This window comes from Erwinia sp. Eh17-17, assembly GCF_039675725.1.
In the GTDB taxonomy this organism is placed as follows: Bacteria; Pseudomonadota; Gammaproteobacteria; order Enterobacterales; family Enterobacteriaceae; genus Erwinia.
On the sequence record NZ_JBDFQT010000014.1, the window covers coordinates 1 to 57671 of the forward strand.

Annotated in this window: 48 protein-coding genes, 1 rRNA gene and 1 riboswitch (1 of these 50 running past the window's edge); of the genes, 34 read left to right on the forward strand and 15 right to left on the reverse strand. The window is 55.9% G+C overall.

Annotated features, from left to right (window positions below; genetic code table 11):
• A 5S ribosomal RNA gene (rrf, locus tag ABEH87_RS20810) occupies positions 1 to 92 on the forward strand; the annotation flags it as partial.
• A 46-nt stretch (positions 93 to 138) separates the two neighbouring features.
• Here the strand turns inward: rrf and ABEH87_RS20815 are convergent.
• Positions 139 to 723 carry a hypothetical protein gene (locus ABEH87_RS20815; RefSeq protein ID WP_346579215.1) on the reverse strand — a complete coding sequence of 195 codons (585 nt, stop codon included), beginning with the start codon at positions 721 to 723 and terminating at the stop codon, positions 139 to 141.
• 241 nt (positions 724 to 964) lie between these two features.
• Between ABEH87_RS20815 and metA the strand changes: the two genes are divergently transcribed.
• The 4 genes from metA (at position 965) to aceK (ending at position 6956) form a co-directional block, all read left to right on the forward strand.
• Positions 965 to 1894, forward strand: coding sequence for a homoserine O-succinyltransferase (gene metA, locus ABEH87_RS20820; RefSeq protein WP_346579217.1), 930 nt, complete (start codon positions 965 to 967; stop codon positions 1892 to 1894).
• Between the two features lie 311 nt (positions 1895 to 2205).
• Entirely contained in the window at positions 2206 to 3804 is a 1599-nt protein-coding gene (gene aceB / locus ABEH87_RS20825) for a malate synthase A (RefSeq protein WP_346579219.1), read from the forward strand.
• Positions 3805 to 3825: 21 nt separating this feature from the next.
• Positions 3826 to 5130 (forward strand): isocitrate lyase, encoded by a 1305-nt coding sequence (gene aceA / locus ABEH87_RS20830; protein ID WP_346579220.1) that lies wholly within the window; start codon positions 3826 to 3828, stop codon positions 5128 to 5130.
• A 56-nt stretch (positions 5131 to 5186) separates the two neighbouring features.
• Positions 5187 to 6956, forward strand: coding sequence for a bifunctional isocitrate dehydrogenase kinase/phosphatase (aceK, locus tag ABEH87_RS20835; RefSeq protein WP_346579221.1), 1770 nt, complete (start codon positions 5187 to 5189; stop codon positions 6954 to 6956).
• Between the two features lie 105 nt (positions 6957 to 7061).
• On the opposite strand, the gene iclR is transcribed toward aceK, so the two are convergent.
• Positions 7062 to 7895 carry a glyoxylate bypass operon transcriptional repressor IclR gene (gene iclR, locus ABEH87_RS20840; RefSeq protein WP_346579223.1) on the reverse strand — a complete coding sequence of 278 codons (834 nt, stop codon included), beginning with the start codon at positions 7893 to 7895 and terminating at the stop codon, positions 7062 to 7064.
• A 198-nt stretch (positions 7896 to 8093) separates the two neighbouring features.
• On the opposite strand from iclR, the gene metH reads away from it, so the two are divergent.
• Complete coding sequence (gene metH / locus ABEH87_RS20845) at positions 8094 to 11777, forward strand: methionine synthase (RefSeq protein ID WP_346579225.1); 3684 nt, start codon at positions 8094 to 8096, stop codon at positions 11775 to 11777.
• Between the two features lie 262 nt (positions 11778 to 12039).
• On the opposite strand, the gene ABEH87_RS20850 is transcribed toward metH, so the two are convergent.
• Positions 12040 to 12774, reverse strand: a complete 735-nt coding sequence (locus ABEH87_RS20850) for a UTRA domain-containing protein (protein WP_346579227.1) — start codon at positions 12772 to 12774, stop codon at positions 12040 to 12042.
• A gap of 207 nt (positions 12775 to 12981) precedes the next feature.
• On the opposite strand from ABEH87_RS20850, the gene ABEH87_RS20855 reads away from it, so the two are divergent.
• Genes ABEH87_RS20855 through ABEH87_RS20875 form a run of 5 tightly spaced genes read left to right on the forward strand, consistent with a single transcriptional unit; the run spans position 12982 to position 17487 of the window.
• Positions 12982 to 14040: an ABC transporter substrate-binding protein gene (locus ABEH87_RS20855; protein WP_346579228.1), complete on the forward strand. Its 1059-nt coding sequence runs from the start codon at positions 12982 to 12984 to the stop codon at positions 14038 to 14040.
• A gap of 9 nt (positions 14041 to 14049) precedes the next feature.
• Positions 14050 to 14859 carry an alkaline phosphatase family protein gene (locus ABEH87_RS20860; RefSeq protein WP_346579230.1) on the forward strand — a complete coding sequence of 270 codons (810 nt, stop codon included), beginning with the start codon at positions 14050 to 14052 and terminating at the stop codon, positions 14857 to 14859.
• The gene (locus tag ABEH87_RS20865) at positions 14856 to 15704 is read left to right on the forward strand and encodes an ABC transporter permease subunit (RefSeq protein ID WP_346579232.1); all 849 of its coding nucleotides are present in this window, start codon (positions 14856 to 14858) and stop codon (positions 15702 to 15704) included. The genes ABEH87_RS20860 and ABEH87_RS20865 overlap by 4 nt, the downstream gene beginning before the upstream one ends.
• A gap of 2 nt (positions 15705 to 15706) precedes the next feature.
• The gene (locus ABEH87_RS20870) at positions 15707 to 16492 is read left to right on the forward strand and encodes an ABC transporter permease (protein ID WP_346579234.1); all 786 of its coding nucleotides are present in this window, start codon (positions 15707 to 15709) and stop codon (positions 16490 to 16492) included.
• Positions 16493 to 16494: 2 nt separating this feature from the next.
• Positions 16495 to 17487, forward strand: a complete 993-nt coding sequence (locus ABEH87_RS20875; RefSeq protein ID WP_346579236.1) for an ABC transporter ATP-binding protein — start codon at positions 16495 to 16497, stop codon at positions 17485 to 17487.
• Here the strand turns inward: ABEH87_RS20875 and ABEH87_RS20880 are convergent.
• The 5 genes from ABEH87_RS20880 to ABEH87_RS20900 all read right to left on the reverse strand — a co-directional run bounded on the left by ABEH87_RS20880 (position 17484) and on the right by ABEH87_RS20900 (position 23542).
• Positions 17484 to 18524, reverse strand: coding sequence for a fimbrial protein (locus ABEH87_RS20880; protein WP_346579238.1), 1041 nt, complete (start codon positions 18522 to 18524; stop codon positions 17484 to 17486). The two genes, ABEH87_RS20875 and ABEH87_RS20880, sit on opposite strands and share 4 nt — an antisense overlap.
• Positions 18525 to 18626: 102 nt before the next feature.
• Positions 18627 to 19670 (reverse strand): fimbrial protein, encoded by a 1044-nt coding sequence (locus tag ABEH87_RS20885; protein WP_346579239.1) that lies wholly within the window; start codon positions 19668 to 19670, stop codon positions 18627 to 18629.
• Between the two features lie 12 nt (positions 19671 to 19682).
• A complete protein-coding gene (locus ABEH87_RS20890; protein WP_346579240.1) occupies positions 19683 to 22151 on the reverse strand; it encodes a fimbria/pilus outer membrane usher protein in 2469 nt (822 codons plus the stop codon).
• 17 nt (positions 22152 to 22168) lie between these two features.
• A complete protein-coding gene (locus tag ABEH87_RS20895) occupies positions 22169 to 22900 on the reverse strand; it encodes a molecular chaperone (RefSeq protein ID WP_346579242.1) in 732 nt (243 codons plus the stop codon).
• Positions 22901 to 23008: 108 nt separating this feature from the next.
• Positions 23009 to 23542: a fimbrial protein gene (locus ABEH87_RS20900; RefSeq protein WP_346579244.1), complete on the reverse strand. Its 534-nt coding sequence runs from the start codon at positions 23540 to 23542 to the stop codon at positions 23009 to 23011.
• A 470-nt stretch (positions 23543 to 24012) separates the two neighbouring features.
• Here ABEH87_RS20900 and ABEH87_RS20905 point away from each other — a divergent pair, with 470 nt between their 5' ends.
• Entirely contained in the window at positions 24013 to 25638 is a 1626-nt protein-coding gene (locus ABEH87_RS20905) for a Na/Pi cotransporter family protein (RefSeq protein WP_346579245.1), read from the forward strand.
• A 43-nt stretch (positions 25639 to 25681) separates the two neighbouring features.
• Here ABEH87_RS20905 and panS read toward each other — a convergent pair whose 3' ends face one another.
• Positions 25682 to 26599: a ketopantoate/pantoate/pantothenate transporter PanS gene (panS, locus tag ABEH87_RS20910; protein WP_346579247.1), complete on the reverse strand. Its 918-nt coding sequence runs from the start codon at positions 26597 to 26599 to the stop codon at positions 25682 to 25684.
• A gap of 212 nt (positions 26600 to 26811) precedes the next feature.
• Entirely contained in the window at positions 26812 to 28164 is a 1353-nt protein-coding gene (gene lysC, locus ABEH87_RS20915; protein ID WP_346579249.1) for a lysine-sensitive aspartokinase 3, read from the reverse strand.
• A gap of 91 nt (positions 28165 to 28255) precedes the next feature.
• Positions 28256 to 28445: riboswitch (Lysine riboswitch) on the reverse strand.
• Positions 28446 to 28805: 360 nt separating this feature from the next.
• On the opposite strand from lysC, the gene pgi reads away from it, so the two are divergent.
• The 8 genes from pgi (at position 28806) to ubiA (ending at position 36997) form a co-directional block, all read left to right on the forward strand.
• Positions 28806 to 30449 carry a glucose-6-phosphate isomerase gene (gene pgi, locus ABEH87_RS20920; RefSeq protein WP_346579251.1) on the forward strand — a complete coding sequence of 548 codons (1644 nt, stop codon included), beginning with the start codon at positions 28806 to 28808 and terminating at the stop codon, positions 30447 to 30449.
• Positions 30450 to 31096: 647 nt separating this feature from the next.
• Positions 31097 to 31363, forward strand: a complete 267-nt coding sequence (gene yjbE, locus ABEH87_RS20925; RefSeq protein WP_346579252.1) for an exopolysaccharide production protein YjbE — start codon at positions 31097 to 31099, stop codon at positions 31361 to 31363.
• A gap of 77 nt (positions 31364 to 31440) precedes the next feature.
• Positions 31441 to 32088, forward strand: a complete 648-nt coding sequence (locus ABEH87_RS20930; protein ID WP_346579254.1) for a YjbF family lipoprotein — start codon at positions 31441 to 31443, stop codon at positions 32086 to 32088.
• On the forward strand, positions 32085 to 32840 hold the full coding sequence (locus ABEH87_RS20935; protein WP_346579256.1) for a capsule biosynthesis GfcC D2 domain-containing protein: 756 nt from the start codon (positions 32085 to 32087) through the stop codon (positions 32838 to 32840). The genes ABEH87_RS20930 and ABEH87_RS20935 overlap by 4 nt, the downstream gene beginning before the upstream one ends.
• Positions 32840 to 34933 (forward strand): YjbH domain-containing protein, encoded by a 2094-nt coding sequence (locus ABEH87_RS20940; RefSeq protein WP_346579258.1) that lies wholly within the window; start codon positions 32840 to 32842, stop codon positions 34931 to 34933. Before ABEH87_RS20935 ends, ABEH87_RS20940 begins: the two co-directional genes overlap by 1 nt.
• A gap of 153 nt (positions 34934 to 35086) precedes the next feature.
• Positions 35087 to 35503, forward strand: coding sequence for a phosphate-starvation-inducible protein PsiE (gene psiE, locus ABEH87_RS20945; RefSeq protein ID WP_346579260.1), 417 nt, complete (start codon positions 35087 to 35089; stop codon positions 35501 to 35503).
• Positions 35504 to 35607: 104 nt separating this feature from the next.
• The gene (ubiC, locus tag ABEH87_RS20950; RefSeq protein ID WP_346579261.1) at positions 35608 to 36126 is read left to right on the forward strand and encodes a chorismate lyase; all 519 of its coding nucleotides are present in this window, start codon (positions 35608 to 35610) and stop codon (positions 36124 to 36126) included.
• 1 nt (position 36127) lies between these two features.
• Complete coding sequence (ubiA, locus tag ABEH87_RS20955) at positions 36128 to 36997, forward strand: 4-hydroxybenzoate octaprenyltransferase (RefSeq protein ID WP_346579263.1); 870 nt, start codon at positions 36128 to 36130, stop codon at positions 36995 to 36997.
• Between the two features lie 131 nt (positions 36998 to 37128).
• Here the strand turns inward: ubiA and plsB are convergent, their stop codons facing one another.
• Entirely contained in the window at positions 37129 to 39552 is a 2424-nt protein-coding gene (plsB, locus tag ABEH87_RS20960; RefSeq protein WP_346579292.1) for a glycerol-3-phosphate 1-O-acyltransferase PlsB, read from the reverse strand.
• A gap of 127 nt (positions 39553 to 39679) precedes the next feature.
• On the opposite strand from plsB, the gene ABEH87_RS20965 reads away from it, so the two are divergent.
• From ABEH87_RS20965 to ABEH87_RS20980, 4 genes are all read left to right on the forward strand, one after another.
• A complete protein-coding gene (locus tag ABEH87_RS20965) occupies positions 39680 to 40048 on the forward strand; it encodes a diacylglycerol kinase (protein ID WP_346579265.1) in 369 nt (122 codons plus the stop codon).
• A 106-nt stretch (positions 40049 to 40154) separates the two neighbouring features.
• Positions 40155 to 40763, forward strand: a complete 609-nt coding sequence (lexA, locus tag ABEH87_RS20970; protein WP_346579267.1) for a transcriptional repressor LexA — start codon at positions 40155 to 40157, stop codon at positions 40761 to 40763.
• A gap of 83 nt (positions 40764 to 40846) precedes the next feature.
• Positions 40847 to 42169: an MATE family efflux transporter DinF gene (gene dinF, locus ABEH87_RS20975; RefSeq protein WP_346579268.1), complete on the forward strand. Its 1323-nt coding sequence runs from the start codon at positions 40847 to 40849 to the stop codon at positions 42167 to 42169.
• A 215-nt stretch (positions 42170 to 42384) separates the two neighbouring features.
• Positions 42385 to 42594, forward strand: coding sequence for a CsbD family protein (locus tag ABEH87_RS20980; RefSeq protein ID WP_048917572.1), 210 nt, complete (start codon positions 42385 to 42387; stop codon positions 42592 to 42594).
• Positions 42595 to 42680: 86 nt separating this feature from the next.
• Here ABEH87_RS20980 and zur read toward each other — a convergent pair whose 3' ends face one another.
• The gene (gene zur, locus ABEH87_RS20985) at positions 42681 to 43190 is read right to left on the reverse strand and encodes a zinc uptake transcriptional repressor Zur (RefSeq protein WP_346579294.1); all 510 of its coding nucleotides are present in this window, start codon (positions 43188 to 43190) and stop codon (positions 42681 to 42683) included.
• A 468-nt stretch (positions 43191 to 43658) separates the two neighbouring features.
• Between zur and ABEH87_RS20990 the strand changes: the two genes are divergently transcribed.
• The 3 genes from ABEH87_RS20990 to pspG all read left to right on the forward strand — a co-directional run bounded on the left by ABEH87_RS20990 (position 43659) and on the right by pspG (position 46446).
• A complete protein-coding gene (locus ABEH87_RS20990; protein ID WP_346579270.1) occupies positions 43659 to 44909 on the forward strand; it encodes a conjugal transfer protein TraF in 1251 nt (416 codons plus the stop codon).
• A 152-nt stretch (positions 44910 to 45061) separates the two neighbouring features.
• Positions 45062 to 46057 (forward strand): tRNA dihydrouridine(20/20a) synthase DusA, encoded by a 996-nt coding sequence (gene dusA, locus ABEH87_RS20995; RefSeq protein ID WP_346579272.1) that lies wholly within the window; start codon positions 45062 to 45064, stop codon positions 46055 to 46057.
• A gap of 158 nt (positions 46058 to 46215) precedes the next feature.
• Positions 46216 to 46446, forward strand: a complete 231-nt coding sequence (gene pspG / locus ABEH87_RS21000) for an envelope stress response protein PspG (protein WP_346579274.1) — start codon at positions 46216 to 46218, stop codon at positions 46444 to 46446.
• Positions 46447 to 46686: 240 nt separating this feature from the next.
• Here pspG and ABEH87_RS21005 read toward each other — a convergent pair whose 3' ends face one another.
• Positions 46687 to 47667 carry a quinone oxidoreductase gene (locus tag ABEH87_RS21005; protein ID WP_346579275.1) on the reverse strand — a complete coding sequence of 327 codons (981 nt, stop codon included), beginning with the start codon at positions 47665 to 47667 and terminating at the stop codon, positions 46687 to 46689.
• Positions 47668 to 47768: 101 nt separating this feature from the next.
• Between ABEH87_RS21005 and dnaB the strand changes: the two genes are divergently transcribed.
• The 6 genes from dnaB (at position 47769) to ABEH87_RS21035 (ending at position 52810) form a co-directional block, all read left to right on the forward strand.
• Positions 47769 to 49184, forward strand: a complete 1416-nt coding sequence (gene dnaB, locus ABEH87_RS21010) for a replicative DNA helicase (RefSeq protein WP_346579277.1) — start codon at positions 47769 to 47771, stop codon at positions 49182 to 49184.
• A gap of 160 nt (positions 49185 to 49344) precedes the next feature.
• On the forward strand, positions 49345 to 49824 hold the full coding sequence (locus tag ABEH87_RS21015) for an Lrp/AsnC family transcriptional regulator (protein ID WP_346579279.1): 480 nt from the start codon (positions 49345 to 49347) through the stop codon (positions 49822 to 49824).
• A gap of 255 nt (positions 49825 to 50079) precedes the next feature.
• On the forward strand, positions 50080 to 50697 hold the full coding sequence (locus ABEH87_RS21020) for a YitT family protein (protein ID WP_346579281.1): 618 nt from the start codon (positions 50080 to 50082) through the stop codon (positions 50695 to 50697).
• Positions 50698 to 50771: 74 nt separating this feature from the next.
• Positions 50772 to 51965, forward strand: a complete 1194-nt coding sequence (locus tag ABEH87_RS21025) for an amino acid aminotransferase (protein WP_346579282.1) — start codon at positions 50772 to 50774, stop codon at positions 51963 to 51965.
• Positions 51966 to 52070: 105 nt separating this feature from the next.
• Positions 52071 to 52490, forward strand: a complete 420-nt coding sequence (locus tag ABEH87_RS21030) for a secondary thiamine-phosphate synthase enzyme YjbQ (protein WP_346579284.1) — start codon at positions 52071 to 52073, stop codon at positions 52488 to 52490.
• A gap of 2 nt (positions 52491 to 52492) precedes the next feature.
• Positions 52493 to 52810: an MmcQ/YjbR family DNA-binding protein gene (locus tag ABEH87_RS21035; RefSeq protein WP_346579286.1), complete on the forward strand. Its 318-nt coding sequence runs from the start codon at positions 52493 to 52495 to the stop codon at positions 52808 to 52810.
• 54 nt (positions 52811 to 52864) lie between these two features.
• On the opposite strand, the gene ABEH87_RS21040 is transcribed toward ABEH87_RS21035, so the two are convergent.
• Complete coding sequence (locus tag ABEH87_RS21040) at positions 52865 to 53917, reverse strand: NAD(P)-dependent alcohol dehydrogenase (protein WP_346579288.1); 1053 nt, start codon at positions 53915 to 53917, stop codon at positions 52865 to 52867.
• 253 nt (positions 53918 to 54170) lie between these two features.
• Complete coding sequence (gene uvrA, locus ABEH87_RS21045; protein WP_346579289.1) at positions 54171 to 56999, reverse strand: excinuclease ABC subunit UvrA; 2829 nt, start codon at positions 56997 to 56999, stop codon at positions 54171 to 54173.
• Between the two features lie 249 nt (positions 57000 to 57248).
• Between uvrA and ABEH87_RS21050 the strand changes: the two genes are divergently transcribed.
• Positions 57249 to 57671 carry the 5' portion of a single-stranded DNA-binding protein gene (locus tag ABEH87_RS21050; RefSeq protein ID WP_346579290.1) on the forward strand. It continues 135 nt past the right edge of the window, so 423 of the gene's 558 nt are visible here — the first part of the coding sequence; its start codon is at positions 57249 to 57251; its stop codon lies off the right edge, out of view.

The following is a 57671-nucleotide window of genomic DNA, read 5'->3' on the forward strand; positions in this document are numbered from 1 at the left end:
CCACCTGACCCCATGCCGAACTCAGAAGTGAAACGCCGTAGCGCCGATGGTAGTGTGGGGTCTCCCCATGCGAGAGTAGGGAACTGCCAGGCATCAAATAAACAGACAAGCCTCATGCGAAAGCATGAGGCTTTTTTGTTATTTATTTTTCAATATTTTCACCAGCCCGAACATGATAATCAGGTATCCGAGGCTCTGTGTTGGCTCCTCTGCGGTATTTTTCAGGGCTTCGCTGTAGTGAATATGCTCAATTCCCTTCCAGACAAAGCGATTTCCAAACAATCTTGACCACACAAGTACCAGTATCAGGCCACAAATCAGATAATTATAATCACTAAAACGGTGCATTTCCTTCAGGTCTGCAAAGGCCTTCCCAATCCCGTTCCTCGTACCCTGCCACAGGTAATACAAAGAAACGGCTATCGCCAGCCACGACCAGTGAACGGCCCCGCTAAATAATTCACGGATATTTTCCCGGTTCTCGCGAATCAGCATGGCAGCAAAAAGGCCAGTAATCAGCAGTATTCCCCCTGACAGGTCTTTATTATTTCGCTTGATTTTGTACAGCAGAATAATATTAATGATTAGAAAAACAGAGTGGGATATAGCCGTTACAGAATGCTTATTCACTTCATTTTTTAATATATAATTATCAAACATTACAAGTACATATGGCACACACATCATAATTGCCAGCGCGAGGTATTCCTTTATTTTCTGCATATCCCTGAACACATTCTCTAATTAGAATTATGTAATCTAACAAATACAGGGTGAGTGGCCTTTATCTATTCTAGCTATCTTTGACCGATCCTGCGGTGACCACACCTTTTGCAGTTAATAGCCGATGTGAGATGAAAGATTTTCAACTATCCGATGAGTACTCGACATCAGCGCGGTAGCACGTTATCTTTAGCTGTCTGGATGTCTAAACGTATGAACGTATGTAGTGAGGAAGCAGGTTATGCCGATTAGGGTACCCGATGAATTACCCGCCGTGAATTTTCTGCGCAACGAGAACGTCTTTGTTATGACGTCCACGCGTGCCAGCACGCAGATGATCCGTCCGTTAAAAGTGCTGGTACTCAATCTGATGCCGAAAAAGATCGAAACAGAGAACCAGTTTCTGCGTCTGCTTTCTAACTCACCGCTACAGATCGATGTTCAGCTACTGCGCATCGACAGTCGTGAATCGCGTAATACGCCATCTGAACACCTGAATAACTTTTACTGTAATTTTGAAGACATTCAGAATGACAACTACGACGGACTGATTGTCACCGGTGCCCCGTTGGGGCTGGTCGACTTCTGTGATGTGGCTTACTGGCCGCAGATCCAGCAGGTGCTGCACTGGGCGAAAGAGCATGTCACCTCAACGCTGTTTGTCTGTTGGGCGGTTCAGGCCGCGTTAAACATTCTGTATGGCATCCCGAAGCAGACACGAGAAAACAAACTGTCAGGCGTCTTTGAGCACCAGATACTGCATCCGCATGCGCTGCTGACGCGTGGCTTTGACGACAGCTTCCTGGCGCCGCATTCCCGCTATGCTGATTTCCCGACCCAGTTACTGCGTGATTACACCGATCTGGAGATCTTTGCCGAATCGGAGCAGACGGGGGCCTACCTGTTTGCCAGCAAGGATAAGCGCCTGGCATTTGTCACCGGCCACCCGGAGTACGATGCGCTGACACTTTCCGGTGAATATCACCGTGACTATGACGCGGGTCTGCAGCCAGAAGTGCCGTTCAACTATTTCCCGCATGACAACCCTGAATTGCCACCGCGCGCCAGCTGGCGCAGTCACGGTAACCTGCTGTTCTCTAACTGGCTAAACTATTACGTCTACCAGATCACCCCATTCGATCTGCGTCATATGAACCCGACACTCGAATAATCCGTTCATCACGATCGTCAAAGGGTGGATCATTGATCCACCCTTTTGCATTTCTATGCCTGCCCCCTGCATCGCTTAATCCTGCCACCCGATCCTCCTCCTCACATATGATGAAAACAGCTTCCTTTAAAAACAGAGTTTTATTCATATATAAATCAACATGTTGTTTTGTTAATTAAAATAAAATGGAAATAGTTTTTGATTTTAAAATTTAACTGATTATATTTTGATCCTGTAGGTTAAAGATTATCCAGTAGCAGAATGCCGGATCCCAGTGGATAAACCGGCGTCCCGACGACAGGAGAAAACAGATGACACAACAGGTAATCAGCAGCGAACTGGCTTTCCAGCGCGCTTTTGGTCAGGCAGAGCAGCAGATTCTCACCGAAAACGCCGTCGATTTCCTGGGCGAACTGGTGGCACGCTTTACGCCACGGCGCAATGCGCTACTGTCTGAACGTATCCAGATGCAGCGTTCAGTCGATAGCGGTGAACTCCCTGGATTTATTTCGGAAATGGATTCCATTAAAAACAAAGAGTGGAAGATTCGCGGGATTCCGGCCGATCTGCAAAACCGCCGGGTGGAGATCACCGGTCCGGTTGAACGCAAGATGGTGATCAACGCGCTTAACGCGAATGTGAACGTCTTTATGGCCGACTTTGAAGATTCGCTGGCACCGAGCTGGGATAAAGTGATCGCCGGGCAGATCAACCTGCGAGATGCGGTGAACGGCACCATCAGCTACCGCAACGAAGCCGGCAAGATCTATCAGCTCAACCCCGATCCTGCCGTTTTGATCTGTCGCGTACGCGGCCTGCATCTGCCGGAAAAGCACGTTACCTGGCGTGATGAACCGATCCCCGGCAGCCTGTTTGATTTCGCGCTCTACTTCTTTCACAACGTCGATGCTCTGCTGGCGAAAGGCAGCGGCCCCTATTTTTACCTGCCGAAAACTCAGTCGTATCAGGAAGCGGCCTGGTGGAGCGATGTTTTCAGCTACGCGGAAGATCGTTTCGATCTGCCACGCGGCACGATCAAAGCCACGCTGTTGATCGAAACGCTGCCCGCGGTCTTCCAGATGGACGAGATCCTCTGGCACCTGCGCGATCATATCGTCGGGCTGAACTGCGGACGCTGGGACTACATCTTCAGCTATATCAAAACGCTGAAAAACCACCCGGACCGCGTTCTGCCGGACCGTCAGTCGGTGACGATGGATCAGGGTTTCCTTGATGCTTACTCAAAGCTACTGATCAAGACCTGCCACCGGCGCGGGGCGTTCGCCATGGGCGGCATGGCGGCCTTTATCCCCAGTAAGGATGCTGAACGTAACCAGTGGGTGATGAACAAGGTGCAGGCCGACAAGCAGCGCGAGGCCGCCAATGGTCACGACGGTACCTGGATTGCACATCCTGGTCTGGCCGATACCGTGCTGGCGATTTTTGATCAGGCGCTGGGCGACCGTCCTAACCAGCTGCATGTCATGCGTGAGCAGGATATACCCACCACGGCTGAACAGCTGCTGGCCCCCTGTGCCGGAGAGCGTACAGAAGCCGGTATGCGCGGCAATATCCGGGTGGCGGTGCAGTATATCGAAGCCTGGATCAGCGGTAACGGCTGTGTACCGATCTACGGCCTGATGGAAGATGCTGCTACCGCCGAAATCTCGCGTACCTCCATCTGGCAGTGGATCCATCACCGTAAAACGCTGCAAAGCGGCGAGACCGTGACCGAAGCACTGTTCCGCCAGATGCTGGCTGAGGAGATGCAGGTCATCCGCAAGGAGCTTGGCGACATGCGCTTTAACAGCGGGCGCTTTGCTGAAGCGGCCGCTCTGATGGAACGTATTACCACCGAATCCGACCTGGTGGAGTTTCTGACTCTCCCCGGCTACCGCTTACTTCCCTGAACCCTGACAAGGAGCACCACTATGACTTCTCGTACCCAACAGATTCAGCAGACTGAACAATCCTGGCGCGATGCACGCTGGGACGGCATTACCCGCCCTTACAGCGCGGCGGAAGTAATTAAACTGCGCGGTTCGGTCAATCCGGTCTGTACCCTGGCCGAAAACGGCGCACGCAGGCTGTGGGAACTGCTCAACGGCGGAGCGAAGAAAGGTTACGTTAACAGCCTGGGTGCGCTGACCGGCGGGCAGGCGTTACAGCAGGCGAAAGCAGGAATTGAAGCGATCTACCTGTCCGGCTGGCAGGTGGCAGCCGATGCCAACCTCGCGGCCAGCATGTACCCGGACCAGTCGCTGTACCCGGCTAACTCCGTGCCTTCGGTGGTGGAGCGCATTAATAACACCTTCCAGCGCGCCGATCAGATCCAGTGGTCAGGTGAAATTGAACCGGGTGACCCGCGTCACGTTGACTATTTCCTGCCGATCGTTGCCGATGCGGAAGCCGGGTTTGGTGGCGTGCTCAACGCATTTGAGCTGATGAAGTCGATGATCCAGGCCGGAGCCGCCGGAGTACATTTTGAAGACCAGCTGGCCTCAGTGAAGAAGTGCGGCCATATGGGCGGTAAAGTGCTGGTCCCGACCCAGGAAGCGATACAGAAACTGGTCGCGGCGCGGCTGGCGGCGGATGTGATGGGGGTTGCGACGGTGCTGATAGCGCGCACCGATGCCGATGCGGCAGACCTGATTACCTCTGACTGCGATGAATACGACCGCGAATTTATCAGCGGTGAACGCACACCGGAAGGTTTCTATCGCACGCACGCCGGGGTAGAACAGGCGATCAGCCGCGGGCTGGCCTATGCGCCCTATGCCGACGTGATCTGGTGTGAAACCTCAAAGCCGGATCTGGAGCAGGCGCGACGCTTTGCCGACGCCATCCACGCGCGCTTCCCCGGCAAGCTGCTGGCGTACAACTGTTCGCCGTCGTTCAACTGGAAGAAGAATCTTGATGACAGCACCATCGCCCGCTTCCAGCAGGAACTGTCAGAGATGGGTTACAAATATCAGTTCATCACACTGGCGGGCATTCACAGCATGTGGTTCAACATGTTCGACCTGGCACAGGCCTATGCGCAGGGCGAGGGGATGCGTCATTACGTGGAGAAAGTGCAGGAGCCGGAGTTTTCCGCCATCAAACAGGGCTATACCTTCTCATCACACCAGCAGGAGGTCGGCACCGGCTACTTCGACCGCGTCACCACCATTATTCAGGGCGGTGCGTCATCGGTGACGGCATTAACCGGATCGACGGAAGAAGATCAGTTTTGACCCTCCGGGTCGGGCCTGCCCGACCCGTATTAACGGAAATACCCCGGAGGCAAACCATGTCCACGCTGGAAACTCTGATTGCCCGCACCATCCTGCAGGGATTTGACGCGCAGTATGGCCGCTTTCTTGAAGTTACCGCCGGGGCGCAGCAGCGCTTCGAACAGGCCGACTGGCTGGCGGTACAGCAGGCGATGAAAGCCCGTATTCACCTTTACGATCACCACGTCGGTCTGGTGGTGGAACAGCTGCGCTCCATCACCGCCTCACAGGCCGCTGACCGCGATTTCTTCCAGCGCGTAAAAGCGATCTACACCGATCTGCTGCCTGACTATCCGCGTTTCGAAATTGCCGAAAGCTTCTTTAACTCCGTCTACTGTCGGCTGTTCCGGCATCAGGCCCTGACGCCGGAACGCCTGTTCATTTTCAGCTCCCAGCCGGAACGGCGTTTTCGCAGCATCCCACGCCCGCTGGCGAAGGAGCTCAGCGCCTCAGCTGGCTGGCCGTCGCTGCTGAGCCGTCTGCTACACGACCTGCCGCTGCGCCTGCCGTGGCAGGATCTGCAGCGTGATATCGGTTTTATCATGGCGCACCTGCGCGAGCAGTTCAGTGAGGACACGCTGCAACAGGCGACATTACAGGCCGCTAACGAATTGTTTTACCGTAACAAAGCCGCCTGGCTGGTCGCCAAACTGTATACGCCATCCGGCGTCTGCGCTTTTCTGCTGCCGATCCACCGCAGCGAAGAGGGCGAGCTGTTTATCGATACCTGCCTGACCAGCAATCGCGAAGCGAGCATCGTGTTTGGCTTCGCCCGCTCCTACTTTATGGTCTACGCTCCGCTACCGGCGGCGCTGGTCGAGTGGCTGCGTGAGATCCTGCCAGGCAAAACTACCGCTGAGCTGTATATGGCGATTGGCTGCCAGAAACACGGTAAGACCGAAAGCTACCGCGAATACCTCAACTATATGACCGCCACCCGCGAGCAGTTTGTTATCGCGCCTGGCGTACCCGGTCTGGTGATGCTGGTGTTTACCCTGCCGGGTTTTGATCGGGTGTTTAAAGTCATCAAAGACCGCTTCGCCCCGCAGAAAGAGGTGACGCCCGAACGCGTGCGCCAGTGCTACCAGCTGGTGAAAGAGCATGACCGCGTCGGGAGAATGGCCGACACCCAGGAATTTGAAAACTTCGCGATAGAAAAGGATCGACTCAGCCCGGAGCTGCTGACTCTGTTGCAGCGTGAGGTGCCGGAAAAGTTGCACGACCAGGACGGACAGCTGGTGATCAGCCACCTGTATATGGAGCGCCGTATGGTCCCGCTCAATATGTGGCTGGAACAGGCCAGCCCACAGCAGCGGCGGGAAGCGATAGAAGAGTACGGTAACGCGGTGAAGCAGCTGGCAGCGGCCAACATTTTTCCCGGCGATATGCTGTATAAAAACTTCGGCGTTACCCGCCACGGGCGGGTGGTGTTCTATGACTACGATGAGATCAGCTACATGACCGAGGTGAACTTCCGCGACATTCCGCCGCCGCGCTACCCGGAAGATGAGCTGAGCCATGAGCCCTGGTACAGCGTGTCGCCGGACGATGTGTTCCCGGAGGAGTTCCGTCACTACCTGTGTGCCGACCCGGCGATCGCCACGCTGTTTGATGAGATGCACGCTGAACTGTTCCGCGCCGCATTCTGGCGCGAGCTACAGCAGCGCATTCGCCACGGGCACATTGAAGATGTCTTTGCCTATCGTCGACGCCAGCGCTTTTGCCAGCGCTATCCCGTTCAACTCTGCGCCGGGCAGATTGGTCGCCCGAATCACTTACCGGTGTAAGCCCATCGGAACTAATGAGCCTCGTCCCTGAGGCTCAGCCTGCGAACCGGTTCCCGACTGATTTGCCACTCCCTTGCTGCCCTGATGATTTGGGTATAAATGGCGTCAGCGCCCGCCGCCGTATTCACGCGTAATCTCTTTGGCGGCCTTGATCGCCATCGCGCCGACTTCGGTCACGCGGTCATCGGTGATGCGCGAGATGGGGCCGGAAATGGAGATAGCCGCAAACGGCTCGTGGTGTTCATCATAGATGCAGGCGGCAACGCAGCGCAGTCCCAGCGCGTGTTCTTCATCGTCAAACGAATATCCGGTCTTCCGCACCAGCGCGAGGTTATCTTTCAGACTCTGCGGCGACATCAGTGTTTTCGGCGTGTAGTAGTGCAGCCCTTTGCGGTGCAGCAGTTCGGTTACCTGCTTATCACTCAGATTGGCCAGAAACGCCTTGCCCGCCCCGGAAGCGTGCATCGGCAGCTTGCCGCCGATCGGTGCCGACATGCGCATCAGCTGAGTACACTGCACCTGATCAATAATCACCGCCTGATGATCGCTCAGGTCCAGCACTGCCAGGTTCACCGTCTCACCCGACTCTTCCATCAGCGAGCGTAAAATCGGGTGCACCAGCGCCAGCAGGTTACGGCTTTGCAGGAAGCTGCTGCCGACGACAAACGCGTGTGCGCCAATCGTCCACAGGCCTAAATCCCCGACCTGACGCACAAACCCCTGCTGTTGCATCGTGGTCAGCAGGCGATGAGTGGTGGAGTTCGGCAGGCCTGCCTGCTGTGCCAGCTCGGTCAGCGCCACGTTACCGTGGGACTCGGCAATGAACTCCAGCAGCTTCAGACCACGGGTCAGCGACTGTACCTGACCCGCCGGTGCCGCAGTCGATGCAGCAGCGGCACGGGGTTTCTTGCCGCGTTTAGCCGGGACGGGGGTAGCCATAACGGAATCCTTAATTTTTCACCATGTGGAAATCATTTTCGTTTTATTGCGTCATATTGCAACGACAGCCTGACTGGTCGGATGAGGTGCCCGCCAGCTGAACATGTCTCATCGGGCATCGCTGTCACCCGCGCAAAAGTTGTGCCAGTATGAGGTGCTGGCAGTGGTGCCTGAGTGAGATGGTGAAGGGGAAGAGTGGTGAGTAACCGGATTGAAGCGCTGCATCAGCAGTTGAAAAAACGCATTATGCTGCTGGATGGCGGCATGGGAACCATGATCCAGAGCTACAAACTGGAAGAAGAGGATTTTCGCGGTACGCGTTTTGCCGACTGGCCGAGCGATCTGAAGGGCAATAACGATCTGCTGGTGCTGACCCGGCCCGACATCATTAACGAGATCCATAACGGCTACCTCGCAGCGGGCGCTGACATTCTCGAAACCAATACCTTTAACTCCACCACTATTGCCATGGCCGACTATCAGATGGAATCGCTGTCGGCAGAGATCAACTACGTCGCGGCTAAGCTGGCGCGCGCCTGTGCCGACGAATGGACGGCGCGCACGCCGGAACGCCCGCGCTATGTCGCCGGTGTGTTAGGGCCCACTAACCGTACCTGCTCGATTTCCCCTGATGTGAACGATCCCGCCTTCCGTAACGTCACCTTCAGTCAGCTGGTGGAAGCCTACCGCGAATCAACGCGTGCGCTGGTGGAAGGGGGGGCCGATATCATCATGATCGAAACGGTGTTCGATACGCTGAACGCCAAAGCCGCCGTCTTTGCCGTTAAAGAAGAGTTTGAAGCGCTGGGAATTGAGCTGCCGCTGATGATCTCCGGCACCATTACCGATGCCTCTGGCCGCACGCTGTCCGGCCAGACGACGGAAGCCTTCTATAACTCGCTGCGTCATGCCGAACCGCTCTCTTTTGGTCTGAACTGCGCGCTCGGCCCGGACGAACTGCGTCAGTACGTGGCGGAGCTGGCACGCATTGCCGAAGGCTATGTGACTGCGCACCCGAACGCCGGGCTGCCCAACGCCTTTGGGGAATACGATCTGGATGCGCAGATCATGGCGGAACAGATCGGAGAGTGGGCGCAGGCCGGTTTTCTTAACATCGTCGGCGGCTGCTGCGGCACCACGCCAGAACATATTGCGGCGATGGCCAGAGCCATCGACGGGGTTGCTCCGCGCCAGCTGCCGGAACTGCCGGTAGCCTGCCGTCTGTCGGGGCTGGAGCCGCTGACCATCAGTGCGGAAAGCCTGTTTGTTAACGTTGGTGAGCGCACCAACGTGACCGGGTCGGCAAAATTTAAGCGTCTGATCAAAGAAGAAAAGTATCACGAAGCGCTGGAAGTGGCACTGCAGCAGGTGCAGAGCGGCGCCCAGATTATTGATATCAACATGGATGAGGGGATGCTGGACGCCGAAGCGGCAATGGTGCGCTTCCTCAACCTGATTGCCGGGGAGCCGGATATCGCGCGCGTGCCGATTATGATCGACTCCTCCAAATGGGACGTCATCGAAAAAGGCTTACAGTGCATCCAGGGCAAAGGGATTGTGAACTCGATCTCGATGAAAGAGGGCGAGGAGCAGTTTCTGCGTCATGCCCGCCTGGTGCGGCGCTACGGCGCAGCGATGGTGGTGATGGCCTTCGATGAAGTCGGCCAGGCCGATACCCGTGCGCGCAAAATCGAAATCTGCCGCCGAGCCTACAAACTGCTGACGGAAGAGGTGGGCTTCCCACCGGAAGATATTATCTTCGACCCGAATATCTTCGCGGTCGCCACCGGCATCGAAGAGCATAACAACTACGCGATGGACTTCATCGGTGCCTGTGAAGACATCAAGCGCGAGCTGCCGCACGCGATGATTTCCGGCGGTGTCTCGAATGTCTCGTTCTCCTTCCGCGGTAATGACCCGGTACGCGAGGCGATCCACGCCGTATTTCTTTATCACGCCATCCGCAACGGTATGGATATGGGCATCGTTAACGCCGGGCAGCTGGCGATTTATGACGACCTGGCGGCCGATCTGCGCGAAGCGGTGGAGGACGTGATCCAGAACCGTCGTGACGACGGCACCGAGCGTCTGCTGGAACTGGCGGAAAAATATCGCGGCAGCAAAGCGGACGATGACAGCACCAAACCGCAGGCGGAGTGGCGCAGCTGGGAAGTGGCAAAGCGCCTGGAATATTCGCTGGTGAAAGGTATTACCGAGTTTATCGAAGAAGATACCGAAGCGGCGCGCCTGCTGGCAGCCCGCCCGATTGAAGTGATCGAGGGGCCACTGATGGCCGGTATGAACGTGGTCGGTGACCTGTTCGGCGAGGGTAAAATGTTCCTGCCGCAGGTGGTGAAATCGGCCCGCGTGATGAAGCAGGCGGTGGCCTGGCTGGAACCCTACATCGAAGCCAGCAAAGAGAAGGGCAGCACCAACGGAAAAATCGTGCTGGCGACGGTAAAGGGCGACGTACACGACATCGGCAAGAATATCGTCGGCGTGGTGCTGCAGTGTAATAACTACGAAATTATCGATCTCGGCGTGATGGTGCCGGGCGAGAAAATCCTCAAAACTGCCCGCGAGCACAATGCCGACATTATCGGGCTGTCCGGGCTGATCACCCCGTCGCTGGACGAGATGGTCAACGTGGCGAAAGAGATGGAGCGCCAGGGCTTTACCCTGCCATTGCTGATCGGCGGGGCGACCACCTCGAAAGCGCACACGGCGGTGAAAATCGAACAGAACTACAGCGGCCCAACGGTGTACGTGCAGAACGCCTCGCGCACCGTCGGCGTGGTGTCGGCACTGCTGTCGGCCACCCAGCGCGATGAATTTGTCGCCCGCACGCGCAAAGAGTACGACACCGTGCGTATTCAGCACGCGCGTAAAAAGCCGCGTACACCGCCGGTCAGTTTGCAGGTGGCCCGCGACAACGACCTGGCCTTTGACTGGGAAAGCTACACGCCACCGGTAGCTCACAGGCTGGGTGTAAGCGAAGTGAGCGCTAACATCGAAACGCTACGTCATTACATCGACTGGACGCCGTTCTTTATGACCTGGTCGCTGGCGGGCAAATATCCGCGCATTCTGCAAGATGAAGTGGTAGGTGAAGAGGCGAAGCGCCTGTTTGCCGATGCCAACGCCATGCTCGACCAGCTGAGCCGCGACGGGGCGCTCAATCCGCGCGGCGTAGTGGGGATATTTCCGGCTAACCGTGTGGGGGACGACATTGAGATCTATACAGATGAATCGCGCTCACATATTTTGCAAGTGAGTCATCACTTACGTCAGCAGACAGAAAAGACGGGCTTTGCTAACTACTGCCTTGCCGATTTTGTCGCGCCGAAGTCCAGTGGTAAAGCCGACTACCTCGGGGCATTTGCCGTCACCGGCGGGCTGGAGGAGGACGCGCTGGCGGAAGCCTGGGACGCTAAGCATGACGACTACAACAAGATTATGGTGAAGGCGCTGGCGGACCGCCTGGCGGAAGGCTTTGCCGAATATCTGCACGAGCGGGTGCGTAAGGTGATCTGGGGCTTCGCCGCCACTGAAAATCTCAGCAACGAAGAGCTGATCCGCGAGAACTATCAGGGCATTCGCCCGGCACCGGGCTACCCGGCCTGCCCGGAGCACACCGAGAAAGCCACCATCTGGCAGTTGCTCGACGTGGAAACCCACACCGGTATGCAGCTCACCGAGTCATTCGCCATGTGGCCGGGGGCGGCGGTGTCCGGCTGGATCTTCAGCCATCCGGACAGCAAATACTTCGCCGTCGCCCAGCTGCAGCGCGACCAGATTGAAGACTACGCCAGACGCAAAGGCATGCCGGTCAGCGAAGTCGAACGCTGGTTAGCCCCGAACCTGGGGTATGATGCGGACTAGGGGTAACGCGGGGCGACCGGAAAAAAAGGTCGCCCCCTACAGGTCCCTCAGGAACTGCCCGCCATGCTGCGCTAATTCCGTGCCCCTTACCGATTTTGCCTATCCCGTAGGGATTGACCTTCTTTTTCGGTCAACCCGCCATAAGGATGCGGCTCAGGTATTTCGGTCGTATTTAATTCAACCCTTCCAGCCTTAATTTCGCTATTACCACAACCACTAAAGCTATTTCTTAAATCCAGTGCCAGGCTGCGAGCTGAAGCCATTAAGACCGACACTCTGCCAGGCTAGCAGCCTGCTCCACTTCCACCGCAATATATAATGCGTCATAGCGCCAGTATTCGCAGTCGCAGTCGATAATCCTGTCGTGCTGGTCGCGGTTAACGCGGGTGATAAACAGCGCCGGGCTGCCGGCAGCGACTTTCAGCGCCGGGGCGGCGAAGGCTGGCAGCGGGGCGGGCAGCATGGTGAAGCCGACGCGGCCATAGGATATCCCGTACTGTTCCTGATAGAGCTGGGTCAGCGAGCGCGTCAGGTCGAAGCTCAGCAGCTGCGGAAAATAGCGCGGGTTCAGATAGTGCTCAACGTACAGCACCGCCCGGCCATCAATGCGCCGCAGGCGACGAATGCGCACCACCTCTTCCCCTTCCTGCATCGCTAACCGCGCTGCGATAGTCGCGCTGACCATCATCGTCTGCGCATCCAGCACTTCAGTGGCCGCAATGCGGCCCTGGCGCTCGGCCATGGCGTGAAAGTGGCTGCGCAGCAGCGGATCGTAAGCCAGGCGCGGCGGCGCGATAAACCAGCCGCGACGCATCTCACGATAGATCATCCCTTCGGCTTCCAGCTGCCCCAGTGCCTCACGCAGCGTAATGCGCGTGGTTGCGAACTGCTCGCTCAGCACCCGCTCGGCGGGCAGACGCCCGCTGGTGGGATAGTCGCCCTGACGAATTCTCGCTGCCAGCGCACGGCTGATAACATCCACCGTTAATGATTTCATAAAAAATAAGCCTCAAATTGGTGCGAAGCTGCACAACAATCGCACGAACTGAGCGCGCAAACCTGAAGCTGATGCTAACAGAGATGCTGGACTAGTCCACAGCCCATAAGCCCTGTCATAAAAGATTCATCCTGCCAGGCTAGATTGGCTCGCATCTTGCTGGACTAGTCCAGAAGGCTACCCCTCTCATCATTCGGAGCATCAACCATGAAATCTTTGTTCGCATCCGTATTAGCCAGCGCTATCGTGCTGTCGTTACCGGCCAGCAGCTGGGCCGCCGATACTGCCGCGCTGGAAAAAGCCGCCAGGGCGGAAGGGCAGGTCAACAGCGTGGGTATGCCTGACAGCTGGGCTAACTGGAAAGGAACCTGGGAGGATATCAGCAGCAAATACGGCATTAAACACAGCGATACCGATATGTCATCCGCACAGGAAATTGCCAAATTTGCCGCCGAGAAGAATAACGCCAGCGCCGATATCGGCGATGTCGGTGCCGCCTTCGGACCGATTGCCGTGCAGAAAGGCGTCACGCAGCCGTACAAACCCACCACCTGGGACCAGATCCCGGACTGGGCAAAAGACAAAGACGGTCACTGGGCGCTGGCCTATACCGGCACCATCGCCTTCATCATCAATAAAGACCAGGTGAAAGATATCCCGCACAGCTGGGCCGATCTGAAGAAAGGGAAATACGTCGTGACCATCGGTGACGTTGGCATTGCGGCGCAGGCCGCCAACGGCGTACTGGCCGCCAGCTACGCGATGGGCGGCAACGAGAAAAACCTGAAACCGGCGCTGGAATTCTTCAGCGAGCTGGCGAAAGAGGGGCGCCTTGGCGTGACCGACCCGGTGATTGCCAATATCGAGAAGGGCGAAATCCAGGTGGCCGTAGTGTGGGACTTTAACGGTCTGAACTACCGCGACCAGATTGACCCGAAACGCTTTGAAGTGGTGATCCCGTCAGATGGTTCTATCACCTCCGGCTACACCACTATTATCAACAAATATGCGAAACACCCGAACGCCGCGAAACTGGCACGTGAATATATCTTCTCCGATGCCGGCCAGATTAACCTGGCACGCGGCTACGCCCGCCCAATCCGCGCCGAACATCTGACGCTGCCCGCCGACGTACAGGCCAAACTGCTGCCTGCTTCTGAGTACAAAAGCGCGCATCCGATTGCCGATACCGCCGCGTGGGATAAAGCCGCTAAGCAGCTGCCGCGACTGTGGCAGGAAAACGTCATCATCAACATGAAGCAATAAGGCTGAGCGATGAAAACGATTCTGGTCGTGCTGGACGGTCTGAACTTTCAGGTGGCACAACACGCGATGGGCTATTTGCAGGCGGAGTGCGCTCAGGGCCACGGGCAGCGCTACCAGATGACCTGCGAGCTGCCGTCGCTCTCGCGCCCGCTGTATGAATGCATCCTCACCGGCATCACGCCGGTGAACAGCGGTATTATTCACAACGGCGTCAGCCGCCTCAGCAACCAGCGCAGCGTGTTCCACTATGCGCGGGCAGCGGGGCTGACCACGGCGGCGGCGGCCTATCACTGGGTGAGCGAGCTGTACAACCGCACGCCGTTTGACGCGCCGCGTGACCGTCATACCTACGCGCCCGAACTGCCAATTCAGTTCGGGCATTTCTACTCTGATGATGGCTACCCTGACTCGCATCTGTTTGAAGATGCCGAAAGCCTGCGGCTGCGCCATCAGCCGGATTTCTTGCTGATCCACCCGATGAATATCGACGATGCCGGGCATAAGCACGGTTTCTCTGCGCCACAGTACCGCAACCGGGCGCGCATGGCCGACGGCTATCTGTCGCACTGGATGCCGGGCTGGCTACAGCAGGGCGACCAGGTAATTGTCACCGCCGACCACGGCATGAACGACGATCGCAGCCACGGCGGCATTCTGCCGGAAGAGACTCAGGTGCCGCTGTTTGTCTTCGGCAGCGCCTTCTCCCTGAATGCGGACGCGGCCCCGCTGCAAACCGAACTGTGCGGCACGATTTGCCAGATCCTCGGCGTGGAGCACGACAAACCCTACTGTGCCGCATTGCTGGAACCCGCGCTATGAAAGGAAAATGGCTCGCGCTGCTGTGTCTGCTGCCGTTTGCGCTGTTCTTTATCGCCTTTCAGATTGCCCCGCTGGTGTGGATCGCCATCAACAGTTTTTACAGCGATATTAACGAAGCCTGGGGATGGGCGAACTACACGGATATCCTCACCTCGCCGTTTTACCAGCAGGCGATCCGCTTCTCGCTCACTATCTCGTTCTGGTCGAGCGTATTCGGCCTGCTGATTTCGCTGGTCGGCGGCTATTCGCTGCACCAGCTCGGCGGTGGCAGGCTGCACCGCTTCCTGATGTCGTTTACCAATATGACCAGCAACTTTGCCGGGGTACCGCTGGCGTTCGCCTTCGTTATCCTGCTCGGGCTGAACGGCTGCCTGACGCTGCTGATGCGCAAATACGACATCATGCAGAGCTTTAACCTCTACTCCAGCAGCGGGCTGATTGTGGTCTACACCTGGTTTCAGATCCCGCTGGGTATCCTGCTGCTCTACCCGGCTTTCGACAGCCTGAAAAAGGACTGGCAGGAATCGGCGGCGCTGCTCGGTGCCAGCCGCCTTCGCTACTGGTGGCACATTGGCCTGCCGATCCTGACGCCCGCGCTGGTGGGCACCTTTGTCATTCTGCTGGCGAACGCCCTCGGCGCTTACGCTACCATTTACGCGCTGACCACCGGCAACTTTAACGTCATCCCGGTGCGTATCGCCGCACTGGTCTCCGGCGATATCTCGCTTGACCCGAACCTCGGCAGCGCGCTGGCCATGCTGCTGGTGGTGCTGATGTCGCTGATTACCATCATTCACCAGTGGCTGGTACGTAAGAGCTACCAGAACGCCAGGCAGGGGAGCTGACGATGTCGCGTACTGAATTTATTTATCACCGGGTGATTGTCTGGCTGGTGTTTGCCATTCTTGCCCTGCCGCTGCTGGCGACGCTGCTGTATGCGCTGGCGAGCAGCTGGGGAGCAACCATCCTGCCCGACGGCTTTACCTTTAAATGGCTACTCCAGCTGTGGAGTGACCCGCGCTTCCTGACAGCGCTGTGGCATTCATTGCTGATTTGCTTTGGTTCGCTGGTGTTCTCGCTTGTGCTGGTGCTGCCTGCCATGTTTGTGATTGCTTACTATTTTCCGAGGCTCGACGCGGTGATGAACATCCTGATCCTGCTGCCGTTCGCCATTCCGCCGGTGGTTTCCTCGGTCGGGCTTTTGCAGCTCTACTCTGCGCCGCCGCTGATGCTGACCGGTACGCCGTGGATCCTGCTGGGCTGCTACTTCACCATTGCGCTGCCGTTTATCTATCGCGCCATCGCCAACAATATGCAGGCGATCAACCTGCGTGAGTTGATCGACGCCGCGCATCTGCTGGGCGCCAGCACCTGGCAGGCGGCGCTGCTGGTGGTACTGCCCAACCTGCGCAAGGGCGCGACCATTGCGGTACTGCTTTCGTTCTCCTTCCTGATCGGTGAGTTTGTATTCGCTAACCTGCTGGTCGGCACCAGCTTTGAGACGTTGCAGGTTTATCTCTATAACGTGCGCAACAGCAGCGGCCACTTCAGCAGCGCGCTGGTGATCTCCTACTTCTTTGTTGTCCTGCTGGTGACCTGGCTGGCGAATACCCTGAACCGTGAAAGAGGCTGAGCATGACTTACTTAACCGTCACCCAACTGAATAAAAGCTACGGCCCGACGTCGATCTTTCAGGATATTGAGTTCAGCGCCAGCGAGGGGGAATTCGTCACGCTGCTGGGGCCGAGCGGCTGCGGGAAATCGACGCTGCTGCGCTGCCTGGCCGGACTGACGTCTGTCGACAGCGGGCAGATCGTGTTGCAGGGGCAGGATATCGTGCCGCTCACGCCGCAGCAGCGCACCATCGGCATGGTGTTCCAGAGCTATGCGCTGTTTCCGAATATGACGGTGGAGCGCAACGTGGCGTTCGGCCTCAAGATGCAGAAGCTGGGCGGCAGCGAGCTCCAGCGCCGGGTGGCGGAAGCGCTGGAGTTGGTAGAGCTTAATGACTATGCGAAACGCTATCCGCATCAGCTTTCCGGCGGGCAGTGTCAGCGTGTGGCGCTGGCGCGATCGCTGGTGACCCGGCCGCGCCTGCTGCTGCTGGATGAGCCGCTGTCGGCGCTGGACGCGCGCATTCGCCGCCATCTGCGTGACCAGATCCGCCGCATCCAGAAAGAGCTGAACCTCACCACCCTGTTTGTCACCCACGACCAGGAAGAGGCGCTGACGCTCTCAGATCGCATCGTGCTGATGAATAAAGGGAAAATCGTGCAAAACGGTAACGCCGAGTCGCTGTATACCCAGCCGGTTAACCTGTTTGCTGCCGGATTTATCGGTAACTATAATCTGCTGACGCCGGAGCAGGCCACGCGTCTCACCGGGCTTGGCTTCACCACGCAGGTGGCGATTCGCCCGGAGTCCGTGATGCTCTGCGCGCCGGAGCAGGGCATCACGGCGGAAATCCTCAGCCACAGCCTGCTCGGTAACGTCATTCGCTACCGGGTAAAGGCGCGTGACGTTGAGCTGATGGTCGATGTGCTCAACCGTTCGGTGGCGGATCTGCACCCGGCGGGTTTCACCGTCGGGTTACAGCTGGATAAGCAGACGCTGTGCGAAGTGGCTTAGTTATAACTGACGGTAAAACTGGCGCGGGCATTGGCGCTACCGGGTTGAGGGTGGTCGTTGGTTTTGACATAGCGCGCACGAAAATTGAGCGTCATATTTCCCGGTTTTATCGTGCCGGCAGACGTCTCTTTTCCTAAAGGAAACGGCGTGATACCGTTTTCCTTAAGAATTTGTATGCCCACTCCTTTTGCCTCCGAACGGCTGTCAAGGCCCAGTATGCCGTTGTCGATATCGACAATGGTAGAACCGCCTGTGGCATCAAAGCGGACTTTAGCAACATTGTTACTGCCTGAACGGGTATGACAATCGACAAGAGGAATAGCGAAATTTTTCATTTCGCCGCCTGTCGCCGCAGCAGATTTCAGGTTCTGGCGGGAAACAGTCCCCATAGGGACTCCAATCGCAGACTCTTTATTTGCAACAGCGCACTGATCAAGCTGCACAAGCTGTCGAAAGCTGGCGACATAATTATTGTTATGTGAATCGGTGAGAATGGATTGCCCGGTAAAGGTATTTTGACCTTGTGGTACAGGACCCGTTTTCACCAGCATGACGGCAAAGGTGACTCCTCCGGCAGATATTGCGTCAACAGCAAGGGTATTCGATAAGGGGAAAAATGCGGAATTATCCATCAGCGTCGTATCTTTAAGGCTGATAATCATTCCGATACCGGGAATATTGGTAGAGAATTCTTTTCCTGCCGCTTTTGGATACCCCACTGGATTAATACCACTAACGAAATTACCGGCTGAAGAATAACGTGTCGTCAGGGTAGTATTCGCGGCGCAGGTCATTCCCAGAAGCGAACCTAAATTTTCCGCTCTGAATCTGAATTCCGGCACAATGATACTGCCTGCTGTTGACGATGGCGAAATATTGACGAGACCACCGTCATAGCTGGCGTCTACATCACGCAGGACGTACGCGTAACCTAAGAAACCTTTATAATACCAGCCACAACCTTGCGCCGGATGTACCATTGCACACGAAGTTCGTATAGTGAGCAGAAGCAGGATGACTGACAGGATTGTTTTCAACTCTATTATCCTTCTCATTATATTTAGACTATTTATAAGGCATCGATAAGTGGCCGCGACATTCCTGCGGTAACCCTGTGATGGTATTTCAGGTCTGAGTTATCATTTATAGCTGACAGTAAAGTTCGCTCTGGCATTCGCGCTACCGGGCTGTGGCGTATTGTTCGTTTTTACATAGCGAGTGAGGAATTTTAGCCGTGTATTGCCCGGATTTATCTGCCCGGCTGGCGTGGCTAAGCCGAGTGGCAGCGGGGTGACGCCATCTTCTTTCAGTATTTGAATGCCCACTCCCTTTGCCCCGGAACTGCTATCCAGACCCAGAACACCGCCGGGGCCGTCGACAATCGCCGAGCCACCAATGCCATTAAAGTGTATTTCTGCGATATTACTGCTGGTGCTGCCAGTAACACAGTTGGTGAGGGGGATGGAAAAAGTGGCCATCTCTCCACCTGCTGTAGTGGGCGATTTCAGTCTCATCGCAGGCACACTGCCCATGGGGACCTCTATGGGAACGCCCTTAGCGGCTACTGAACAACTGTCTGCAAACACATTAATATAAAACGTCACCGTCTCGAACACCGTCCCACTGGTTGACAGTGTTGCCATGCCCAATACGGTATGCATTCCAGGTGGTATATCACCGGTTTTTACCAGGATAACGGCAAATATAGTGCTTTTAGTGTAATCTTTATTCGCGCCAACATAAGAGATGGGGAAGAATTCATTATTTCCACCCCACTTTTCACCTTTTGTTTTCATTATCATGCCGATGCCGGGAGTATTAGTTTTGTAAACTTTTCCAGTCGCTTCGGGATATCCCTGCGGGGTAACCTGGTTTTCATCTAACGTAGACAAAAATTTACCCTCAACGATGGCTGAACTCCCACATCCCAATCCTGAATAGCCTTTTTGGTCACCCTGATTACTCTGTGTTTCAGTCGTAATAATCGCCCCAATCTTTGCTGAGCGTGGAGTGATGCTGGTTCCCCAGGAGCGTGTAGAGACAATGTTATCTACGGTGTAGTTTTTTCCTGTCCAACTTTTCGTGTACCAGTAACATTTATCTGCGGGTAACGGGATGGCAAAACTTTGCGCGCTGATAAGCAGTAGCGCAAAGACGAAAATACTATTTTTAATCTTAAACATGGACATTACCTGTTAACGACAGATTGCCGTGGTCATACTTAACCCATCTTCCTGGGGTAATCCATTTGCCACCACATCAGCGCTACACTGCTGATCGGGTTGGTTTCCCCAGCTCACATGAACCGACATCTGTCCGGCTTCTTTCTGTAAATTTATGAGTGCCTGACCCGCCTGGCCGACCAGCGTCAGCTCTTTGCCTGAGGCATCGCTGACCATCGCGCCAAACGGAAGATAACCGCCGTTCTGAAGCCTGAACTGCACCAGCAGACGCAGATTTTTACTGGCTTTATAATGGATTGCCACCACGGCACCCTGGCGCGGATAAACCTGCTGTACCCGGCCATCGATGTCGACACTGTTGCTGACGTTGCGCACGTCCAGCAGAACGCGATTAGCGCGGTAAGGCCGCAGATAGGGCACCAGCGCGTAGCCACGGCTGTTGGTGACGGCGGTCGGCGCATTCTGCAGAGAGACGCCGGGTGTCTTATCGACATCGATCAGGCCAACGGTATCCCCCAGCCGCTGGCTCAGCTCCACGCCACCGCCGTGGGCCAGAAGTGAGCCGGAGACGCCAAAGTTCTCAGCGTGATAACGATCGCTGGCAGAGACGCCACCGTTCAGCTGACCCCATGGCGACAGATACCCCGCCGAGGCCGCATAGTCAGTGCTGTTGCCCTGCGACTGGTTGCGGACGTTAAGATTATAATTAAACTGACTTTTCTCTCCTGCCGTGCCGTTCAGCCCAAGGCTTTCAGTATAGCGGTGGCCCTGAGTCTGATTTATCGTGCTGCTCACCGAGGTGCTGCCGAAGGGCATCGACAGCATCAGTGAGATATCGGTATTCCGGTCTTTACCGTAGCGGCCATATTCTGTGTTGCGGTTAGCGTAGACGCCCAGGTTAAGCCAGCCGATCGCGGTGTTATAGCCGAGCTGCCACTGGCGCGTTTTCCGTGCGCTGTGCCACCAGGTCTGCTGGTTGGCGGTCAGGTAGAGTGAGCCTGAACTGCCGATATTCTGGGTCAGGGTGACTTCGATGCGGTTACGCCGGCTTTCCGGGGTGTCGTTAAATTGACTGATATAGCTGCGCTCACTCACGGCCTCCGAGAAGGTGCGATAGCCTTCAGTGGAATAACGGTAGCCGGCAAAACGCAGATTAGTTCCGCTGTTAAAGGCTTTACCGTAGCGTACGCTGTAACTCTGGCCGGATTCCTGGCGCTGACGGTAGTGCGTTTTTGAATGAGAAACATCCAGCGCCATCGCTCCCAGGCTTCCCAGGCTTTTACCCACTCCCAGTACGCCAGTCTGATACATGTCACTCAGGGTAAGCCCGGTCGACAGCGTAAAATCATGTGACAGGCCCAGAGCACCGGACGCCTGCATGAAGTGAGGACGCACTGACGAGGACGACAAAGACGGTTTATATTCCCCCGCGGCCACGCTATACCGCCAGGTGCCCCGACGCAGCAGGTTACCCAGTGTTGCAAATGGCTGGGTGAACCGGCGCACGGTGCCGTCGGCTTCCGTAATGGTGACGTCGAGATCGCCATTACCTGAAGCCGTATTCAAATCGCGAATCTCAAACGGACCAGGCGGTACCCAGGTGGTATACAGCGAATAGCCGTGTTGGCTGATTTCAACTTTAGCCTGAGTATTAGCGACGCCACGGATCACCGGGGAATAGCCCTGAAGTGAGTCGGGCAGCATTTGAACGACGGAACCCGCCTGGACACCGCGAAACGGCACACTGTCCAGCACATCCCCGCCGGTAAACAGATCGCCCACTTGCAGGTTGCCCATGGTGCCGGGCAGGTCCTTCTCAACGTAAGTGTTGTAGCTTTGCCAGCGGTTTCCCTTCTGCCAGGAACCTGAAGAGCGTAAGCGGAAACCATATAGATTTAAGCCACCATCCAGATAGACATTGGTTGAGTGAGTCGCTGTATGGTCGTGCGAGGTTCGCGAGCCGGAGACATTGTAGTTAAGCAGCAGTGCAGTGATGCCATCATCCCATTTTTCCGGGTCGATATAGCCCTGTGCTGACTGGTCTAAATTCTCCTGCGGGATCAGAATGTGTACCGACAGCTTTTTGCTGTCAAAATACACCGTCGATTGCTCAATGGCTTCACTGACGTCCACGCATTCGGTTGCAGGATCGATCTTCAGTTGGTCTTTGCGCACCCCTGCATTAAGCAGCAGGCTCACCGGGACGCAGGGCACGAGTTTGTCACCCTTTAGCGTAAAATCGAGGCTGTTCTGGCCGAAGTCCTGACTGTTAATCAATACTGAGACCGGATAGCTGCCCGGCAGCAGGTTCTTTTCTTTGAGAATGGTGTTGATATCGATATGACTGCCGCTGAGGGTGGGGGGCAGATTCATAAAGTCCTGATCGAACCCGCTATCATCTTCAGCAGCAGCGGCTTTTGCACCCACGGCAAGACAGACGGCAAGCGTCAGTAAAGAGTAACGACAGGTAGGCAGCATCATCACCGTTATTCCTCTGTTTACTGCACGAGGACATTGGGGTGCGGTGTAATCCCGCCATAATCATTGATCACAGAGAAGCTGACGCTGCCCTGCTGACTGACAGATTTCGCCGGTAACCTATAATCGTGATGGCTGAAGGGGGCGAGCATTTCAGCGTCTTTCACGTTGAGCGTCTGACCTGCAGACACAAAATTAATATCTGAAAATGAGATATTCCACGGGGTATCGTTGGTGGCTCGCAGCCAGGCTTTCCCACCCCGGTCGATACGCTGCCAGCTCAATTTTTCAATCGCGTCTTCAGGCTTTCCCTGAAGGCCTTTTGGCCGATAAAACAGTTTGATACGCGAGCGAATAGCAATGGTCAGCTTGTTGATGCCCTGACTTTTTTTCATCGATGGAATTTCTTGCGCATTAAAATAGAACACCGATTCGCGGTCTGTCGGCAGCGTGTTATCCGGTAGTGTAATAATTTTTATAATCTGATCTTCAGAAGGATTGAGACGGAAAAGCGCAGGCGTGGCGATGAACGGCACCTGCTCGTCGCTGCGATCGCTGGATCCATTCACCCAGACCTGTACGGCATAATTATCGTTGCTGACATTGCTCAGCGTGCTGGCTGCACTTTTATCACTGGCGTTATAAATAATACGGGTTTTATTAATCATCACCCCGGCAGAGGCCGTGGATGAGCCGAAAGCAGCTATCGCCAAAATGATGGCGCATCGGGTTAAATATGCGTGAGTAAACATCCAGTTTTCCGGTTTTGTTCTGGAACGAATTTTTAAGTTATGGAATCTAACTTGATGAAGGGAATGAATAATGCCTGAGCAGCGTTTTCAGGCATTACTGTTTGGCTGTTATTTATAATTAATAACGAAGCCCGCTTTAGCATCCGCTCTACCCGGTGTAGCAACGCCGAGTGAGATATAGTCAGCGGTAAAGGTCAGGGGTTTCGTCAGGTCGTAGTCAATCTCAGAGTCAGTACCCATTGGAACAACGGCATTGTTCTGGTCAATAATGCGGATGGCAACCTGGTCAGCACCACCGGCTTTCACGGCAAGGTATTGATTTTTATCGCCTGCCGTTCCGCTCATCGGCAGGAAACGTACGGTACCGGTTTTACCGGTCAGATCGCATTTTCCGCCATTTGTATCGGAGTCCTGAATTTGCAGCGTGAAGGTGGCACCACCGGCGCTGTCGTTGGCTTTTGCCAGGCTACTCGCCTGCACTGAGCCCAGGTCAATGGTGGTATTCGCATTGCCATCATTGACGGCGACTGAACAGGTATTGTCATTGATACTACCAATGAAATCGATGGTGCCATCAATCGCCATTGCCTGCATAGAAAACAGGCCAGAGGCAACGAGTACTGAAATTAATGTGAGTTTCATGGTGATCCTTCCCATATTATTTTAAGTGAGTTTTTGTTGCTTAAGGTATTTAAATGTTTCTTAAGACGCTTTCGTGGGCAGGATTCTAAATTAACTGGAATGTAATGGGAATGGTTAAATTTATTAAGCATTTCAATTTCTGATTTTATATCGAAGTAAGTTTTATTTTCTATTTTCTTATCGCAATTTATAATTTACTTGAAAAGTGCGATATTTTTCACTGCAACTGATGCCTTTTTCAGAATTACTTGTATATTATATAAATAATGTTGCTATAATGTAATAAAATACAGAGGGTTAGGTGGTTTTATCCTGATTTTATAACTGCCCTCCCTTTTTTATAAGGCAGATTCCCCTGTCATCAGTGCGCTATTGCACTGAGTGAAAGGCCTCACCTGAAATCAACTACGATTAACAGTGTGTGGCGCCGGGGTGTCGGTATCACGTTGACTTCCAGGAGAAAAATAACGTTGTTAACCCTGCTTAATCTTCTTTCTGCTGTGGCGCTGCTGGTGTGGGGAACGCACATCGTGCGTACCGGCATTATGCGTGTCTATGGTGCCGATCTCCGACGGGTGCTGAGCCGCAGTGTGGCAAAAAAACCAATGGCGTTTCTCGCCGGAATTGGCGTTACCGCGCTGGTACAGAGCAGTAATGCCACCACCATGCTGGTGACCTCATTTGTGGCTCAGGAACTGGTGGGGTTAACGCCTGCGCTGGTGATCATCCTGGGGGCTGATGTGGGTACCGCGCTGATGGCGCGTATTCTGACGTTCGACCTCTCCTGGCTTTCACCGCTGTTTATCTTCTTTGGCGTGGTGTTTTTCCTTGGGCGTAAGCAGACGCGTGCCGGACAACTGGGGCGTGCCAGCATTGGTCTGGGGCTGATTCTGCTGGCACTGCAGCTAATCGTGGCCGCCGCCACACCGATCACCCAGGCGGCCGGAGTGAAGGTGCTGTTCTCCTCATTAACCGGCGACGTGATGCTCGACTCGTTGATTGGTGCGCTGTTCGCGATTATCAGCTATTCCAGCCTTGCCGCCGTCCTGCTGACCGCGACGCTGACGGCGACAGGCGTCATCTCCTTTAAGGTGGCGCTGTGTCTGGTGATCGGGGCCAATCTGGGGAGCGGGCTGCTGGCGATGCTGAATAACAGCGCCTCAAATGCGGCTGGAAAGCGCGTGGCGCTTGGCAGTCTGTTATTCAAGTTTATCGGTTCGCTGCTGGTGCTGCCGTTTATCGACCCGCTGGCCGCGCTGCTGGAAAAACTGCCGGTCAATGATGAAGAGTTAGTGATCTTCTTCCATGTATTTTACAACCTGATCCGCTGTGTGGTCATGGTGCCGTTTGCCGACCCAATGGCCAGACTGTGCAAACGCCTGATTGGAGAGGAAGCGGAAACTGACCTGCGCCTCAAGCCGCGCCACCTCGACCCCGGATCGCTGGATACCCCAGCGCTGGCGCTGGCCAATGCCGCCCGTGAAACGCTGCGGATGGGCGACGTCCTCGAACAGATGCTGGCGACCTTCAGTAAAGTGATACACGGTGAACTGCGTGAAGACCGTGAAATTCGCAAGCTGGACGATGATGTTGACGTGCTGTACACCGCTATCAAGCTCTACCTGGCGCAGATGCCGAAGGAGGACCTGCCGGAAGAGGATTCACGGCGCTGGGCGGAAACTATCGAGATGGCGCTCAACCTGGAAATGGCGGGCGATATTCTTGAACGCATGAGCGGAGATGTCGCCGACAAATCGCTGGCGGCGCGACGGGCGTTTTCACTGGAGGGGATGAAGGAGCTGGATGCGCAGCTGGAGCTGCTCACCAGTAATCTGCGTCTCAGCCTGTCGGTGTTTTTATCACGCGATATCACCAGTGCCAAACGTCTGCGCCGGGCTAAACACCGCTTCCGCATTACCAACCGCCGTTATTCTCATGCGCACGTTGACCGGCTGCATCAGCAAAACGTTCAGAGCATTGAAACCAGCTCGCTGCATCTGGGGCTGCTGGGCGACATGAAGCGCCTTAACTCGCTGTTCTGCGCGGTGGCCTATAGCGTGCTGGAACAGGCGGATGATGATAAAGATGAAGATTAAGCCATTGTGAGCGCAGGGGGCGGGCAGGTCCGCCCCCGACAGCTTATTTTTTCTTAATGGGCTTACCGGACCAGTAACCCGCCAGCAGCGAACCTGACAGGTTGTGCCATACCGAGAACAGTGCGCCCGGCAGGGCCGCCAGCGGCGAGAAGTACAGTTTGCCGAGTGCTGCCGCCAGGCCGGAGTTCTGCATGCCGACTTCCAGCGCCAGCGTGCGGCAGGTGGATTCGTCGAAGCCAAACAGCTTGCCCCCCCAGTAGCCCCCCAGCAGCCCAATCGCGTTATGCAGGATCACCGCAACAATCACCATCAGGCCCACGGAGCCGATAAAGCCCTGGCTACCCGCCACGACAGCGCTGATGATTAGCAGAATACACACCATTGAAAACGCCGGCAGATAAGGCTCGACGCGTCTCACCACGCTGTTCATGGTGTGGTGAATAATCAGGCCGAGACCGATTGGCACCACGACGATTTTGACAATACTCAGCAACATGCTGACCACATCGACCTGAATATGAGTATCAACATAGAACCTGGTCAGCAGCGGGGTGGCAAACACGCCAACCAGCGCCGAGACGGAAGAAATGGTCACCGACAGCGCCACATCCCCCTTCGCCAGATAGATCATCACATTCGATGCGGTGCCGCTGGCCACGCTGCCGACCAGAATCATTCCGGCGGCCAGGTCGGGCGGCATATGGAACAGCTTAGCCAGGCCCCATGCCGCCAGCGGCATCACCAGATAGTGCAGGAACGTCCCGGCCACGACCGGAGCCGGGCGGGTCAGTACGCGTTTGAAATCGCCGATGTTCAGCGTTACGCCCATGCCGAACATAATCAGCATCAGCAGGTAAGGCACATACGGCCCCATCCCGGTGAAGCTGGTGGGAGTGTAATACGCAGCAACAGAGAGCAGGACTGCCCAGAGCGGGAACAGCCGGGTGACAGTGGCGAGCATAGCCGTGAATCCTTATTAGAGTTGTTGATTAAGCGGAGAAAATTGCCATAGCACAAGATAATGAACAGAGGATCATAGCATTAAAAACGGGGTGAAAAGTCAGCGAGTTCGGGCTGATATAAAGCAGAAAACCCCACGTGCGTGGGGTTGAGGTAGCACAGCGTCCTGCTGCCGTAAGCGTCGTAAAAACCGGACTGAGCCCGGTTATCCGTTTACTCGAACAGGTTGCGGTGCAGCGTCTGTACCACTTTTTCCGCATCGTTGCCCGGCACCAGGAAGCACAGGTTATAGCTGCTGGCACCGTAACAGATCATGCGCAGATTGAACGGGTCCAGCACGCCAAACACCTCTTTGCCCACGCCGCAGGCCTGCGAGAGTTTGTTGCCGATAATCGCAATCAGCGCCAGGTTCTCTTCCACTTCCACCCGGCAAAGCGAGGAAAGCTCGGTCAGCAGCGCCTGGGTCAGCAGGCTGGCACCCGTCGAGGTTGAACCGGTGGTGTCCAGCGTCAGCGCCACGCTCACTTCTGAGGTGGTGATCAGGTCGACCGAAATCTGATGGCGCGCCAGAATGCTGAACAGCTCGGCAAGGAAACCGTGCGTATGCAGCATGCTCAGGCTGTGCAGCGTCAGCAGCGTCTGTTTCCGGCGCAGGGCCAGCGCGCGGAACAGCGGTGGGTTCTCGGTTTTGTTACTGACAATTGTGCCGCCTGCCGAAGGGTCTTTGCTGGAGCCAACAAACACCGGAATATCACGGCGTACTGCTGGCAGCAGCGTCGCAGGGTGCAGCACTTTAGCACCGAAAGTCGCCATTTCGGCGGCTTCTTCGAAGGTAATCACATCGATGCGCTTCGCCGCCGGCACCACGCGCGGGTCGGTGGTGTAGATACCCGGTACATCGGTCCAGATATCAATACGTTTTGCATGCAGCGCTTCGCCCAGCAGTGCCGCGGTATAGTCGCTGCCACCGCGGCCCAGCGTCGTGGTACGCCCTTTCTCTTCACTGCCAATAAAACCCTGAGTGACAATCAGTGCTTCCGCAATACGCGGTTGCAGCTGCGCGCCGGCCAGCTCGGACAGCGTGCTCACTTCCGGCTCGGCACGGCCAAAGCGGTCGTTGGTGCGCATCACTTTACGGACGTCGAACCACTCCGCTGGCACATCGCGTTGGCGCAGGATCTCAACAAACAGCAGGGTCGACATCAGCTCACCGTGGCTGACCAGTTCGTCAGTCAGTGCCGTTGAGGTCGCCAGCGAGGCCGCTTCGGACAGCATGGTGATATTTTCAAGCATGCGGTCGATCTCTTCACGGATCACCGCTGGCTGATTAAGCGAATCAATAATGGCGTACTGAATACGGCGGATCTCATCCAGCAGGTAAGCGCGTTGTTCCTGCTGCTGGCCCTCGGCCAGAGAAACCAACAGATTAGTCACGCCCGCCGAGGCGGAAAGAACCACCAGACGAACGTCCGGGTTGGACAGCACGACGTCGGCGCTGCGGTTCATCGCCTGGAAGTCGGCTACGCTGGTGCCGCCAAATTTCGCTACGATCAGATTTTGAGACATTACGATGACTACCTTCGTGTCAGGATTTATTCCATCAGCTTGGCACAAGGAAAGAACGCAACGGGAGAGGACGTAGAAGGAAGGCTACGAATCACCCAGAAGCGCCCCACCTCGCCGCCCGACTACCGGACGTTGCTGGTGACAACCCAGAGGATTCAGCCCCTGCGGTCGATACGCCCCACACCGTGTGGTTGATACCTCGGCGTCGCTCCCCATCATGTATTATCACCGGATACGGTTCCTCCAATACACTGCCTGGGCGACGCGCCTCTTCTGGCTTATGCAATGCATAAGTTGCGCATACAAATATCGGGTTATGCTACGGCTGTCAACGCTTGTCGGCCGATGATGATTCCTTTTCGTCAGACCCCGGCAGGTATCACTGCTGCTAATCGTTTTTGCTACAAAAAACACCTTTTAGACCATAAGCATCAATTCTTAATAGCGCGCTCCGGGCTATAATTTTCCCCCGGAAAAGGGTATGAATAGTCATCGCGTGAGACCCTCCGCAGTAACGGAAACCAAATCGTGGCGGGATGATAGCTGTAACCTGTTGCAGGAAAAGGGGAGCCGAACACCCGTAACAGGTAACATGTCATCCGGTCTGAATTACTGTTCTTAAATAAAAAGAGTGTGTTGCTATGAAAAATATCAATCCGACACAAACTGCTGCCTGGCAGGCGTTACTTCAGCATTTTGAACAAATGAAAGATGTCAAAATTGCTGACCTTTTCGCTAAAGATGCCAACCGGTTTGCTGCCTTTTCTGCCACGTTCGACGACCAGATGCTGGTAGATTTCTCGAAGAACCGCATCACCAGTGAAACCCTCGACAAGCTGCAGGCTCTGGCGAAAGAGACCGATCTTCAGGGTGCCATTAAATCGATGTTCTCCGGTGAGAAGATCAACCGCACGGAAGATCGTGCCGTGCTGCACGTCGCCCTGCGTAACCGCAGCAACACGCCAATCGTCGTTGATGGCAAAGATGTGATGCCGGAAGTGAACGCAGTGCTGGAGAAGATGAAAGGCTTTTCTGAGCGCATCATCGGCGGCGAGTGGAAAGGTTTCACCGGCAAACCGATTACCGACGTGGTGAACATCGGCATCGGCGGGTCTGACCTGGGGCCATTTATGGTCACTGAAGCGCTGCGCCCGTTCAAAAACCACCTGAACATGCATTTCGTCTCCAACGTTGACGGCACCCATATTGCAGAAACGCTGAAGACGCTGAGCCCGGAAACCACGCTTTTCCTCGTGGCATCAAAAACCTTCACCACCCAGGAAACCATGACCAACGCCCACAGCGCGCGTGACTGGTTCCTGACCTCTGGCGGCCAGGACGATGTGGCGAAGCACTTTGCTGCGCTGTCGACGAACGGTAAAGCCGTTGCTGAGTTCGGCATTGATACCGCCAACATGTTCGAATTCTGGGACTGGGTCGGGGGGCGTTACTCCCTGTGGTCTGCCATTGGGCTGTCGATCATTCTTTCTATCGGTTTCGCCAATTTCGAGAAACTGCTCGAAGGTGCGCACGCGATGGACCGCCACTTTGCCGACACGCCGGAAGAGAAAAATCTGCCGATCCTGCTGGCACTGATCGGTATCTGGTACAACAACTTCTTCGGTGCTGAAACCGAAGCTATCCTGCCTTATGACCAGTACATGCACCGTTTTGCCGCTTACTTCCAGCAGGGCAATATGGAGTCGAACGGTAAATACGTTGACCGTGCCGGTAACCCGGTTTCTTACCAGACCGGCCCGATTATCTGGGGCGAGCCTGGCACCAACGGCCAGCATGCGTTTTACCAGCTGATCCATCAGGGTACCAAGCTAGTGCCGTGCGACTTTATCGCTCCGGCGGTATCGCATAACAAATTGGGCGATCACCACAGTAAACTGCTGTCGAACTTCTTTGCCCAGACCGAAGCGCTGGCGTTTGGTAAAGCGCGTGACGTAGTGGAAAAAGAGTTTGCTGATGCCGGTCTGGATGCTAAATCCGTTGAACATGTGGTGCCGTACAAAGTGTTCGAAGGTAACCGCCCGACCAACTCTATCCTGCTGCGTGATATCACCCCGTACAGCCTCGGCGCGCTGATTGCGCTTTACGAGCACAAAATCTTTACCCAGGGCGTGATCCTCAATATCTTCACCTTCGATCAGTGGGGCGTGGAGTTAGGTAAACAGCTGGCTAACCGCATTCTGCCAGAGCTGACAAATGCGGAACCGGTTAACAGTCACGACAGTTCGACCAATGGTCTGATTAACCGCTATAAATCCTGGCGTTAATCGCGACTGGCGCACCGGGCTTTTTCCAGCCGACCCGCGCCAGTGGTCTACACCACGACTGCCGAACCCCCATTTTCTGGGGGGTTTTTTATTTTCTGGAAAAAACTGGACCTGGTTGACAGCGCGGTTTTTCGGAGTACGGCGAGGGGCAGGGGCTGGGCGCAAGATGTCATACTGATTACACGACAATTTTTCATCCCAAAGATGAGTAAAATCTGCGTAAGGGGGATGGGCTTATTCCTAAAAATACCTAAAAACACGCCATTTTGAGACAGATTATTCTTAAATAAAAGGCTGGAAAATCGTGGTAAATCATTAAAGAGAAAATGCTTATCCTCATGATTTTTATTATTTTAATTCCTTTATATTATTATTTACTCGCGCTACGTCACTGATATCAACACTGCACCCGTTTTTACACCTTCCATACGATAAATAAAGTAAATATTGGCATTAAGCCCTGTTTAATCTTATTTTGCAGACATATATCTTTACATTTGTCATGTTGGCAGTCTTTTATCATTCCTCTTTCTCCTGTTCTGCCGTTCCGTCCGGTGCGCTGCTTTCTGGAAATTAATTCCCCATACTGGAGTCGCCAGACACCATCCAGGTCCTGGTATCCATTCATTTAATGAAGGGAAAGTGTGATGAAAAAAGTCATATGGGCTACTGCAGCCATAGTGTACTTAGCAAGTGCAACGGGCGCGTTCGCCGCTGAAGCTGCCGGTGCGCCACCGGTTGAAGCCGGTGCTGCTGCCGGTGCTGATGCTGGTGCGATGTCGGCGGGTGCAACGACCGCTGTTGGTATCGGTGCCGTTGGCGCGCTGGCCGGCATTGCGCTGGCAGCGAGCAGCGGTGGTAATGGTTCCAACACCGGAACCACGACCACGACCACCACAAGTACGACCCGCTAAGTACAAAAATTAATCATAACCACACATTTGTGTGGTTATTTTCCGCCTTGTTCTACTTTGCTCAGGGACTCTCACAGTTGCGAAACCTACCACTTCTGCTGCTCTGCCTGCTGCTTCAGGCCTGTACACAAACGCAAAAAGGACTGGGTGAAACCGTCAAGCTGGCTTTTCTTGGCGCTGACGACATCCAGATGACTAACGAACAAATTGACGCGATGCCCTACGCCAGCATGTATCTGCGGGTGAATGGAGGTCAGCAAATCTTTGTGGTGCTGGGCTTCAACGAAAACGGACAGCAGAAATGGATCACCCGCGATAAAGCCATGCTGGTGACCCAGCAGGGGCGTCTGGTGAAAACCCTTGGCCTGGCAGATAACCTGAACGAAGTCAGTAACCTCGAAAACGATCCGCTACGCGATGCGCTGCACCTCACTGAAGGGGCAAGCTGGACCCGTACCCTGAGCTGGACGCAGGACGGCAAGCCTCAGGCCGATACCGCGATTTCCCACTTTACCCGTCAGAAAGACGAGGTGCTGCAACTGGCTGGTCAGTCAGTTGCCTGCCGCGTCTGGCAGGAAGACGTGTCCACGACGGAAAACGGTCGCTCCTGGCGCAATACGTTTTGGGTCGATATCTCCAGCGGGCAGGTGCGTCAGTCACTGCAAACGCTGGGAGCTGACTACCTCCCTGTTGAATCCACCATTCTGAAGCCTGCGAAATCATGAAAAAAATAACCCTTATTCTCGCAGGGATGGTGGCATCGCTGTCGCTGCACGCCCAGGCCGATGGCCGGGTGAGCATCTTCTATCCCGGACAGGCACAGCCTGTAGCGGTCGACCACGTGGCCAACCTTGCACAGCTGGTGGCGCGCCCGGAGCTGGCGCAGAAAACCTGGTGGCCCGGCACGGTGATCGGTGAAAAGCTGGCTACGGCGGTGGCGCTACAGCAGCAGCAACAGCTGCTGGCACGCCTGCAGACCTGGCGCGATCGGCTGAAAAACGACGATGACGCTGAACAGGCGGCCGTGGTTGAGAACGTGCGCCAGCAAATTGCTGCGCTGAAGGTGACGGGACGGCAGATCGTCAATCTGGACCCGGACTGGGTGCGCTTAAAGCCGCAGGCTAATCGCACGCTGGAAGGGGAATACAGCGTATATACCCTGCAACGACCAACCTCAGTCACGCTCGCGGGCGTGGTGGAGCAGGCCGGTAAAACCCCGTGGGCGGCAGGGCGTTCCGCCGTTGAGTATCTGGATGCGCATCCGCGCCTGAGCGGCGGTGAGCGCAATACGGCACAGGTGATCTCTCCTGCGGGCGATGTGACAGAGGTGCCGGTAGCGTACTGGAACCGCCGTCATTTTGAGCCGCAGCCGGGCAGCATCATCTTTGTAGGCTTCTCTTCCTGGACGCTGCCGAGCGCCTATGCCGATCTCAACCAGCAGATCGTTTCTGTTCTGACGCACCGGATCCCTGACTGATGAAAAAACGTTATCTTCTCAGCCTGCTGTCACTTTCCGTCGCCTGTGCCTGCCAGGCTCAGGCTGCTACCTACCCGGACCCGATTGGCCCGTCGCAGTCAGACTTTGGCGGCGTTGGCCTGATGCAGGTCCCGACTGCGCGTATGGCCAAAGAGGGCGAGTTCAGCCTGAACTACCGCTATAACGATCAGTATCACTTTTACTCCTCCTCGGTGCAGCTGTTCCCGTGGCTGGAAGCCACTATCCGCTATACCGATGTGAAAACCCGCGAATACAGTGCGGTGTCCAGCTTCTCCGGTAATCAGACTTACAAAGATAAGGCGTTCGATCTCAAGCTGCGCCTGTGGGAAGAGGGCTTCTGGCTGCCGGAAGTCTCCGTCGGTTCACGTGATCTCGGCGGCACCGGGCTGTTCGACAGTGAATATCTGGTGGCAACCAAAGCCTGGGGGCCGTTTGATTTTACCCTCGGCCTCGGCTGGGGCTACATCGGTAACAGCGGCACCATCAAGAACCCGTTCTGCTCGGCCAGTGAAAGTTACTGCTACCGGAGTGAAGGCAGCGGAACGGCCGGCTCGGTGAGCGGCGGCGAGATGTTCAAAGGGCCAACGGCGCTGTTCGGCGGGATTGAGTATCAGACCCCGTGGCAGCCGCTGCGCCTGAAAATGGAATATGAAGGCAACGACTACCAGGATGACTTCGCCGGGCGTCTGGAGCAGAAGAGCAAGGTCAACGTCGGGGCGATCTACCGTATTACCGACTGGGCAGATGTGAACGTCAGCTATGAGCGTGGCAACACCTTTATGGCCGGCTTCACGCTGCGTACTAACTTTAACGACCTGCACCAGAACCAGCGCGATACGCCGAAGCCGGAATATAATCCGCAGCCGCAGGATCGCTTCCTTGAACCTACGGTGACGGCCAATCAGCTGACCGACCTGAAGTATAACGCCGGGCTGAACGCACCGAATATCCAGGTGGACGGCAGCACGATGATCGTCACCGGGGAGCAGTATAAGTACCGTGATACGCAGCGCGGCGTCGATCGCGCCAACGTCATCCTTGCCAACCATCTGCCGCAGGGCGTGGATACGCTGCGGGTGACGCAAACGCGCAGCCATATGCCGCAGGTCACCACCGAAACCAACGTGGGCAGCCTGCAACGCCAGCTGGCAGGTTATCCGCTGGGGCGTGAAGAGACGCTGCAGCAGCAGCGGGTTAATCCGGTGGATCCGGGGCATACCGAGCAGGGCTTCCGCATCGATGGCGATCGCCTGAACTACAGCCTGTCGCCGGTGCTGAACCAGTCGGTGGGGGGGCCAGAAAGTTTCTACCTGTACCAGGTGGGCGTGATGGCGAACGCCAGTTTCTGGCTGACGGACCATTTACTGCTGGACGGCAGCCTGTTTGGCAACCTTGCCAACAACTACGACAAGTTTAACTACAACGGTGCCCCGTCAGACTCCACGCTGCCACGTGTGCGTACTCATATTCGCGACTACGTTGAAAACAACGTTTACGTGAATAACCTGCAGGCCAACTACATGCGCGAACTTGGCAATGGTTTCTACGGCCAGGTCTATGGCGGGTATCTGGAAACCATGTATGGCGGTGCCGGTGGCGAAGTGCTGTACCGTCCGCTGGATGCCAGCTGGGCGATTGGCGTGGATGCTAACTACGTCAAGCAGCGTGACTGGGACAACATGATGAAGTTCAACGATTACAGTGCCAAAGTCGGCAATGTGACCGGTTACTGGCAGCCGTGGTTCATGCGTAACGTGCTGGTGAAAGCCAGCGTCGGGCAGTATCTGGCGGAAGACAAGGGCGTGACGGTCGATGTGTCGAAGCGCTTCGACAGCGGGATTACCGTCGGGGCTTATGCTACGAAAACTAACGTTTCGGCAGAAGATTACGGCGAAGGTGATTTCACTAAGGGCTTCTACATCTCTGTACCGATGGATGTCTTCAGCGTTTCACCAACCCGTGGCCGTGCGCAGGTTAACTGGACACCGCTGACGCGTGATGGCGGGCAGATGCTGGGCCGTAAGTACCAGCTGTACGATATGACGAGCGACCGCGACGCCAATTATCGTTAGTTCACGGTTTAATACCGGGCGACCTATTTTCCTGGTCGCCCGTTCTTCGCGTCGCATGTTAATCCTCATCGAAATGTTGTGATCTGCATCACACTCAAGCATATTGTTATCCGTCGGCATTCCCGACGGATAACAATATGCTTGAGGCACACCATGACTTCCCAGGAACGTAACACGCCTGCCACGCGGCTGGCCTTTGCCCTGCAAATGGTTTTAAACACCGGCCTGATTGTTCTGGCCTGTATCCTGATCATCTTTCTTGGCAAAGAAACCATCCATCTTGGTAACGTGCTGCTGAATACCGGAGAGCAGACCTCCTCCTATCTGCTGATTGAAGGTATCGTGATCTACTTTCTCTACTTTGAGTTTATCGCGCTGATCATTAAGTATTTCCAGTCCGGCTACCACTTCCCGCTGCGCTACTTTGTTTACATTGGTATCACGGCCATTATTCGCCTGATTATCGTTGACCATAAAAACCCGTTTGATACCCTGGCCTATGCGATCGCTATTCTGATCCTGGTCGTTACGCTGTGGCTGGCCAACAGCAACCGTCTGAAGCGCGAATAACCGGAAAATCAGCCACAATTTCGTGGCTAAATGCCCTGCTTTGATAGGTTTGCCGCCAGCGTCTGCGTTACACTGACGCATCGAAGATTTTGCGGAGAAGTGTTATGGCTGAGAACGCGCTGTCGCAATTGCGCGCGATCAACTGGCTGCCGGATTCATCCCCCCTGTTAACCGCCCCCCTGCTGGACTGGCTGATGGAAGTCGATTCCATGACCCGTCGCTTTGAACGTCACTGCCAGCAGGTGACGGTTAACCTGCTGCGCGAAGGATTTATCAGCGCGCAGGAAGCGGCAGAGGATATCGCACTGTTACCGATGGAACCGCGCTACTGGCTGCGGGAAATCGAACTTTGCGGTGACGGGGTGCCCTGGCTGGTGGCGCGAACACTGGTGCCGGAATCCACCCTGAACGGCCCGGAGCAGAAGCTGCAACAGCTGGGCACGGTGCCGCTGGGCCGCTACCTGTTTGCCTCCTCAACCCTGACGCGTGACTTCATTGATGTTGGCCACAGCGCCGAACTGTGGGGAAGGCGTTCGCGCCTGCGGCTGTCGGGGAAACCGCTGTTACTGACCGAACTGTTTTTACCGGCTTCCCCGCTCTACGCCAGCCTGGAGGCAAAGTAGCATGCAGAGAACGTTGCCAATGAGTAAGCTCTCGGCTTTTAGCCGACTGATGCGTATTGATAAACCGATTGGTTCCCTGCTGCTGCTGTGGCCAACACTCTGGGCGCTGTGGCTGGCCGGGATGCAAATGCCGCCGCTGAACGTGCTGCTGGTGTTTGTGCTGGGCGTATTCTTTATGCGGGCGGCAGGCTGCGTGGTCAACGATTTTGCCGACCGTAAAATCGACGGCCACGTGAAGCGTACCCGTGAGCGCCCGTTGCCCAGCGGTGCGGTGACCACGCGCGAAGCGAAGCTGCTGTTCGCCGGCCTGGTGCTGGTCTCCTTCGCGCTGGTGCTGACCATGAACAAGATGACCATCTGGCTGTCTTTGGGGGGCCTTGCGCTGGCGTGGATGTATCCGTTTATGAAGCGCCATACTCATCTGCCGCAGGTGGTGCTGGGCGCGGCGTTTGGCTGGTCAATTCCGATGGGCTGGGCTGCCGTCAGTGAAAGCGTGCCCTTAACCTGCTGGCTGCTGTTTCTCGCGAACATCTGCTGGACGGTGGCCTATGACACGCTGTATGCGATGGTCGACCGCGATGATGACCTGAAGATTGGCGTCAAATCAACCGCCATCCTGTTTGGCCGCTTTGACAAGCTGATCGTCGGTCTGCTGCAGCTGGCGACGCTGTGTCTGATGGCGCTGGTGGGCTGGCGGTTGCAGCTTAACGGGGTATTTTACTGGTCAGTCCTGGTGGCGGGTATTTTCTTTGTGCATCAGCAGAAGCTGATCGCCCGGCGGCAGCGTGAGCTGTGCTTTAAGGCATTCCTGAATAATAACTGGGTAGGATTCACGCTGTTTGTGGGCGTGATTCTGGGCATCTGGTTATAGCGGGCAGGGGACGGGCATGCTCGTTCTCAGGCTTGAACCCTACACGATGCAAAATAACCGGTGTGGATGCGGTTACTAAAAAGGGCCGACCAAAAATGGTCGGCCCTTCAGACATACCCGCCGCAATCCTGTCAGTCGTGCTCTACAGCACTCTCGATTGTCATTCTCACGTCCTGGGTTATCAGGTCGGCCAGCAGTTGATAAACCTGCTGCGTTCGCTCGACCTGTGCATCACCAGAGTCGCTGATATAGCCTTCATCACGCAGCGTTAACACCAGCGAGGTAAACACCGCCTTGTCGAAGAACTCTGGCGCATTAATGCCATGAAGAACCGACAGGCGCTGTGCCATGGTGCGACTCTCTTTTTCCAGCGTACCGCGGTTAATCGTCGGCTTAGCGCTGAGGATAGAGAAGGTAATGGAGTAACGTTGCAGCGTTTCCCGAACGCCAGCAGCCAGCAGCTGCAGGGAGCGGAAACGACCCGCGCTCAGACGCAGGCAGCTCTCTTCAGCAACCAGCAGGCCCTGACGCGCCATTTCCGCGACCAGTAAGTCCAGCACCTGCCCGAGTTCATCCGTGCTCCAGCGCAGGAACAGTTCGCTTTTCAGCATCGGGTAGATGACGGTAACCTGGCGCAGCAGTTCGGCGCGGCTCAGCTCACGGTGCTGCATCAGAATGGCGGCAATCAGCGACGGCATCACCAGCATATGGTGAATGTTGTTGCGATAATAGGTCATCAGCACGGCCTGCTCGCGCGGCAGTACGACGATCTCACCGATGCTGTCCTGCTCCAGCTCAAACTTGTTCATGCTGAGCGCATGTTCCAGCAGCGCTTCCGGGGTCATATCCGGTACGGTCGAGTCAGGGGAGTAAGGCACGTTACGCAGCAGCTGCACGTAACAGTCGAGCTGTTCGGTCAGCTGCTCACGCGTCATCGAACGCTGGCGCGAGGCCAGCAGCGCGGTGACACACAGGTTCATGGCATTGGCCGCCCCTGCGTTGTTGATGCGCACCATCACTTTCTGGGCGATGTCGTTGACTGCCGGCGTTAACCACGCCGGGCGCTGAGCTTCGATCGGGTCGATGGCTTCGCGCCATTCTGGCACCTGCTGATTCAGATAGGCGACCAGCGGCAGAGGTTCCCCAAAGTTGACATAGCCCTGGCCGAGGTTGCGCAGCTTACGCAGGCCCCGCACCATCGACATAAAGCCCTCTTTCTCTTTGGTCGCGCCGCGCAGCTCTTTGGCGTAAGTTCCCACTTCCATCACGTGCTCGTATCCGATGTAAATCGGCACCAGAGTAATCGGGCGGTTGCCGCCGCGCAGCATGGCCTGAATCGTCATCGACAGGGTGCCGGTTTTCGGGTCGAGCAGGCGACCGGTACGGGAACGGCCCCCTTCCACGAAGTACTCAACGGAATAGCCCCGGGTGAACAGCTCGCCGAGGTATTCACGGAACACCGTGGAGTAGAGTTTATTGCCCTTAAACGTGCGGCGGATAAAGAACGCCCCCAGGCGGCGGAAAATCGGGCCGGCCGGCCAGAAGTTCAGATTGATACCGGCAGCAATATGCGGCGGCACCAGCCCCTGGTGATACAGCACATAGGAGAGCAGCAGATAGTCCATATGGCTGCGATGGCAGGGAACATAGACGATTTCATGACCGTCCTGTGCCAGCTGGCGCACGCGTTCACCGCCGTTGACGTTGATCCCCTGGTACAATTTGCTCCAGGTCCAGCCCATGATGCGGTCGGTAAGACGAATCGCTTCGTAGGAGAAGTCGGCGGCGATCTCTTCCATCAGCTCAACGGCATTCTGCTGGGCTTTTTCAATGGAGATTTTCTTGCTGCGCGCTTCATCATCGACCGCTTTGGCGATCGCTTTGGACTGTAACAGTTTATTGAACAGATCCTGACGGACCGGCAGACGAGGGCCGACAGCCGCCAGACGTTGACGGGCAAAGTGCATACGCGCCACGCGGGCCAGCTTCTGCGCAATAATCTTATCCGTACCGTGCTCCGTGGCCATATGGCGCAGTGAGACCATCGGAGAGAAGCGCACAAAGCTGTCACGACCCAGCCAGATCACCGCAAAGAACTTCTGGATGCCGTTGAGCATCCGCAGGTGCGGCTGTTCGTCACCCTGAACCTCGCGACCGGGCGCACGGCCAAACATCACCGAGACCGGGACCATCTGCACATCCAGTTCAGGATGATTACGGTGCAGGTCCAGATATTCGTGGAACAGTTTGACCGACTGCACGTTCGGGACAAAATAGGGAAACACGCGCGGGCCATCATGGATAAACACATGACGTGGCAATACCGTACCGTCGATCTCCAGCGGTTCCAGAGGATCGGGAAGGTCTTCTTTGCGGCACTGCTCACGAAGCGCGAGGAGATCGGCCTTTGAATCATAAGGCAGCACATACATAATAGGGCGCGACGTATCAAGCCCGAGTTCGGCAACCGGTTCAGACGGGATTGCCTTACTTTTTACCAGAAATTTAACTGGTAGATTCAATAAGTTATAATATAATTTACGCCAACCTGACATAGACAACATGAAGCCTCTTGTTAGCAAAGCGCCGCAAGCATACCAGAAAGCGCCAACAGAATCTGTGGTGTTGAAAAACCTGTAGTTCCACTCATTGACGTTAAACTTCTCAAAGGGTTCCCTGATTATGGCAAATAATGTCACCGGACTGACTCGAATCGTAAAAGCTGCCGGATACTCGTGGCAAGGCCTTCGCGCCGCGTGGCAGCATGAAGCGGCTTTCCGCCAGGAAGCGGTTGCTGTAATTATTGCCATAGCCGTGGCCTGCTGGCTGGACGTCGATGCCATTACGCGGGTGCTGTTAATTGGCTCGGTGGTGATGATTATTATTGTAGAAATATTAAACAGCGCCGTCGAAGCGGTGGTTGACCGCATCGGCAGTGAAATTCACCCTCTGGCCGGACGGGCAAAAGATATGGCCTCCGCCGCCGTGCTGTTAACTATCTTGCTGGCAATTTTTGTCTGGATCATGCTGTTAGTGCCACATTTGCGATGAATTTTCCAAAAATCGCGACAAACGGCATTTCGCCCAAGTTTAGGTTTTCAATGTCTAAATACCTGTATATACTCACAGTCGACTGTATAAACAACCAGGGGGCGGGATGAAAGCACTAACGGCAAGGCAGCAGCAGGTTTACGACCTGATTCGCGACCATATTAATCAAACTGGTATGCCACCGACGCGCGCAGAGATCGCCACGCAGCTTGGTTTCCGTTCCCCGAATGCGGCTGAAGAACACCTGAAGGCCTTAGCGCGTAAAGGCGTGATTGAGATCGTCTCCGGCGCGTCTCGCGGTATCCGTTTGATGATGGAAGAAGAAGAAGGTCTTCCATTGATTGGTCGGGTCGCAGCGGGTGAACCCCTGCTGGCAGAGCAGCATATCGAAGGCCACTATAAGGTTGACCCTGACCTGTTTAAACCGGGTGCCGATTTCCTGCTGCGCGTTAGCGGCATGTCGATGAAAGATATCGGCATTATGGACGGTGACCTGTTAGCGGTACACAAAACGGAAGAGGTGCGCAACGGCCAGGTCGTAGTGGCGCGCATTGACGACGAAGTGACGGTAAAACGCCTGAAAAGGCAGGGTAACACGGTGCAACTGCTGCCGGAAAACCCGGATTTCAAACCTATCATCGTTGACCTGCGTCAGCAGACGCTGACCATCGAAGGTCTTGCCGTCGGCGTGATACGAAACGGCAACTGGCTGTAAACGTTACTCCCCGCTAAATTATGCGCGCCGCACCTGCGGCGCGTATTAATATCCGTTGTTGGTTTTAACCATGATGGACTGTGATGAAACTGCTTACCTCTGCGGATAAAAACCTCTGGCGGCTGGCGCTGCCCATGATCCTGTCTAATATCACCGTGCCGCTTCTCGGCCTGGTGGATACTGCTGTTATCGGCCATCTCGACAGCCCGACTTATCTGGGCGGCGTCGCCATTGGCACTACCATCACCAGCTTCCTGTTTATGCTGCTGCTGTTTTTACGTATGAGCACAACCGGGCTGACGGCGCAGGCTTTTGGTGCCAATGACCGGCAGGCACTGGCCCGTGGGCTGATGCAGCCGCTGCTGCTGGCGCTATGCGCAGGACTGCTGTTTATTCTGTTTAAACAGCCGCTCACTCATCTGGCACTGAGCGTAACGGGCGGAAGCGATGATGTCCTGCACCAGGCCGCGCTGTTTATGCAGGTACGCTGGCTCAGTGCGCCGGCGACGCTGGCAAATCTGGTACTGCTGGGCTGGCTGCTCGGCGTGCAGTACGCCCGGGCCCCGGTGATCCTGCTGGTGGTCGGCAACCTGGTGAACATCCTGCTCGATCTGTGGTTCGTGATTGGCCTGAAGTGGGGCGTACAGGGGGCTGCGGCGGCTACTGCCATCGCTGAGTATGTCAGCCTGATTGTCGGCCTGCTGCTGGTGTGGCGGGTCATGGTGCTGCGCGGTCTGTCACTCCGGCTGATGCTCGGAGCCTGGCGCGGAGACCTCGGGCGCCTGCTGCGCCTCAACCGCGATATCATGCTGCGTTCACTGTTGCTGCAAATCTGTTTCGCATCACTGACCATTTTTGGTGCGCGGCTGGGCAACGATATTGTGGCGGTCAATGCCGTGCTGCTGATGTTTCTTACCTTTACCGCCTATGCGCTGGACGGCTTTGCCTATGCGGTCGAAGCCTGCTCTGGCGAAGCCTACGGGGCGCGCAACAGCCAGCAGCTTCTCAGCGTCTGGCATGCCGCCTGTCGACAGGCGCTGGCGGTGGCGCTGGGTTTTTCACTGCTCTATGCCCTGTGGGGCGCACAGATTGTCGCGCTGTTGACTTCCCTTGCGCCGCTGCGCCAGCTTGCCGATCAGTATTTAGGCTGGCAGGTGCTGATGCCGCTGGCAGGCGTCGGCTGTTACTTACTGGATGGGATGTTCATTGGTGCCACCCGCGCCAGTGAAATGCGTAACAGCATGGCTATTGCAGCACTCGGCTTTGGGCTCACGCTGTGCAGCGTTCCCTGGCTGGGTAACCATGGGCTGTGGCTGGCGATTACGCTGTTCCTGGTGCTGCGTGGAGTGACGCTGTGGGCGATCTGGCGGCGGCACTGGCGTAACGGAACCTGGTTTGCTCAGTGAAACATTTACTTACGTAACCCGATTTTTATGTATCATTATGAATTAAAACATCTTTTTACGGTTTTCAGGCAGTGCGGCAGGGTGTTTACGGCTGGAACGCTATTTCTCTACTACAATTATCTCTGTGTCAGGCAATTGACAAGATAATTATCTGGCAAACAGGCCGTATCCCGGGCTGTTAAAGCTGTTTTAACCCAAGGTAGAGGAATCACATCATGAATAAAGACGAAGCCGGCGGTAACTGGAAACAGTTTAAAGGTAAAGTGAAAGAGCAATGGGGCAAGCTGACCGATGACGACCTGACTGTCGTTGAAGGTAAACGCGATCAGCTGGTCGGGAAAATCCAGGAGCGCTACGGCTACCAGAAAGACCAGGCCGAAAAAGAGCTGAAAGACTGGGAAACACGTAACGATCATCGCTGGTAAGCCAGCGAAGAGTTAAACCAGGCTCCTACCCGGCACAAGGACAGTGCCAACCCCTTTTGTACCTCCCCCCTTCGCTATCTTTCTTATCAACGCCCGCGTTTTTTACTCTGCACGCTGTGATAGTGCTGGCACGCATCCTGACGGGTGCAGGCTTCAATTTCTCCGCACTGCTGACAAAATCCATGTGCTTCTATCACGCTGTGGCCGAGGGTAAAGCCTGAATTCAGGGCCAGCGATTGTAAAATATCTTCCACGCCATCGGCATGCTGCTCGGTTACTGAACCGCAGCGGTCACAGATCAGCATGGCTGAAGTGTGCGACGGCTCTTCAAAGTGATGGCAAACCACATAGCTGTTGGTGGACTCCACGCGGTGAATAAACCCCTGCTCCAGCAGAAAGTCGAGCGCCCGGTAGATGGTAGGGGGCTTTGCCTGAGGTTCTGAAACACGCAGTAAATCCAGCAGATCGTAGGCGCTAATCGCCCCGTTTTGCTCGCTCATCAGGCGCAGGACCTCAAGGCGCTGTGGCGTCAGGCGCACGCTGCGTTGCTGACAGATAACTTCCGCCTGCGACAGGATTTTTTCTGCACTGGTAATCTTCATTGTTCCCCCTCAGGCTATTTCAGAATGTTATTTTATCACGTCTGCCTGCAAACGCCGAGTTTGCCGTCTGACCGACTCCGCTGCTGCGGTGTGGCGGGTCAACTCCAGTTTCTTCTGGTATTGGTGTTAAGCGCTGAAGGTTAGAAAATTTTAATGTTTCACATCGCGCCATCAGGTCCATCCTTTTTTTATTCAGTCGGGTTAATCTTATTTGCAGTGCTTAAGGTTCATGTCTACCTTTTGCAAAGGGCTCTGCGCGTTTATCGCTGAAAAAAACAGGTGTTAAACGTTCAACTGTTAGCGTGATAACAGATTAATAAAATGGCAATGACCTGATAAGCCCACTCATCTTCTCTCAGTTCACAGCAATGAAATACTGCCTTTATGTTCATTATTCAGGCATTCAGTTATGCGTGTCTCTGCGCATTCTCTTTTTCATTATCTATGGTGGGTTTCGGGTCAATGGCACATAAATTTAATGCACTTATCGGTTTTTACCGTCCGGTCGTCTTGCCCGCTCTGCTGCTTGCGCCACTCAGTGGTCTGGCAGCAGGTAACTATTTTGATGCCCGTAATGATGCCATGGGGGGAACCGGCGTTGCGTCTTCCACCTATGGTTCAGCAGTGCTGGCTAACCCGGCGCTGATGACGAAAGCCAAACCGGAAGATTCAGTCACTATTATTTTGCCTGCGGTCGGTGCACAGCTGAGTGATAAGGGCAAGCTGGTCAACAAGGTTGATGACCTGACGGATGCCGTCGATAATTATAAAGACCTGGCTAATAACATTACTTTCCCTATCTCTTTTGCCGACATTGAACGCGCTCAGGGCGCGGCTGGCGATCTTGCCGAACGACTGCGTGAGATCAAGGGCCAGAAAGCCTGGGCCAAAGCCGGTGCCGCCTTCGCGGTGACGGTACCCAATGAGGTGCTGCCTTTTGCATTTGTCACGAAAGCCTACGGCACGGCCTCGGTCGTAGCGGATGTGACACAAAGCGATATCGACTACCTGCAGGGCATTGCGGATGGCACCCGGATCCCGACAAGCCAGGGCCTGAACAGCCTGACGTCTGCCGGGCTGGGACGCGCAGCGGTGGTCTACGATATGGGTATTGCGGTGGCGCATGAGTTTGATATCGGCGGTCAGCCGGTTTCACTGGGCGTGATGCCGAAGCTGCAAAAAACCACGCTGTATAACTACAGCGCCTCGGTCTACAGCTATGACAAGTCAGATTTCACCAACGGTAATTATAAAAACAACAACACCGGTTTTAACCTTGATGCCGGTGCCTCTACCGACCTGGGTGAAAACTGGACGTTGGGCCTGAGCGCACAGAACCTGATCTCACGGGATATCGATACCAAAGAAGTCAGCGGTTACCAGGATACCTATCAGATCCGTCCGCTGGTGACCTCCGGGGTATCATTCCACACCGAGCGTCTGACGACCGCGCTGGACGTAGACCTGACCCCAACCAAACGCTTTAAAACGCAGGATGACAGCCAGTATGCTGCCGTCGGTGCGGAATACCGTCTGCTGGACTGGTTGCAGCTGCGTGCCGGTTATCGTGCTGACGTGAAGTCCAACGATACTGATGTGTTCACCGGGGGCTTTGGTCTGTCGCCGTTTAACAAGGTCCATCTGGATCTGGCCGGAATGGTCGGTAAAGACAATACCTGGGGTGCCGTTGCCCAGCTGAACTTTACCTTCTGATTTTTCTCTGTCGTGGCTGACCCTCTGTTCCGGTCAGCCCGCAAACAAGGACGACCGGAAAAAAAGGTCGTCCTCTACAGGATCTCCCCCTGCCGTGCTATCATTGCGCACAATATCGTCACCCCCTTTCTGATACAGAGTTAGCGCTTTTCATGACCGAAAATTTACCTGCACACCGTTTTTCCATCGCTCCGATGCTCGACTGGACCGATCGCCACTGTCGTTACTTCCATCGCCAGCTGACCCGGCAGACGCTGCTGTACACCGAAATGGTCACCACCGGCGCGATTATTCACGGCAAAGGTGACTATCTGGCCTGGAGCCACGAAGAACAGCCGGTCGCCCTGCAGCTGGGCGGCAGCGATCCGGCAGCGCTGGCGCAGTGCGCGAAGCTGGCGGAAGAACGCGGCTATAACGAGGTGAACCTCAACGTCGGCTGCCCGTCCGATCGCGTGCAGAATGGCCGCTTCGGTGCCTGCCTGATGGGTGAGGCGCAGCTGGTTGCCGACTGCATCAAAGCGATGCGCGATGTGGTGTCTGTCCCGGTGACGGTAAAAACCCGTATCGGCATCGACGACCAGGACAGCTATGAATTCCTCTGCGACTTTATTCAGCGCGTTGCGGAGCAGGGCGGCTGTGAGTCGTTCATTATTCACGCGCGTAAAGCCTGGCTTTCCGGCCTCAGCCCGAAAGAGAACCGCGAAATCCCGCCGCTCGACTACGAGCGCGTCTACCAGTTAAAACGCGATTTCCCGCAGCTCACCCTGTCGCTTAACGGCGGTGTGAAGTCGCTGGAGGAAGCCCGGTGCCATTTACAGCATCTGGACGGCGTGATGATGGGCCGCGAAGCCTATCAGAACCCTGGCCTGCTGGCGCAGGTGGACCAGACGATTTTCGGCAGCAGCGCGCCGGTGGCTGACTCCGTGGCGGTGGTTCGTGCGATGTACCCGTACATTGAGCGCGAGCTGACGCAGGGGACTTACCTCGGTCACGTCACACGCCATATGCTGGGTCTGTTCCAGGGGATCCCTGGCGCACGCCAGTGGCGTCGTTACCTGAGCGAAAACGCTCACAAAGCGGGCGCAGGCGTCGATGTCGTGGAGAAAGCCCTGCTGCTGGTCGCAGATAAAGTTCCTGCCAGCGTTTAAACTCGTCAAACATTCACCAGATAGTGATGAAATTCACCAGGGTAGCGATTAGTCTGGTGAATGCTTCACTATACTTTTCAATGCGTTAAATTTTCTGTGCCGCTGGCACGATTCTTGTAATAACTCCTTCAGAGTCCCTTATTCTGGAGCGTATCAACATGTCAGAGATCCTGTTCGTCATTGGCTTTTTTATGATGCTGTTACTGACCGGCATTTCGCTGTTGGGCATCATTGCGGCGCTGCTGGTGGCCACCGTGGTGATGTTCATCGGCGGGTTGTTCGCTGTTGTTATAAAAATGTTGCCATGGCTGGTGCTGGCGGTGGTTGCCGTCTGGCTTTATCGCGCATTTCGCAAGCCTGGAGCAGCGGATAAACCGTGGTTATCTTGATGATATCAATGAGTTGTCTGGGGTTTTAGTGGAGTAATGCGGGGTGGATCACATCATGTGAAATTGTTAACTTCAATTTCTCAATTAAACATATTTTTTACTTATGAATTCTGCCAGGATGGATTCACTGAATCAAAACGTATTCATCGCCGCTGACCCTACACTCAGTGCGAACTATAAAAAAGAAAGAAACGAAAAGGGGCTTCCGCAAGGAGGCCCCATTTTTTTGCGTTGCGCTGACTACGGAATTAACAAACTCGACCCCTGAGTACCGCGCCCTTCCAGTACCCGGTGCGCGTGCTGGGCATCCGCCAGCGCAAATTTCTGCCCCTGCGGCACATCGACCTTAATCGCGCCGCTGGCGATCAGTGAAAACAGCTCACTACTGGCCTGTAACAGGGCTTCACGCGTGGTGATGTACCCATTGAGCGAGGGCCGGGTGACATACAACGACCCTTTCTGATTGAGGATCCCCAGATTGACGCCGCTCACCGGGCCGGATGAGTTGCCAAAGCTGACCATCAGCCCGCGCCGCTGCAGGCAGTCGAGCGACGCCTCCCAGGTGTCTTTCCCGACGGAGTCATACACCACGCGCAGTTTTTTACCGTGCGTCAGCTCGCTGACGCGCGCGGCAATATCCTCTTCACGATAGTTAATCGTTTCCCATGCCCCGGCACTCTTCGCCAGTCGGGCTTTGTCCGCCGAACCTACGGTGCCGATCAGATGCGCACCCAGCGCCTTTGCCCACTGGCAGGCAATCAGGCCGACGCCACCGGCGGCGGCGTGGAACAGAAACACCTCATCGGGCTGCACTACATAAGTCTGACGCAGCAGATAATGCACCGTCAGCCCCTTCAGGAACGAGGCCGCTGCCTGTTCGAAGGAGATGGCATCCGGCAGCAGCGCCACCTTATCCACCGGCACGTTATGCACTTCGCTGTAGGCACCGAGAGCAGACTGGGCATACACCACGCGATCGCCCGGCTGCAGTTCGCTGACGCCAGGGCCAACGCGCGTTACCACGCCCGCCGCCTCGGTGCCCAGACCGGCAGGAAGCGCAGCAGGGTAGAGGCCACTGCGCACGTAGGTGTCGATGTAATTGATGCCAATCGCTTTGTTCTCAACCTGCACTTCACCGGGGGCCGGATCGGTCGGATCGAAGCTCACCAGCTGCATCACTTCCGGTGCACCGTGCTGGCTGATTTGTATACGTTTCGCCATGTTCACTCCTGTGGATTACGCCGCTAATGTGGGGAGGACGAAGACGGTGCAAACGGGTATACTTGCGCGTCCCCCCACAAGATTTTTGGTATTGCATCACTATGGCAGGAAATAAACCCACCAACAAATCCTTCGAAAACCGCGAGCCGCGTGACCGCCAGATGGAAGGTCTCAAGCTACCGCCTCACTCGCTGGAAGCAGAACAGTCGGTGTTGGGCGGTTTAATGCTGGATAACGAACGCTGGGACAATGTCTCTGAGCGCGTGGTGGCGAAGGACTTCTTCAGCCGCCCGCACCGGATGATCTTCGGCGAAATGCAGCGCCTGCTGGAACTGGGTAAACCGATCGATCTGATCACCCTGTCCGAGTCGATGGAAACCAAAGGCGAGCTGAGCATGGTCGGCGGGTTTGCCTACCTCGCGGAGCTGTCTAAAAACACACCAAGTGCGGCGAACATCGGCGCTTACGCCGACATCGTGCGTGAGCGCGCGGTGGTGCGTGAAATGATCGCCGTGGCGAATGAGATCGCCGATGCTGGTTACGATCCGCAGGGGCGTACCAGCGAGGATCTGCTCGATCTGGCGGAATCCCGCGTCTTCCAGATCGCCGAAAGCCGTGCCAATAAAGATGATGGCCCGAAAAGCGTCGATCAGATCCTCGAAGCTACCATCGCGCGTATCGAATCGCTCTATTCTACCCCGCATGACGGTGTGACCGGCGTCGATACCGGCTATCACGACCTGAACAAGAAGACGGCGGGTCTTCAGCGTTCGGACCTGATTATCGTTGCGGCGCGTCCGGCGATGGGTAAAACCACTTTCGCCATGAACCTGTGCGAAAATGCCGCCATGCTGCAGGACAAACCGGTGCTGATTTTCAGCCTGGAGATGCCCGGCGAACAGATCATGATGCGTATGCTGGCGTCGCTGTCGCGCGTAGACCAGACGCGCATTCGTACCGGCCAGCTGGATGATGAGGACTGGGCGCGTATCTCCAGCACCATGGGCATCCTGCTGGAGAAAAAGAACATGTTTATCGATGACTCCTCCGGCCTGACGCCAACGGAGGTGCGTTCGCGCGCGCGCCGTATTTTCCGCGAGCACGGTGGGCTAAGCATGATCATGATCGACTACCTGCAGCTGATGCGCGTGCCGTCACTGTCCGACAACCGTACGCTGGAAATCGCCGAGATTTCGCGCTCGCTGAAAGCGCTGGCAAAAGAACTCCAGGTGCCGGTAGTGGCGCTGTCGCAGCTGAACCGCTCGCTGGAGCAGCGTGCCGATAAGCGCCCGGTCAACTCCGACCTGCGTGAATCGGGCTCCATCGAGCAGGATGCCGACTTAATCATGTTCATCTATCGTGACGAGGTTTATCACGAGAACAGCGACCTGAAAGGGGTGGCGGAGATCATCCTCGGCAAGCAGCGTAACGGCCCGATCGGTACTGTGCGCCTGACCTTCAACGGCCAGTGGTCGCGTTTTGATAACTACGCCGGCCCGCAGTACGACGACGAATAAACCCGGATGTGACGGGCCGATCGAAAAAAGGATCGGCCCCTACGGTTTAACTCAGCCGCATTCCTCCCTCCCCGGCCATCATAAAATAGTGTTGGACAACATCGTAAAAAATGCGGTTATCTGTCTGTCAGCAGCACCCAGACACCGGCATGGATGAACGATGACCCAGATTGATGATTACGACCTTAAAATACTGACTTTACTGGAAGCCAACGGTCGCCTGACCAACCAGGAGCTGAGTGACATCGTCGGGCTGTCGGCCTCACAGTGTTCCCGCCGCCGTATTAACCTGGAGCAGGCAGGACTGATCCTCGGCTACCATGCGCGCCTGTCGCCGGACGCCGTCGGCCTCGGCATGATCGGCCTGATTGAAGTCCGTCTGATTAACCATACGGCAGAATACGTCGACAGCTTTCACCGCATGGTCGCCGAGCAGACGGGGATCGTTGATGCCTACAAAACGACGGGCGATGCAGACTATCTGCTGAAAGTGGCGGTGGCCGATCTGGCCGGATTAAGCGCGCTGATCAGCCAGCTGGTCGCCGGACACCAGAGCGTATCGCACGTTAAAACTTCGGTAGTGCTGAACCGCCTGAAAGAGAACGGCCTGATGTCGGTGAGCGAAACCCTGCTGCGCTAAAACAGTGCAGGGTGCGCACCAGGTTTGTGCATGAAATCAGGTGTTAATGCAAAATCTGTGCGGTTAAATGAATTTCAGTGCATGAAGTGGTGGTGTTTATCGCTTTTCATGCACAAAATAGAGTTATAAAGCGCCTTATATTCAATGGGTTAATTCGCTGGCACCGTCCGGTGGCGCTCAGGGCCAGCGGACTGGTGCGATTTTTGCTACGTATTGAGCCATCAATACCGCCATTATCACCAGAGAATCAACCCGATGGATAACGTCGTACAACAACCTGTAAAAATCCCCCATACGCTGCTGGAAGACGTGCTGGCCATCGTGCTCGGTACCTTAATGGTTTCCTTTGGCGTTACGCTGCTGAAACAGGCCGGTGCGCTGACCGGCAGCACCGCTGGTATTGCCTTTTTGATCAGCTATCTGAGCAAAGCCTCTTTTGGCCTGGCGTTTTTCCTGATTAACATCCCGTTTTACTGGCTGGCCGTGAAGCGGATGGGCTGGGCGTTCACCCTGAAAACCTTCTCTGCCGTGGCGCTGGTCTCGCTGTTCAGCCATCTGCATCCCCTGTTTATCCATTTTTCCGCGCTGGATCCCTTTTATGCGACACTGTTCGGTAACGTGGTGATGGGGATTGGGTTTATAGTGTTATTCCGCCACAAGGCCAGCCTGGGCGGCATCAATATACTGGCCTTATGGCTGCAGGATCGATACGGTATTCGCGCCGGAAAACTGCAAATGGCGGTGGATACCTGCGTGGTGCTGGCCTCGCTGTTTGTGGTTTCACGCGGGATGCTCGCGGCCTCTGTTGCCGGTGCGGTCGTACTGAATCTGATTATTGCCATGAACCATCGCCCTGGCCGCTATTACGTCTAGCCCTGCCCGGATATACCGCGCTGCCCGCTATGGCGTCGCAGGACATAACTGATTATTTAATGGAGACTTGCACCGTGTTTCAAAACGTTGATGCCTATGCTGGCGACCCTATTCTCTCCCTGATGGAAACCTTCAAGCAGGACAGCCGTGCGCACAAGGTCAACCTGAGCATCGGTCTGTACTACGACGCACAGGGTGTGATCCCTCAGATGAAAGCCGTTGCCGCTGCGGAAGCGTTGCTGAACGCGCAGCCTCAGGGCGCCTCGCTCTATCTGCCGATGGAAGGGCTGCCGCCGTACCGCAGCGCCATCGCTCCGCTGCTGTTCGGCGCGGATCATCCGGTACTGAAAGCCGGGCGCATTGCCACCATTCAGACGCTGGGCGGTTCGGGCGCACTGAAAGTGGGTGCTGACTTCCTGAAGTTCTACTTCCCGAATTCTCAGGTGTGGGTCAGCGATCCGACCTGGGAAAACCACATCGCCATCTTCGCCGGTGCCGGTTTCACGGTGAACACCTATCCGTGGTATGACGCTGAGAGCAACGGCGTGAAGTTTGATGCGCTGCTGGCAAAACTGAACACGCTGCCGGCCCAGAGCATCGTTCTGCTGCATCCGTGCTGCCATAACCCGACGGGCGCCGATCTGACTAACGCCCAGTGGGATGAAGTGACCGCCGTGCTGAAAGCGCGTGAGCTGATCCCGTTCCTGGATATCGCCTACCAGGGCTTTGGCGGCGGTATTGAGGAAGATGCTTATGCGATCCGCAGCATCGCTGCCGCCGGTCTGCCTGCGCTGGTCAGCAATTCGTTCTCGAAAATTTTCTCTCTGTACGGTGAGCGCGTTGGCGGCCTGTCCATCGTCTGCGATGATGCTGATGAAGCCGCTCGCGTGCTCGGTCAGTTGAAAGCCACCGTGCGCCGTAACTACTCCAGCCCGCCAAACTTTGGTGCGCAGGTGGTGTCCTGTGTGCTGAATAATCCTGAGCTGAAAGCCAGCTGGCTGGCTGAAGTGGAAGCCATGCGCCTGCGTATTCTCGATATGCGCCAGGTGCTGGTGGATGCGCTGACTCAGGCGGTTCCCGGCAGGAATTTCGACTTCCTGCTGCGCCAGCGCGGGATGTTCAGCTATACCGGACTGAGCGCCGCCCAGGTTGACCGTCTGCGTGACGAGTTCGGCGTCTATCTGATCGCCAGCGGCCGTGTCTGCATGGCCGGTTTGAATCGCAATAACGTCCATCAGGTCGCTGAAGCCTTTGCTGCCGTGATGTAAAGACTGCTGGCCGGAGTTTCCCGGCCACAGTTTTTGCCTTTTCAGGTTTACCTTTTCGCCACATGCTGCACACTTAACGCATCTGTTGAGTTAAGGAGTCGTACTATGTGGTATCAGCAAACCCTCACTCTGAACGAAAAACCGCGCGGCTTTCATCTGGTCACGGATGAGATCCTCGGTGAACTGCGTCGCTTAAGCGACGTGCAGACCGGGCTGCTGCATCTGCTGTTGCAGCATACGTCGGCCTCCCTGACGCTGAATGAGAACTGCGATCCTACGGTCCGATCTGATATGGAGCAGCACTTTCTGCGTTCAGTGCCGGAGAGTGCGCCGTATCAGCATGACTACGAAGGGGCGGATGATATGCCTGCCCATATTAAATCCTCGCTGCTGGGCACCTCACTGCTGCTGCCCGTCAGTCGCGGACGTCTGCTGCTTGGTACATGGCAGGGGATTTATCTGGGTGAACACCGCGTTCGCGGCGGCGCCCGACGTATAGTGGCAACGCTACAGGGGGATGATTAAGCATGAAGGTATCTGAACTACTGACGTATTGCATGGCGAAAAGCGGTGCAGAGCAGAGTGAACACGATGAGTGGCAGGCGACGCAGATTAAAGCCAGTGGCGTGCTGTTTGCCATGCTGTATGAGGTGGACGGACGACCTGCGGTGGCGCTGAAAAGCACCCCGGCGCTGGCGGAGCTGATGCGCGATCGGCACAGCGATGTGCAGCCCAGTGAGCATCTGAACCCTTCGCACTGGAACACCGTGCTGCTGGACGGGTCGCTGAAGGATTCACAGATTTACTACCTGGTGGACGCATCTTTCCAGCAGGTACAGCGCTAAAGAACGTAAACCGGTTTAGGCAGGGCGGACCCTCTTGCGGTCCGCCCGTGACGCTTACCCGCGCAGCGTATCGATGTCGATAACAAAGCGGTATTTCACGTCGCTTTTCAGCATACGTTCATAGGCTTCGTTGATCTCATTGATGTTAATCATCTCAATGTCGGAGACGATATTGTGCTTGCCGCAGAAATCCAGCATCTCCTGCGTCTCTTTAATGCCGCCAATCAGCGAACCGGCAATGCTGCGGCGTTTAAAGATCAGGTTGAACACCTGCGGTGACGGATGGTCATGTTCAGGAGCACCGACCAGCGTCATGGTGCCATCGCGGCGCAGCAGCGTGATAAACGGGTTCAGATCGTGCTGAGCGGCAACGGTATTAAGAATGAAGTCGAAGCTGTTGGCATGTTGTGCCATCTGTTCAGCATCTTTCGAGATCACCACTTCATCAGCGCCCAGACGTTTACCATCTTCAATTTTTGACGGCGAAGTGGTGAACAGCACCACGTGCGCGCCCATCGCATGGGCAATCTTCACGCCCATATGGCCGAGGCCACCCAGGCCAACGATACCGACTTTATGACCAGGACCGACACCCCAGTGGTGCAGCGGGGAGAACGTGGTGATGCCCGCACACAGCAGCGGAGCGGCACCGGCCGGGTCCAGGTTTTCCGGTACGCGCAGCACGAAGTCCTCATGCACGACGACCTGCGTGGCGTAACCGCCAAAGGTGATGTCGCCGCTGATGCGATCCTGACCGTTATAGGTGCCAACAAAGCCTTCTTCGCAGTACTGCTCCAGGTCTTCCTTACAGCTGTCACAGGTGCGACAGGAATCAACCATGCAGCCCACACCGACCAGATCGCCGACCTTGTATTTATGGCCGTGTGCGCCCACCGCAGTGACGCGACCGACGATTTCGTGGCCCGGCACTACCGGGAAAACGGTGTTGCGCCATTCATTGCGCGCCTGGTGCAGGTCCGAGTGGCAAACGCCGCAGTACAGCACTTCGATCTGCACATCATGTTCACGCAGTTCGCGTGGCTGGTACTCAAACGGAGCCAGCTTCGATTTCGCGTCCTGGGCTGCATAAGCATGCGTAATATTCATTGGTCTCTCCAGTTATTGATGATGTGGCGCAGTGGCCGTGAGGGCGGGAGCCGGCGGTAGGGACGAGCGTCGCCTTCTCCACAAATTAGTGAAGGTTAAGCATAGTCAGGGAATGGGGATCGGGGTATATCCAAAACTCGCTAAGTCTTGCCTGATCCTGCAAGATTTTGTTGGGATTGTAAGAAAATTGCAGCAAATAGCGGGGAAAAATATGTTTGGCTGTAGGGGCGAGGCATGCCTCGCCCGTTTGTCATTACCCCTGCAACAGCGGTTTCAGGAAGCGCGCGGTATGCGAACGCTCGCACTCCGCCACGGTTTCCGGCGTGCCGGACACCAGGATCTCGCCGCCGCCGCTGCCGCCTTCCGGCCCCAGGTCAACAATCCAGTCTGCGGTTTTGATCACATCAAGATTGTGCTCAATCACCACGATGGTGTTGCCCTGGTCGCGCAGCTGATGCAGTACCTGCAGCAGCTGTTCGATATCGGCAAAGTGCAGGCCAGTGGTCGGTTCATCCAGGATATACAGCGTCTGACCGGTGCCGCGTTTTGACAGCTCACGCGCCAGCTTGACGCGCTGCGCTTCACCGCCGGACAGCGTGGTGGCCGACTGGCCAAGGCGGATATACGACAGGCCAACGTCCATCAGCGTTTGCAGCTTACGCGCCAGCGCCGGGACGGCATCGAAGAACTCACGCGCTTCCTCGATGGTCATCTCCAGCACTTCGTGAATGCTTTTGCCTTTGTACTTCACTTCCAGCGTTTCACGGTTATAGCGCTTGCCCTTACACTGGTCGCACGGCACGTAGATATCCGGCAGGAAGTGCATCTCGACTTTGATCACGCCATCGCCCTGACAGGCCTCGCAGCGGCCGCCGCGCACGTTAAAGCTGAAGCGCCCCGGCGTGTAGCCACGGGTGCGTGATTCCGGCACCCCGGCAAACAGCTCACGTACCGGTGTGAAGATCCCGGTGTAGGTCGCCGGGTTGGAACGCGGCGTGCGGCCGATTGGGCTTTGATCGATGTCGATGACCTTGTCGAAGTGCTCCATGCCCGTGACGTTGCGGTACGGCGCGGCTTCAGCGATGGTGGCACCGTTTAACTGGCGCTGGGCAATCGGGAACAGGGTGTCATTAATCAGCGTGGATTTACCAGAGCCTGACACCCCGGTAACACAGGTGAACAGCCCGACGGGCAGGGTCAGGGTGACATCCTTCAGGTTGTTACCGCTGGCCCCGGTCAGCTTCAGCACTTTCGCCGGGTCGCCTTTCACGCGCTGCTCAGGAATGGCGATGCCGCGTTTGCCGCTGAGGTACTGCCCGGTCAGCGACTCGGTGACCGCCATAATGTCGTCAACGGTCCCTTCCGCCACCACCCGTCCGCCGTGGACGCCTGCGCCGGGACCGATATCGATCACGTGGTCGGCAGCGCGAATCGCGTCTTCATCGTGCTCGACGACAATCACGGTATTACCGAGGTTGCGCAGATGCACCAGCGTTTCCAGCAGGCGTTCGTTATCGCGCTGGTGCAGGCCGATTGACGGCTCATCCAGCACGTACATCACGCCGACCAGGCCAGCACCGATCTGGCTGGCCAGACGGATACGCTGCGCTTCACCGCCGGAGAGGGTTTCCGCCGAGCGCGACATCGACAGGTAGTTCAGGCCGACGTTGACCAGGAACTTGAGGCGGTCGCCAATCTCTTTCAGCACTTTTTCCGCGATTTGCGCGCGCTGGCCGCTGAGCTTCATGTTCTGGAAGAACTCCATCGCATGGCCGATGCTCATATCCGAGATGGTCGGCAGCGTGGTGTTCTCAACAAAGACGTGGCGCGCCTCACGACGCAGACGCGTACCGCTACAGCTGGTGCAGGAACGGTTGCTGATATATTTCGCCAGCTCTTCGCGCACCGCCGAGGATTCGGTCTCTTTGTAGCGACGTTCCATATTGTGCAGCACGCCTTCAAACGGATGGCGGCGCACCGAGGTATCGCCCCGGTCGTTAACGTACTTAAATTCGATATTCTCTTTACCTGAACCGTACAGGATCACCTTGCGGCTCTCTTCCGGCAGGGAGGAGAACGGTGCTTCGATATCAAATTTCAGATGCTCCGCCAGCGAGCGCAGCATCTGGAAATAGTAGAAGTTGCGGCGATCCCAGCCGCGGATCGCGCCACCGGCCAGCGACAGCTCCGGGTTCTGCACCACGCGGTCCGGGTCAAAATACTGCTGTACGCCCAGCCCGTCACAGGTCGGGCAGGCGCCGGCCGGATTGTTAAAGGAGAACAGGCGAGGTTCCAGCTCGTTCATGCTGTAGCCGCAGATCGGGCAGGCAAAGTTGGCGGAGAACAGCAGCTCTTCCGCGGCCGGGTCGTCCATATCAGCCACTACGGCAGTGCCGCCGGACAGCTCCAGCGTGGTCTCAAAGGACTCTGCCAGGCGCTGCGCGAGGTCTTCACGCACCTTGAAACGGTCAACCACCACTTCAATGGTGTGTTTCTTTTGCAGCTCAAGTTTTGGCGGATCGGACAGGTCGCAGACTTCGCCGTCGATGCGCGCGCGGATATAGCCCTGGCTGGACAGGTTCTCCAGCGTTTTGGTGTGCTCGCCTTTACGGTCTTTCACGATCGGGGCCAGCAGCATCAGGCGGCGGCCTTCCGGCTGTGCCAGCACGTTATCCACCATCTGACTGACGGTTTGCGCCGCCAGCGTGACGTCATGATCCGGGCAGCGCGGTTCCCCCACGCGGGCAAACAGCAGGCGCAGGTAGTCGTGAATTTCGGTGATGGTGCCGACGGTGGAACGCGGGTTGTGCGAGGTGGATTTCTGCTCGATCGAAATCGCCGGTGACAGCCCTTCGATATGGTCAACGTCCGGTTTTTCCATCAGCGACAGGAACTGACGCGCATAGGCGGAAAGCGACTCAACGTAGCGGCGCTGACCCTCGGCGTACAGCGTATCAAACGCCAGCGAGGACTTGCCGGAACCTGACAGGCCCGTAACGACGATCAGCTTATCGCGCGGAATGGTCAGGTTAATGTTTTTCAAATTGTGGGTGCGTGCACCCCGTACTTCGATCTTATCCATTCACAATTCCCGGATTAGCACAAACCTCACCATGCCTGTCCGGCACGGCCAGAAAGAAACGCATTATTATGGCACAAAAAAACCTGAATGGATAACCAGTGTTTTGCGTAGAGTGCCCTGCGCAGCGATGTAACAGTGCAACGATATAAGGCGTTTTTTGAGGCAGCGCCTAAATGTAGGATCTCAGGGTAGCCCATGATAGAATTTTGCGCCTAGACTTAAGAAAGAACATTAACCGGAGAGAGCAACATGGCCAGCAGAGGCGTAAACAAAGTAATTTTAGTCGGAAATCTGGGTCAGGACCCGGAAGTTCGCTACATGCCGAATGGCGGTGCCGTTGCCAACATTACTCTGGCGACCTCCGAAAGCTGGCGTGACAAGCAGACCGGTGAAACCAAAGAGAAAACGGAATGGCACCGCGTTGTGCTGTTCGGCAAGCTGGCCGAAGTGGCGGGCGAATACCTGCGTAAAGGCTCTCAGGTTTACATCGAAGGCGCACTGCAGACCCGTAAATGGACTGACCAGGCTGGTGTTGAGAAGTACACCACCGAAGTAGTCGTGAACGTTGGCGGCACCATGCAGATGCTGGGTGGCCGTGGTCAGGGCGGTGGCGCACCGGCAGGCGGCGGCCAGAGCAGCGGCGGCAACAACAACGGCTGGGGCCAGCCTCAG

Bases quoted from the DNA above. Each gene is read 5' to 3' on its own strand.
- ABEH87_RS20815 (WP_346579215.1), bottom strand. From the start codon at position 723: ATGCAGAAAATAAAGGAATACCTCGCGCTGGCAATTATGATGTGTGTG.
- pgi (WP_346579251.1), top strand. From the start codon at position 28,806: ATGAAAAATATCAATCCGACACAAACTGCTGCCTGGCAGGCGTTACTT.
- ABEH87_RS21020 (WP_346579281.1), top strand. From the start codon at position 50,080: ATGGATAACGTCGTACAACAACCTGTAAAAATCCCCCATACGCTGCTG.
- ABEH87_RS20940 (WP_346579258.1), top strand. From the start codon at position 32,840: ATGAAAAAACGTTATCTTCTCAGCCTGCTGTCACTTTCCGTCGCCTGT.
- aceB (WP_346579219.1), top strand. From the start codon at position 2,206: ATGACACAACAGGTAATCAGCAGCGAACTGGCTTTCCAGCGCGCTTTT.
- ABEH87_RS20860 (WP_346579230.1), top strand. From the start codon at position 14,050: ATGAAAACGATTCTGGTCGTGCTGGACGGTCTGAACTTTCAGGTGGCA.
- panS (WP_346579247.1), bottom strand. From the start codon at position 26,599: ATGCTCGCCACTGTCACCCGGCTGTTCCCGCTCTGGGCAGTCCTGCTC.
- aceA (WP_346579220.1), top strand. From the start codon at position 3,826: ATGACTTCTCGTACCCAACAGATTCAGCAGACTGAACAATCCTGGCGC.
- plsB (WP_346579292.1), bottom strand. From the start codon at position 39,552: ATGTCAGGTTGGCGTAAATTATATTATAACTTATTGAATCTACCAGTT.
- ABEH87_RS20865 (WP_346579232.1), top strand. From the start codon at position 14,856: ATGAAAGGAAAATGGCTCGCGCTGCTGTGTCTGCTGCCGTTTGCGCTG.
- iclR (WP_346579223.1), bottom strand. From the start codon at position 7,895: ATGGCTACCCCCGTCCCGGCTAAACGCGGCAAGAAACCCCGTGCCGCT.
- ubiC (WP_346579261.1), top strand. From the start codon at position 35,608: ATGGCTGAGAACGCGCTGTCGCAATTGCGCGCGATCAACTGGCTGCCG.
- ABEH87_RS21005 (WP_346579275.1), bottom strand. From the start codon at position 47,667: ATGGCGAAACGTATACAAATCAGCCAGCACGGTGCACCGGAAGTGATG.
- ABEH87_RS20980 (WP_048917572.1), top strand. From the start codon at position 42,385: ATGAATAAAGACGAAGCCGGCGGTAACTGGAAACAGTTTAAAGGTAAA.
- ABEH87_RS21030 (WP_346579284.1), top strand. From the start codon at position 52,071: ATGTGGTATCAGCAAACCCTCACTCTGAACGAAAAACCGCGCGGCTTT.
- dusA (WP_346579272.1), top strand. From the start codon at position 45,062: ATGACCGAAAATTTACCTGCACACCGTTTTTCCATCGCTCCGATGCTC.
- ABEH87_RS20900 (WP_346579244.1), bottom strand. From the start codon at position 23,542: ATGAAACTCACATTAATTTCAGTACTCGTTGCCTCTGGCCTGTTTTCT.
- pspG (WP_346579274.1), top strand. From the start codon at position 46,216: ATGTCAGAGATCCTGTTCGTCATTGGCTTTTTTATGATGCTGTTACTG.
- ABEH87_RS20935 (WP_346579256.1), top strand. From the start codon at position 32,085: ATGAAAAAAATAACCCTTATTCTCGCAGGGATGGTGGCATCGCTGTCG.
- ABEH87_RS20895 (WP_346579242.1), bottom strand. From the start codon at position 22,900: ATGTTTACTCACGCATATTTAACCCGATGCGCCATCATTTTGGCGATA.
- lysC (WP_346579249.1), bottom strand. From the start codon at position 28,164: ATGTCTCAAAATCTGATCGTAGCGAAATTTGGCGGCACCAGCGTAGCC.
- ABEH87_RS21015 (WP_346579279.1), top strand. From the start codon at position 49,345: ATGACCCAGATTGATGATTACGACCTTAAAATACTGACTTTACTGGAA.
- ABEH87_RS20850 (WP_346579227.1), bottom strand. From the start codon at position 12,774: ATGAAATCATTAACGGTGGATGTTATCAGCCGTGCGCTGGCAGCGAGA.
- aceK (WP_346579221.1), top strand. From the start codon at position 5,187: ATGTCCACGCTGGAAACTCTGATTGCCCGCACCATCCTGCAGGGATTT.
- dinF (WP_346579268.1), top strand. From the start codon at position 40,847: ATGAAACTGCTTACCTCTGCGGATAAAAACCTCTGGCGGCTGGCGCTG.
- metA (WP_346579217.1), top strand. From the start codon at position 965: ATGCCGATTAGGGTACCCGATGAATTACCCGCCGTGAATTTTCTGCGC.
- ubiA (WP_346579263.1), top strand. From the start codon at position 36,128: ATGCAGAGAACGTTGCCAATGAGTAAGCTCTCGGCTTTTAGCCGACTG.
- ABEH87_RS20990 (WP_346579270.1), top strand. From the start codon at position 43,659: ATGGCACATAAATTTAATGCACTTATCGGTTTTTACCGTCCGGTCGTC.
- ABEH87_RS21040 (WP_346579288.1), bottom strand. From the start codon at position 53,917: ATGAATATTACGCATGCTTATGCAGCCCAGGACGCGAAATCGAAGCTG.
- ABEH87_RS20870 (WP_346579234.1), top strand. From the start codon at position 15,707: ATGTCGCGTACTGAATTTATTTATCACCGGGTGATTGTCTGGCTGGTG.
- yjbE (WP_346579252.1), top strand. From the start codon at position 31,097: ATGAAAAAAGTCATATGGGCTACTGCAGCCATAGTGTACTTAGCAAGT.
- ABEH87_RS20965 (WP_346579265.1), top strand. From the start codon at position 39,680: ATGGCAAATAATGTCACCGGACTGACTCGAATCGTAAAAGCTGCCGGA.
- ABEH87_RS21035 (WP_346579286.1), top strand. From the start codon at position 52,493: ATGAAGGTATCTGAACTACTGACGTATTGCATGGCGAAAAGCGGTGCA.
- ABEH87_RS20885 (WP_346579239.1), bottom strand. From the start codon at position 19,670: ATGTTTAAGATTAAAAATAGTATTTTCGTCTTTGCGCTACTGCTTATC.
- dnaB (WP_346579277.1), top strand. From the start codon at position 47,769: ATGGCAGGAAATAAACCCACCAACAAATCCTTCGAAAACCGCGAGCCG.
- uvrA (WP_346579289.1), bottom strand. From the start codon at position 56,999: ATGGATAAGATCGAAGTACGGGGTGCACGCACCCACAATTTGAAAAAC.
- ABEH87_RS20855 (WP_346579228.1), top strand. From the start codon at position 12,982: ATGAAATCTTTGTTCGCATCCGTATTAGCCAGCGCTATCGTGCTGTCG.
- lexA (WP_346579267.1), top strand. From the start codon at position 40,155: ATGAAAGCACTAACGGCAAGGCAGCAGCAGGTTTACGACCTGATTCGC.
- psiE (WP_346579260.1), top strand. From the start codon at position 35,087: ATGACTTCCCAGGAACGTAACACGCCTGCCACGCGGCTGGCCTTTGCC.
- ABEH87_RS20890 (WP_346579240.1), bottom strand. From the start codon at position 22,151: ATGATGCTGCCTACCTGTCGTTACTCTTTACTGACGCTTGCCGTCTGT.
- ABEH87_RS20875 (WP_346579236.1), top strand. From the start codon at position 16,495: ATGACTTACTTAACCGTCACCCAACTGAATAAAAGCTACGGCCCGACG.